At 67.5% G+C, this 57,671-nt stretch carries 36 protein-coding genes, 1 tRNA gene, 3 rRNA genes and 1 pseudogene (1 of these 41 only partly in view); 17 read left to right on the forward strand and 24 right to left on the reverse strand.

Features of this window, described 5'->3' with window-relative positions; translation table 11 throughout:
- Positions 1–16 precede the first annotated feature (16 nt).
- The 3 genes from orn (at position 17) to AXE84_RS00775 (ending at position 1,894) form a co-directional block, all read left to right on the forward strand.
- Positions 17–628, forward strand: coding sequence for an oligoribonuclease (gene orn, locus AXE84_RS00765; protein WP_060958092.1), 612 nt, complete (start codon positions 17–19; stop codon positions 626–628).
- 118 nt (positions 629–746) lie between these two features.
- A tRNA-His gene (locus tag AXE84_RS00770) sits at positions 747–822 on the forward strand.
- Between the two features lie 211 nt (positions 823–1,033).
- A complete protein-coding gene (locus AXE84_RS00775) occupies positions 1,034–1,894 on the forward strand; it encodes a polysaccharide deacetylase family protein (protein ID WP_010614814.1) in 861 nt (286 codons plus the stop codon).
- Positions 1,895–1,900: 6 nt separating this feature from the next.
- Here the strand turns inward: AXE84_RS00775 and tagD (AXE84_RS00780) are convergent, their stop codons facing one another.
- A complete protein-coding gene (tagD, locus tag AXE84_RS00780; protein WP_010614813.1) occupies positions 1,901–2,320 on the reverse strand; it encodes a glycerol-3-phosphate cytidylyltransferase in 420 nt (139 codons plus the stop codon).
- Between the two features lie 766 nt (positions 2,321–3,086).
- On the opposite strand from tagD (AXE84_RS00780), the gene AXE84_RS13095 reads away from it, so the two are divergent.
- The 7 genes from AXE84_RS13095 to AXE84_RS00815 are packed head-to-tail and all read left to right on the forward strand — an operon-like array spanning position 3,087 to position 10,026.
- Positions 3,087–3,275, forward strand: coding sequence for a hypothetical protein (locus AXE84_RS13095; protein ID WP_236750079.1), 189 nt, complete (start codon positions 3,087–3,089; stop codon positions 3,273–3,275).
- Complete coding sequence (locus AXE84_RS00790) at positions 3,272–4,312, forward strand: MraY family glycosyltransferase (RefSeq protein WP_010614811.1); 1,041 nt, start codon at positions 3,272–3,274, stop codon at positions 4,310–4,312. Before AXE84_RS13095 ends, AXE84_RS00790 begins: the two co-directional genes overlap by 4 nt.
- A gap of 4 nt (positions 4,313–4,316) precedes the next feature.
- Positions 4,317–5,591, forward strand: coding sequence for a glycosyltransferase family 4 protein (locus AXE84_RS00795; RefSeq protein WP_010614810.1), 1,275 nt, complete (start codon positions 4,317–4,319; stop codon positions 5,589–5,591).
- Entirely contained in the window at positions 5,584–7,311 is a 1,728-nt protein-coding gene (locus AXE84_RS00800; RefSeq protein WP_060956506.1) for a glycosyltransferase family 4 protein, read from the forward strand. Before AXE84_RS00795 ends, AXE84_RS00800 begins: the two co-directional genes overlap by 8 nt.
- A complete protein-coding gene (locus tag AXE84_RS00805) occupies positions 7,308–8,222 on the forward strand; it encodes an ABC transporter permease (RefSeq protein WP_060956507.1) in 915 nt (304 codons plus the stop codon). Before AXE84_RS00800 ends, AXE84_RS00805 begins: the two co-directional genes overlap by 4 nt.
- Entirely contained in the window at positions 8,209–9,246 is a 1,038-nt protein-coding gene (locus AXE84_RS00810) for an ABC transporter ATP-binding protein (protein ID WP_010614806.1), read from the forward strand. The genes AXE84_RS00805 and AXE84_RS00810 overlap by 14 nt, the downstream gene beginning before the upstream one ends.
- A 3-nt stretch (positions 9,247–9,249) precedes the next feature.
- Positions 9,250–10,026 (forward strand): DUF6270 domain-containing protein, encoded by a 777-nt coding sequence (locus AXE84_RS00815; RefSeq protein ID WP_010614805.1) that lies wholly within the window; start codon positions 9,250–9,252, stop codon positions 10,024–10,026.
- Between the two features lie 51 nt (positions 10,027–10,077).
- Here the strand turns inward: AXE84_RS00815 and AXE84_RS00820 are convergent, their stop codons facing one another.
- The 9 genes from AXE84_RS00820 to AXE84_RS00860 form a co-directional block, all read right to left on the reverse strand.
- On the reverse strand, positions 10,078–11,292 hold the full coding sequence (locus AXE84_RS00820) for a glycosyltransferase family 2 protein (RefSeq protein ID WP_236750081.1): 1,215 nt from the start codon (positions 11,290–11,292) through the stop codon (positions 10,078–10,080).
- A 29-nt stretch (positions 11,293–11,321) separates the two neighbouring features.
- Positions 11,322–13,730: a hypothetical protein gene (locus AXE84_RS00825; RefSeq protein ID WP_010614803.1), complete on the reverse strand. Its 2,409-nt coding sequence runs from the start codon at positions 13,728–13,730 to the stop codon at positions 11,322–11,324.
- Positions 13,727–15,631: a glycosyltransferase gene (locus AXE84_RS00830; protein ID WP_010614802.1), complete on the reverse strand. Its 1,905-nt coding sequence runs from the start codon at positions 15,629–15,631 to the stop codon at positions 13,727–13,729. The genes AXE84_RS00825 and AXE84_RS00830 overlap by 4 nt, the downstream gene beginning before the upstream one ends.
- Complete coding sequence (locus tag AXE84_RS00835; protein ID WP_029316623.1) at positions 15,628–19,617, reverse strand: CDP-glycerol glycerophosphotransferase family protein; 3,990 nt, start codon at positions 19,615–19,617, stop codon at positions 15,628–15,630. The genes AXE84_RS00830 and AXE84_RS00835 overlap by 4 nt, the downstream gene beginning before the upstream one ends.
- A gap of 140 nt (positions 19,618–19,757) precedes the next feature.
- Positions 19,758–20,150, reverse strand: coding sequence for a glycerol-3-phosphate cytidylyltransferase (gene tagD, locus AXE84_RS00840; protein WP_010614800.1), 393 nt, complete (start codon positions 20,148–20,150; stop codon positions 19,758–19,760).
- A 264-nt stretch (positions 20,151–20,414) separates the two neighbouring features.
- Positions 20,415–23,624, reverse strand: a complete 3,210-nt coding sequence (locus AXE84_RS00845) for a bifunctional glycosyltransferase/CDP-glycerol:glycerophosphate glycerophosphotransferase (protein ID WP_060956509.1) — start codon at positions 23,622–23,624, stop codon at positions 20,415–20,417.
- Complete coding sequence (wecC, locus tag AXE84_RS00850) at positions 23,606–24,913, reverse strand: UDP-N-acetyl-D-mannosamine dehydrogenase (RefSeq protein ID WP_010614797.1); 1,308 nt, start codon at positions 24,911–24,913, stop codon at positions 23,606–23,608. The genes AXE84_RS00845 and wecC overlap by 19 nt, the downstream gene beginning before the upstream one ends.
- A gap of 75 nt (positions 24,914–24,988) precedes the next feature.
- Positions 24,989–26,125, reverse strand: a complete 1,137-nt coding sequence (locus tag AXE84_RS00855; RefSeq protein WP_010614796.1) for an LCP family protein — start codon at positions 26,123–26,125, stop codon at positions 24,989–24,991.
- 179 nt (positions 26,126–26,304) lie between these two features.
- Positions 26,305–27,480 (reverse strand): branched-chain amino acid aminotransferase, encoded by a 1,176-nt coding sequence (locus AXE84_RS00860; protein ID WP_010614795.1) that lies wholly within the window; start codon positions 27,478–27,480, stop codon positions 26,305–26,307.
- A 293-nt stretch (positions 27,481–27,773) separates the two neighbouring features.
- Here AXE84_RS00860 and AXE84_RS00865 point away from each other — a divergent pair, with 293 nt between their 5' ends.
- On the forward strand, positions 27,774–28,394 hold the full coding sequence (locus AXE84_RS00865) for a hypothetical protein (RefSeq protein WP_010614794.1): 621 nt from the start codon (positions 27,774–27,776) through the stop codon (positions 28,392–28,394).
- A gap of 34 nt (positions 28,395–28,428) precedes the next feature.
- Here the strand turns inward: AXE84_RS00865 and AXE84_RS00870 are convergent, their stop codons facing one another.
- On the reverse strand, positions 28,429–29,082 hold the full coding sequence (locus AXE84_RS00870; RefSeq protein WP_010614793.1) for a hypothetical protein: 654 nt from the start codon (positions 29,080–29,082) through the stop codon (positions 28,429–28,431).
- Between the two features lie 67 nt (positions 29,083–29,149).
- Positions 29,150–30,217, reverse strand: a complete 1,068-nt coding sequence (locus AXE84_RS00875) for a 3-isopropylmalate dehydrogenase (RefSeq protein WP_010614792.1) — start codon at positions 30,215–30,217, stop codon at positions 29,150–29,152.
- A gap of 116 nt (positions 30,218–30,333) precedes the next feature.
- On the opposite strand from AXE84_RS00875, the gene AXE84_RS00880 reads away from it, so the two are divergent.
- Both AXE84_RS00880 and AXE84_RS00885 read left to right on the forward strand, forming a co-directional pair.
- Positions 30,334–30,954 (forward strand): TetR/AcrR family transcriptional regulator, encoded by a 621-nt coding sequence (locus AXE84_RS00880; protein ID WP_010614791.1) that lies wholly within the window; start codon positions 30,334–30,336, stop codon positions 30,952–30,954.
- Positions 30,951–32,210, forward strand: coding sequence for an MFS transporter (locus AXE84_RS00885; RefSeq protein ID WP_060956510.1), 1,260 nt, complete (start codon positions 30,951–30,953; stop codon positions 32,208–32,210). The genes AXE84_RS00880 and AXE84_RS00885 overlap by 4 nt, the downstream gene beginning before the upstream one ends.
- A 79-nt stretch (positions 32,211–32,289) precedes the next feature.
- Here the strand turns inward: AXE84_RS00885 and ilvC are convergent, their stop codons facing one another.
- Genes ilvC through AXE84_RS00900 form a run of 3 tightly spaced genes read right to left on the reverse strand, consistent with a single transcriptional unit; the run spans position 32,290 to position 35,633 of the window.
- A complete protein-coding gene (ilvC, locus tag AXE84_RS00890) occupies positions 32,290–33,321 on the reverse strand; it encodes a ketol-acid reductoisomerase (protein ID WP_004565332.1) in 1,032 nt (343 codons plus the stop codon).
- 9 nt (positions 33,322–33,330) lie between these two features.
- Entirely contained in the window at positions 33,331–33,843 is a 513-nt protein-coding gene (gene ilvN / locus AXE84_RS00895; RefSeq protein ID WP_003784785.1) for an acetolactate synthase small subunit, read from the reverse strand.
- Between the two features lie 5 nt (positions 33,844–33,848).
- Complete coding sequence (locus AXE84_RS00900) at positions 33,849–35,633, reverse strand: acetolactate synthase large subunit (protein WP_010614788.1); 1,785 nt, start codon at positions 35,631–35,633, stop codon at positions 33,849–33,851.
- 311 nt (positions 35,634–35,944) lie between these two features.
- On the opposite strand from AXE84_RS00900, the gene AXE84_RS00905 reads away from it, so the two are divergent.
- Positions 35,945–37,732 carry an aspartate:alanine exchanger family transporter gene (locus AXE84_RS00905; RefSeq protein WP_010614787.1) on the forward strand — a complete coding sequence of 596 codons (1,788 nt, stop codon included), beginning with the start codon at positions 35,945–35,947 and terminating at the stop codon, positions 37,730–37,732.
- Positions 37,733–37,837: 105 nt separating this feature from the next.
- Here the strand turns inward: AXE84_RS00905 and AXE84_RS00910 are convergent, their stop codons facing one another.
- From AXE84_RS00910 to AXE84_RS00925, 4 genes are all read right to left on the reverse strand, one after another.
- On the reverse strand, positions 37,838–39,151 hold the full coding sequence (locus tag AXE84_RS00910; protein ID WP_010614786.1) for a threonine/serine ThrE exporter family protein: 1,314 nt from the start codon (positions 39,149–39,151) through the stop codon (positions 37,838–37,840).
- A gap of 265 nt (positions 39,152–39,416) precedes the next feature.
- Positions 39,417–39,534, reverse strand: a 5S ribosomal RNA gene (rrf, locus tag AXE84_RS00915).
- A 173-nt stretch (positions 39,535–39,707) separates the two neighbouring features.
- Positions 39,708–42,890 (reverse strand): 23S ribosomal RNA (locus AXE84_RS00920).
- Positions 42,891–43,293: 403 nt separating this feature from the next.
- Positions 43,294–44,846: ribosomal RNA gene (locus tag AXE84_RS00925) — 16S ribosomal RNA — on the reverse strand.
- Together the 16S, 23S and 5S rRNA genes form the textbook arrangement of a ribosomal RNA operon.
- A gap of 651 nt (positions 44,847–45,497) precedes the next feature.
- Here AXE84_RS00925 and AXE84_RS00930 point away from each other — a divergent pair.
- On the forward strand, positions 45,498–46,055 hold the full coding sequence (locus AXE84_RS00930; protein ID WP_010614761.1) for a hypothetical protein: 558 nt from the start codon (positions 45,498–45,500) through the stop codon (positions 46,053–46,055).
- Between the two features lie 116 nt (positions 46,056–46,171).
- On the opposite strand, the gene AXE84_RS00935 is transcribed toward AXE84_RS00930, so the two are convergent.
- The 4 genes from AXE84_RS00935 to gatC form a co-directional block, all read right to left on the reverse strand.
- Positions 46,172–47,560, reverse strand: coding sequence for an NAD(P)-dependent malic enzyme (locus AXE84_RS00935; protein ID WP_060956511.1), 1,389 nt, complete (start codon positions 47,558–47,560; stop codon positions 46,172–46,174).
- A 327-nt stretch (positions 47,561–47,887) separates the two neighbouring features.
- On the reverse strand, positions 47,888–49,384 hold the full coding sequence (gatB, locus tag AXE84_RS00940) for an Asp-tRNA(Asn)/Glu-tRNA(Gln) amidotransferase subunit GatB (RefSeq protein WP_010614758.1): 1,497 nt from the start codon (positions 49,382–49,384) through the stop codon (positions 47,888–47,890).
- Positions 49,381–50,922, reverse strand: a complete 1,542-nt coding sequence (gene gatA, locus AXE84_RS00945) for an Asp-tRNA(Asn)/Glu-tRNA(Gln) amidotransferase subunit GatA (protein WP_060956512.1) — start codon at positions 50,920–50,922, stop codon at positions 49,381–49,383. The genes gatB and gatA overlap by 4 nt, the downstream gene beginning before the upstream one ends.
- Entirely contained in the window at positions 50,919–51,224 is a 306-nt protein-coding gene (gene gatC, locus AXE84_RS00950) for an Asp-tRNA(Asn)/Glu-tRNA(Gln) amidotransferase subunit GatC (RefSeq protein ID WP_003789737.1), read from the reverse strand. Before gatC ends, gatA begins: the two co-directional genes overlap by 4 nt.
- Positions 51,225–51,649: 425 nt before the next feature.
- On the opposite strand from gatC, the gene AXE84_RS00955 reads away from it, so the two are divergent.
- A complete protein-coding gene (locus AXE84_RS00955; protein WP_060956513.1) occupies positions 51,650–53,485 on the forward strand; it encodes a L,D-transpeptidase in 1,836 nt (611 codons plus the stop codon).
- 86 nt (positions 53,486–53,571) lie between these two features.
- Here AXE84_RS00955 and ligA read toward each other — a convergent pair.
- Positions 53,572–56,027 (reverse strand): annotated as a pseudogene (gene ligA, locus AXE84_RS00960) (NAD-dependent DNA ligase LigA).
- A 141-nt stretch (positions 56,028–56,168) separates the two neighbouring features.
- Here ligA and AXE84_RS00965 point away from each other — a divergent pair.
- On the forward strand, positions 56,169–57,671 hold the 5' end (the start) of the coding sequence (locus tag AXE84_RS00965; RefSeq protein ID WP_236750082.1) for an FtsK/SpoIIIE domain-containing protein. It continues 2,106 nt past the right edge of the window; the window shows 1,503 of its 3,609 coding nt (coding positions 1–1,503); its start codon is at positions 56,169–56,171; its stop codon lies beyond the right edge, outside the window.

Consider the following 57,671-nt stretch of genomic DNA (forward strand, 5'->3'; position numbering starts at 1 on the left):
TCCCGTGAGCAAGCAGATGACTACCTCTGACCCGCTGGTGTGGATCGACTGTGAGATGACGGGCCTGGACCAGAGCGCCGACGCGCTCATCGAGGTCGCCGTCGTCGTCACCGACTATGAGCTCAAGCCCCTGGCTGAGGGAATCGATGTGCTCATCAAGCCCCCCGCCGCCGCGCTGGAGCAGATGGACGACTACGTGCGCACCATGCACACCTCCTCGGGCCTGCTGGCCGCGCTGGAGGACGGAGTGACCATGGAGACCGCCCGCACCACGGTCCTGGACTATGTGACCTCCCTGGTGCCCGAGCCGCGCACCGCCCAGCTCGCGGGCAACTCCGTGGGCACGGACAAGGCGTTCCTGGCCCGCGACATGCCCGATCTCATCAAGCACCTCCACTACCGGATCGTGGATGTCTCCTCCCTCAAGGAGCTGGCCAAGCGCTGGTACCCCAGGACCTTCTTCCACGCGCCGAAGAAGGCCGGCGGGCACCGCGCGCTGGCGGACATCCTGGAGTCCATCGACGAGCTGCGCTACTACCGCGAGGTGCTGTTCCCCAGCGGGGAGGGCCCCAGCTCCCAGGAGTGCAAGGACGTGGCCGAGCGGATCCTCAGCACACCCACCAGGTGAAGAGGGCGACGGCGCCCTCAGTGCAGCAGCGCAACGTGACGTAGTGCACCGAGTCCAGTTTGGTGTGCGGGGAGAGGAGCGGATACAGTACCGACTCGTTGCGGTGATACCGTACATGGTGGCTGTAGCTCAGTCGGCAGAGCGCCTGGTTGTGGTCCAGGAGGTCGCGGGTTCAAACCCCGTCAGCCACCCCACCGACAGCGGATCATCCCGCCCACCTCTCCCCTCTCCTTGGCAGCAAGCGACGCTGTCACCTCCGTGGCGCAGGCATACTACAGCCGACAGTGAAGGCTCCAGCCGTTCCCCTGCGCCCCGATCAACCGCCAAGCTCACTGACTGCACCGCCTCGGCCGGCGGAGCAGCTGCGCGGTGCCCCGACAACCCACCTTCGAGAAAGTCGATCCCATGCAACGCCGCGACTTCCTGCTCGCCCTGGCCGCCGGAACCGCAGGCTGCCTCAGCGCCTGCAACACCGCACGGCCAGCAGCCCATTCCGCCTCACCGGCCTCATCCCCGACGCAGGGCTCCCCCCAGGCCTCGCCGACCCCCTCACCCACACCCTCACCGACCCCCTCCCTCAGCCCGCTCCACCTTCAGGACGGCCCGCCGCCACTGCCCACTCCCAGCCCGGCGGACTCACTCATCACCGGCCTACCGGAGAACGTCGGCAACGTCGTGGCCATCACCATCGACGACGGCGTCGACTCCTCAGTCGTGAACGCCTACCTGGACTTCGCCAAGGACTCAGGAGTCCGACTGACCTTCTTCGTCACCGGCAGCTATCCGAGCTGGACCGACAACCGGGACAAGATGAGGCCCCTGGTGGAATCAGGGCAGGTTCAGCTGGCGAACCACACCTGGACTCACCCCGACCTGACGACGCTGTCGGAGGGCGGGATCATCGACGAGCTCACCCAGTGCGAGAACCTGCTGCGCAACACCTACGGCGTCACGGGCGCCCCCTTCATCCGGCCGCCCTACGGCGGCCGCAGCTCCTACACCGACTCGGTCTGCGCCAAGATCGGCTACACCACCACGACCATGTGGTACGGCTCCTTCGGAGACTCCGGGCTGCTCACGCCGGAGATCCTTCTCGGTGAGGCGCAGAAGTGGTTGCTCGCGCAGCACATCGTCATCGGTCACGCGAACTTCCCCACCGTCACTCAGGTCTACGGCCAGATCATCGACATTCTGCGTCAGCGCTCCCTACAGACCGCTACGCTCGACGACGTCTACTTCGGCCCCGGACACAATCGCCACGTCTGAGAGCACTCACTGCACGAGAGCCTCCTGAGCGTCCTCCCGCCCCTCGCGGCACGGCCGTCCCTGAGCGGAGCCGATCTCCGGGGTCCGCGGGAGGTAGGCGATCTCGCAGCGTCCTTCAAGCTGCTCGTCGAAGGTGCCGATCCAGTCATCGCCGATGACGAAGAGGTCGATGCCGTACTCGTCGATGTCCTGGCTCTTCTGACCCCAGGTCCGTTCAGGAACGACCATGTCGACATAGCGGACGGCCTCAAGCATCGCCTTGCGCTGCTCATAGGAGAAGTAGGCACGTTTCCCCTTGGAGGCGCTGAACTCATCGGTCGATAGAGCGACGATGAGATAGTCCCCCATAGCCTTGGCCCGGCGCAGCAGCTCGATGTGCCCGTAGTGAAGCAGATCGAAGGAGCCGTAGGTGATGATGCGTTTCATTAGGAGTGTCCTCGCGGGTTAGGCTCATCGTTTTGTATGAATCACACAAGAATCGATGACATTGTCGTTGGTTGCACGTATGGCGGCTGAACGCGCTCGCCACTAAGTCTAAGTGCGCAACACCCCCCAGAATTCCCTTGTTACCCCCTTGCAGCAGGGTCTCAACTATGTCGGCCGTCACCCACTATCACTTAACCCAATGAATGCGCGAAACCGACCCCCTCCCCTCACGCCGACCCATTACAACCTGAGGCCATCATGTGACAGAACCCCAATATTCCGCGGTATCGCAACGATTACGAGCGGTTTCGGCGCCGTCACGATAAGCCCTGAACATCACAGTCTGATTGCAGACAAGCCAATCATGACGCCTGCGGCTTTTCCGACTCGATGACACAACTACCGTTATAAGAAAACGAGCAAAGAAGGCCACACCCAGGCCTTTCCCGTCCAAGAAGACCGGAGGTCACCAGTGGTCGCAGTAGCACCTGCCCGACCCCTTGCCACCCCCTCCCGCACCACCTCAGGCATCCCCTCCGTGGCCGCTTCGACCCCCAGCCTCCCGTCCGATTTCTCAGCGGTGAGCCGAGACATCGTCTCCTGGGCACTATGTCTCTTCCTGGCAACCCTTGCCAGGACGCTCTTATCAACGCATCGAATTCTTTATCCGCGCCTGCTCCTGATAGGGATCGCATCCGCTGCACTCATTCAGCTGACCGCCTGGTACGTGACATGCCGCTACTGGCCGTGGGCCTCCACGCGGACCATGCCCTTCGTCATCGTGGCTGGGGCCGGGTTCGCACTGGGGTCCAGCTTCCTCGACCTCGCCACACAGGTCCGCCTCCTGCCGTGGAGCGCAGCCCTGGCTGGGTCTGCCGTCGCGGTGGCGGATCAGTGGCGGCACCGACTGAGATGGCAGGCTCAGGCGCGACGGGCCCTGGAGACGGCCTCATGACCACCCTGCTTCTGAGCGGGCTCGCCCTGACGGCGGCTGTCTGCGCCTCCTTGACGGCAGCGGTGATTCCACTTCTGCGGAGGGCCCGCGTCATTGATGTTCCCGGGGACAGATCCCTTCACAAGACGCCTGTTCCCCGCGGTGGTGGTCTCGCCATTGTCCTGTCCGCCTCGCTGGCCACCTGGGCGACCGTACTGGCTGCGGTGCACCGGCACGACACGGTTCACTCACTGACCGGTCTCGGCCTCGCGCTCATGGGGCTGGCGACCGTGCTGGCCTTTGCGCTGCTCGGGCTGATCGAGGATCTGTTTTCCGTGTCGGTCAGGACTCGCCTGGTTCTCCAGCTCGCCCTGGGGGCAGGACTCGGGCTGGTGGCACACAGTACCTTCGAGGTCTCACTGTGGTGGACTCCGGCGATCTGCGTGAGCACCGCCGCGCTGGTCAACGCCACGAACTTCATGGACGGCGCTAACGGCCTGGCCTGCAGCCACGCCCTGATGACCTCCCTGTGGTACGTCCAGGTGGCGATCCTCGCCCCGGTTCCCGGGCTGGGGCTCGTCATGGTCTCGGTGGCCGGCGCATGCCTTGGTTTCCTGCCCTTCAACACGCCTCGTGCCAAGGTGTTCCTGGGTGACTCCGGTTCCTACGCCCTGGGCGGCGCCTGGGCCTTCTCGGTCACGGCCTGCCTGGCCCAGGGTGTGGCCGTGGAGGCGGCGCTCGCCCCTGTCCTCGTGCTTCTGGCGGATACCGGCTACACCCTGTGGAAGCGGCTGAGAGCGGGCCAGTGCTGGTACGCGCCGCACCGGCTTCACGTCTATCAGCGCCTGGTCTGTGCCGGCTGGCCGCACTGGGCGTCGGCCCTCCTGGTGACCCTGGCCGCGGCGTCGTGCTCGGCTCTGGCGTCAGGCAGCCTTCTGACCCGCAGCCGGCTCTGGATGCCCCAGGTCGCCATGGCAGCAGTCCTGATCCTCTATCTGAAGATGCCCTCCATCATCGGAGCCCCCAATCCCTTCCCCACCCCTCGACGGGCGAGGTGAGGGCATGCGCATTCTTCTGCTCACTCACTACTGGGCACCGGAGGTCGGGGCTCCTCAACGCCGCTGGAACCGGCTGGCCGAGGCGCTGATCTCCCGGGGCCATGAGCTGGCGGTGCTGGCTCCAGCCCCCCACTACCCGGGAGGTCGTCTCCTGCCAGGCGGAGGGGCCCACGTGGCAGGTTCGATCAGGCGAGACGTCACCGGAGCCATGGTGCATCGCACGATCTTCCGCCCCTACGGCAACGCCGTGTGCGGACGCGGAGTCGATCAGATGGTCACGGCGGCCGACTCCGTGCGCCTGGGGGTAGCACGCTTTCGGGGAGGTAACCGTCCCGACGTCATCCTCGGCTCGGTACCGGGGCTCCCCACCCTTCCGGCTGCGCTCGCCGTCGGGAGGGTCCTGCACCGTCCCGTCGTGGTGGAGCTGCGAGACGCCTGGCCGGACCTGCTCCTGTCGGCCGGGCAGTGGTCCGAGCCGGCCGCCTGTCCATCGGCCGTGGCGCAGGCCCGCCGGGTCCGCGGGATAGACGTTGTCAGCCGGGGTGCGCGCAGCCTCCTGCCGCCCCTGATCACCCGCCTGGAGCAGGAGGCCGCGGCCGTGGTGACGACGACGGACTCCTTCGCCCGGGTCCTGCGCTCGCGCGGGGTACGCCGCGTGGTGACGGTGCGCAACACCGGTGCCACGGTGCCGATGGAAAGGAAGGGGGCCGGCCGACACCGCCCGAACGGCGCCCTGAACGTGCTCTACCTGGGAACAGTGGGGCGCGCTCAGGGGCTGGGCTTCGCGGTAAGGGCCGCGCACATCGCTCAGCGCAACGGCACCCCGGTGGTACTGCGGATCGTCGGCGACGGCGCGCAGCTCCAGGAGGTGGCAGCCCTGGCCCGCAGGCTCGGGGCCCCGGTTGAGATCCATCCCCCTGTGCCCTGGAGTGAGGTGGCTCAACACTACGCCTGGGCCGATACGGCTCTGGTGAGCCTGCAGAACTGGCCGGCCATGTCCATGACGGTCCCGTCCAAGCTCTACGAGATCATGTCTGCCGGAGTGCACGTGTGCGCCTCGGTGGACGGGGAGGCCCGGCGCATCGTGGAGGACGCCGGCTGCGGTGACGTCACTGCCCCGCAGGACCCGCAGGCACTGGCCTCCTTGTGGAGCACGCTGGCCGCCGACCGCAGCCGTCTGGACGCGACGGGTGGACGACGCTGGCTGGCGGACCACGCCGACGCCAAGGTCATGACCGACCGCTATGAGTCCCTCCTGAGGCAGGTGGCCGGTGACTGACCTCCAGATCCTGAGGAACCTGGCACTACTGAGCACTTCCGCCACCCGGCAGCTGGTCGAGGACCCGGTGCTCCTGGCCCTGCAGGGGGCACGTCGGATGCCTGAGCCCTGGCGCGGCCGGAGCGCACGGGCGCTCAGCATCGGGCCCGGTGAGCACGAGCTGCGCCGGGCGCTGTCGGCGTTCATCGCCGACCGACCGGACTGCGCCGGTGACGCGCTGAGCCGGGCGGTGCCGCGATCGACCCTCGGTCGCCGGCTCGCCGCCGAGATAGCGATCCACCTGGGTTCCACCGAGCGCAGGCATCTTGATGATGCGGGCCTGAGTCCCGCGGTGCGCGCGCGGGACCTGTGGTCCCGGGGCCACCTGAGCGCCGCGCTCAGCGCACTGGAGGCAGCGCCCGTCTCCGGGGCGCTGCGGGCCCGTCTGCGTTCCCAGCTCGCCATGATGAGCCCGGGCTTCCACCTGCCCCGATTGTCCCCCTCACCGGGCTGGACCGTTCCTGACCCCGGCGAGCCGCTGCGAGTGCTTCACCTGCTGACCAGCTCACTGCCCCACACCCAATCCGGCTACACCGTGCGCTCGCACGCACTCCTTCAGGCGCAGTGCGACGCCGGCATCGACGTGCGGGCGGTGACCCGCATCGGCTACCCCGTCATCATCGGCAGGCCCGCCGCTCAGGCCACTGACGTCGTCGACGCAGTCACCTACCGGCGGCTTCTGCCCGCGCGCACCCAGGCCGCGCCGATAGCCCGGCTGACTCAGATGAGCCGCCTGCTGGCGCGGGAGGTGGAGGCGTTCCGCCCCCACGTGCTGCACACGACCACCAACTACGTCAACGCCCTGGTCACCCAGGCGGTGGCCCGCTCCTACGGTCTGCCCTGGGTCTACGAGATGCGAGGGGTACTGGAGTGCACCTGGGTGGCTTCCAGGCCGGTGCGTCAGCAGGCCGAGGCACTGGGCTCCGAGCGCTTCGCGCTGCTACGGGCCAAGGAGGCCGAGATGGCCCGGTGGGCCGACGCCGTCGTCGTCCTCTCACGGGTCCAGGCCCAGGACCTCGCGGCCCGAGGAGTCGAGCCCGGCCGGATCACGGTCATACCCAACGCCGTGGAGCAGGATGTCCTCAACGCCACTAGGTACTCGCCGGCAGATGCCCGCCAAAGGCTGGGACTGTCCCCCGACGGTCTGTGGGTGGGCAGCGTCTCCTCCCTGGTGGGTTACGAGGGCTTCGACGTGCTCCTGCGGGCCGTGGCGCTCTGCCGCGCTCGAGGGGTCGACGTGCGGTGCGCCGTCGTGGGTGACGGGGTCAGCCGCCCCGGGCTGGTGGCCCTGGCCGGAGAGCTGGGGCTGGAGGCCTCGGTGTGCGTCCTTCCCGGACGGGTGGAGCGCGCCACGGCCCTGGACTGGTACCAGGCCCTGGACGTCTTCTGCGTGCCGAGGCTGGATACGCCGGTATGCCGGCTGGTGACACCGCTCAAGCCGATGACGGCGATGGCGCTGGGGCGGCCGGTGGTGGTCTCCGACCTTCCCGCGCTCAGCGAGCTCACCGCCGCAGCGACGAATCGGTCCTTCCCGGCCGGGGACGCGGAGGCGCTCAGCCGAGTGCTGACTGGTATGGCGTCTGGAGATCCCCTGCCCTCAACGCCCTCAACGCATCAGCCGCTGCCCACCTGGAGCGGCAACGCAGTCCGTCAGGCCGAGATCTACAAGGAGCTGGTATGAGCAGGGCGTCCTGGGCCCCGTGGTCCGATGGGCAGCCGTTCTGGGGCGGCAGCTCGGAGGTCAGTGTCAGCGTCGTCGAGCTCAGCGAGCTCTACCCGGTGGGCCGGCGCCCGCCGCTGGGGGCCTACATCCGCCAGCTCTGGCAGCGCCGGCACTTCATCTGGGCCGACGCCCGGGCCAAGGCCCTGGGCTCTCAACGGGGCACCTTCCTGGGCAACGCCTGGCTCATCGCCAAGCCGATGCTCGACGCGATCGTCTACTTCCTGGTCTTCGGTCTACTTCTGCAGACGAGCCGCGGTATTGACAACTTCATCGGCTACCTCATCATCGGCGTCACGTTCTTCCCGCCGCTGCAGCGGGCGGTCACCGGTGGCAGCCAGGTGATCGTCACCGGCAGGAACCTCATTCGAGGCTTCTCCTTCCCTCGGGCCGCCCTGCCCGCGTCGTACACGATTCGCAGCGCGATCGACCTGGTCCCGCCGATGATCGCGCTCCTCGTCCTCGTGGTGGTCCTTCCCCCTCACGCCTGGCCGAGCTGGCACTGGGTCCTCATCGTCCCGGTCCTGGCGCTTCAGGTGCTCCTGAGCCTGGGACTGACGCTGGCGGCCTCCCGTATCACGACGACGATCCCGGACATGCGCAACATCTGGCCCTTCCTGACTCAGTTCTGGTTCTACGCCTCGGGAGTCTTCTTCTCCTACGAACGGTTCATCAATCACCCGGTGATGCTGCGGGCCATGGACCTCAATCCCGGTTACCTCATCATCACGATGTACCGGGACGTGATCCTGTACCAGCGTGTTCCGCAGCCGCGCATGTGGCTCATCCTCAGTGCCTGGTCGCTGGGGCTGACCGCCGTGTCCTTCGTGTTCTTCTGGGAGAAGGAGGAGGCCTACGGTGTCGAGCGCTGAGACCGGAGCACGGAAGGATTCAGCGACCCTCCAGGCGGACGGGCCGGGGGAGGCGACATCTCCCTCCCCCATCGTCATGATGACATCGGATGGCGACTCGTCAGCCGCTGTCATGACCGCGGCCGAGGGTCACGAGGCCGGCATCGGCACCGCCACCGTCGTCGTCGACGAGATCGGGGTGAGCTACCGGGCGCCCTCCACGGACGCCGAGGATCTGCGCGCCGCCTCCGTGGCGCAGAAGATCGTCATGGGGATGACTGGGCACAGGCCGAAAGTGAGGGTCGAAGCCCTCAAGAACATCTCCTTCGTGGCTCGCGCCGGGGAGTCGATCGGGATCCTGGGGCGCAACGGGGCGGGGAAGTCCACGCTGCTGCGCGTCATGGGCGGCTTGGAGACGCCGACCTCGGGAACGGTGAGCGCCCGTTCCACCCCGGTGCTCCTGGGCGTCAACGCGGCCCTCGTCCCGGACCTGTCCGGCGAGCGCAATGTGCGCCTGGGCTGCCTGGCCATGGGGCTGACTCCCCAGCAGATCGAGGCGATCATCCCGGAGGTCATTGAGCTGGCCGGGATCGGGAAGGCCATCTACCGCCCGATGAAGACCTATTCCTCGGGAATGGCCTCACGTCTGCGGTTCGCGATCGCCGCCGCGGCGAACCCGGACATCCTCCTCATCGACGAGGCCCTGTCCACCGGTGACGCCGCGTTCAAGGAGCGCAGCGAGATCAAGATGACCGAACTGCGGCGCGCCGCCGGGACGGTGTTCATCGTCAACCATGCCGCGCAGGTCATTGAGGAGATGTGCACCCGGGCTCTGTGGCTCATGGATGGCGAGCTCATCGGTGACGGTCCGGGACCCCAGATCGCCCACGACTACCGCTGGTGGTCCTGGAACATCGCCAAGAACAAGCCGGACAAGGCCGCCACGATCCTGGCCGAGTGCCGGGAGAAGTGGAAACCGGCGGGAGTGCGGATCCAACGCTCGGAGAGCCGCACCCTGCCCTACCGACACGCTCGAGGAGTATGACCCATGCACAGTGAGGAAAGCACCATGACAGCAGGACGAATCACGGTCTACGGCTCTTGCGTGGCCAGGGACGTGGCCGGTGAGATGGAGCAGCGGGGCTGGAGCGTGGAGCGTTACATCGCCCGCCAGTCCCTCATCAGTGCGGGGTGCCCGGCCGACGTCGGCGACGTCGATCTGTCCCTGCTCAGGTCGTCCTTCGCCCGTCGGTCCTTCCTGTCCGACATGGTGGGCAACCTGGAGGCGCAGCTGACGGCCGTCGCCTCCTACACCGACCTCCTGCTGTGGGACCTGACCGACGAGCGGCTCGGCGTCCTGGAGACCTCCCCCGGGACCTTCCTGACGCGTTCGACCGAGGCGCTGACGGCCGGCCTCTACGAGGGGCTTCCCGCCAGGTTCCTCGAGCTGGGGACGGCCGAGCACCTGCACCTGTGGCGGCCGGCCCTGCTGCGTTTCCACGCCCTCCTGGAGCGGCTCGACCTGGCCAGGCGGACGATCCTCATCAACGTCCCCTGGGCGACGCGGACCACCTCGGGCTTGCCCACCGTCCCGAGCTGGGGGCAGACGGCCATGGAGGCCAACTGGGTCATGACCCGCTACATCGAGCTGGTCTACCAGGAGACCGACCTACGGATTCTGCAGGTTCCCGACGAGCTCGTGGTGGCCGACGACTCGCACCGCTGGGGGGCCGCCCCCTTCCACTACGCCGGCTCCCTGTACTCCTGGGTCGCCGACGAGCTGGAGATCTCCCTGGCACCACGCAGCCTCGCCCCGGCGCTGTGAGCCCCACCCCGTGAGGCAGGGCGGCGTAGGGCCGGTGGGGATCGACGCGCTTCAGCGACGACGCCGCAGCAGCCTGCGAAGGCGCCCTGTCCCGGCCGGGCGCGGCTCGGCCAGCCGGGGTCGGCGGGGCCACAGAGGGACGCGGGGGACGTCTGCACCGGAGTAGCGCTGCGCCGCCTCGGCTCCGGTGAGGACCCAGCCGACGTCGGTGCCGGCGTAGCCCAGGGGCTCCGCCTGCCGGCCGGCGGGCTCGACGGTACACAGCTCGATGACCTCGCCGTCACGCACCACCGCCACCTCGGGTCGGCCTTTCCACAGCAGAAGGCGGGCCCGGTCCCGGGCACCGAGGTTGCCCCAAGGGCTGCGGAGGATCTGCTCGGAGTCGAGGCGCTGCGCCAGCCCACGCATCTCAGCCGCGTGCGCCTGCCCCAGTCCGGGCGGATCAGTGGGCATCCGGCCGGCGTCGACGACCCCGAAGTACCAGCCCAGGTCGTACAGGATCGTCTGCTGGGCCCAGGGCGCCCCACCGGCGGCATCGAGAAGGGCGTGGTAGCGCGTGCGCATCTGAGCGACGTAGCGGCCCGGCCGCGACCAGGCGGTCTGAACCGCGGAGTCGCCTGCGACCCGCTTGTCATAGTGGTAGACGGCCTCGGGCACGTAGGTGATCCGGCCCCAGCGGCTGCGGATACGCCCCAGGTAGAGGGCGTCCTCGAAGGTGGGGGCCTCACGGTCCTCGGGGAACCGGGCCGCGAGCGCCCGGTCGGCCCGGATGAGGCACTCGTGGACGGAGAGCTGGATGGCCTGCGGCTGCCGGACGGCGTCGCCCCGGGCGGTCCCGCCCTGGAAGCGGAAGTCGAGGGGGTGGGGGATCTCAGCACCGTCCTGGTGGATGAGGGTGCGGCCGGCCAGGAGGACGTCGCCGCGGCGTCTGGCAGCCAGGAGCCGGGTGAGGAAGTCGGGGGCGAGCCAGTCGTCGGGATCGGGGAAGCCGATCCACTGTCCTCGGGCCCGCCCCATCCCGAGGTTTCGGGCACGGCCCTGTCCGCCGTTGTCCGTCTCGACGATCTCGACGTCGAGGTCGGTTCGCCGCGCCCAGCTCCGGCAGGCCCTCGGTGAGTCGTCGCAGGCCCCGTCCAGGACGAGCACGACCTGGAGACGGTCGTGCGGGTAGTCCTGGGCGTCGAGCGAGCTCAGGAAGCGGGCCAGGTAAGGGGCCACCCCGTAGACGGGGATGACGAGGCTGACCAGGGGCGGGCGGCGGCGCATCCGCGGGGTCCCCGCCAGCGGGGCCCGCATCAGATCATGTCGCGTCGGAGCAGCGCGGTCAGGCGGGCGCAGGCTCCGGCGTCGAGCAGGAGGAGGTCCTCAGGGGCGGTGACTCGGCCGGCGACGACGTCCCCCACCGCCTGATGCACCTGCGCAGAGGTGTCGGCGCCGATAGCTCCGATGGCCTCGTGACGGGCGCGGTAGCGGTCCGTGTCCGGCCGCCCTCGAGGGTCCCAGACGATGCCGACGCAGCCGGCGATCATGCCCTCGTCGAGGACGGATGAGCGGTCCGAGACGACTGCCCAGGAGCGGACCAGGGTCTCGGGCAGGTCGCGACCGGTGACCGCGGGCACGCCCAGGGCCCTGAACCACTCGGGTGCGTGCAGCACCAGCTTGGGGTGGGCGAACAGGACGGTGCGGTGACCGGCCTGGGTCAGGCCCGCGGCCAGCTCGAGCCAGGGCCGGTAGAGCGCGCTGAGGAGTCCGACGGCGTCGGGGTCGCAATCCAGGGCGCGTGAGACCTCGGGGTCCCAGGTGGGGGCCAGCAGGATGCTGTCGCGCTCGCGTCCCAGCAGGCTGTGGAGGTGGTCGTGGCGGGGGAAGCCGGTGAGCCAGACCTCTCGGTCGGTGAGGGTGTAGGAGGTGTGGTCGTCAGTCAGCCCGGCCTGCTCGGCGGCAGTGGCGCACACGACGACGTCCAGGCGGGCGCCGTTGAACCAGCGCCACATGTCGCGCATGGTCACGCCGTGCTGGAGGAAGACGAGGCGCTGGTCGGGGCCGACTCCCGCTCCGGTGAGCCGGCCCGCGATGAGCGGGTCGCCGATATCGGACAGGAGGATGGTCTCGGCACCGCTCCAGGCGGCGTCGAATCCGGGACCGGTCGGGTCCAGCAGGACGAAGCCGTCCTGTGCGAGGCGCTCCCAGTCCGGGCAGCTGCGCTCAATGACGAAGATGTGCCTGACGCTGGGTGCATGGGTTCGGGCGTAGCGGTACAGCGGCTCGGCGTTGTCGCCGGCGCTGTCATGGCGATCCATGTAGAGCCAGGTGCGGGGCCAGTCGGAGGGGGATGAGGCGGTGTACGGCGTGGGCGCTGAGGAGGAGGCCACGGAGGTCGTGGAGGACGCCGCGGAAGATGCCTCCGGGGCCGGTGACGTACCGCCGGATCGCTGGTCGTCCTGCGCGCCGGTGGGGCTCAGGAGCCGGGCCAGGCGCCGACGCAGCCCGGATGAGGCCCCTCCTGGGCGGCCTCGCCCCGGTGGCGTCTGAGGCGGCCTGGGGTCGCCCCGGTAGGGGGCCACTGGGAGCTCCTGATCGTCGATGACGGCGGTGATCTGGCCCTTGGGCAGCCAGACGATGCGCTCGTGGAGGACCACGTCGTCGAAGTAGCGGTGATCGACTGTCTTGGCGCTGGTCGGCTGGGCCCAGGCGCCATCAACCTTCCACTGCTCCTGGGGCATGTCGCCGGTGTAGAAGTAGGTGGCCTTCTGGTCGCTGCGGAACCTGCGTCCCGAGGGCAGGATCGGGGCAGGCATGGGGCCGGCGGCCATGGCGACCAGGGCGGTGCGACGGCCCACGGCCAGCGGCGTGGAGCAGTACACCTCGATCTGGGAGGCGGGGAGACGTCGGGTGACAGCACGCAGCAGCTGGGCCACCTCGGCACGCTCGGCGGCCGTGAGTCCTGCCGAGGGGTAGCGCAGCCCGCGGTCGGCGTCGGTGACCTGGATAAGGCGGTGGATGATGAGCTGGTGCACCCAGGCCGGTGGGGGGCTTCCTGCCTGCAGCCACGCCGGCAGCACCGTGCCCAGCAGGTGGCGGTAGTGGTCGATCCTGTCCCAGGGGCCGGGGGGCTTGGGGGTGTGGCGGATGACGGCCGGGCCGTCGTGGAGACCCACCCGGTTACCGGTGGCCATGATGTGGGCGATGAGCCCGCTCAGGGCGGTGTTCTCGTCATCAGAAGTGGTGGGCTCAGCGCCGAAGGCGTCATCCATGCCGTCGAGGGCACCCGATCCGCCCCAGCCCTGCAGGCCGTGGCGGGGGATGGTGAGCACCGCTCCGCTGACGGTGTCGGGGAAGATGTGGGGCTCCACGGTCAGGTCAGCGGTGCGGCTACCGTGCTTGAAGCGCCACTGCAGCCGCTCGTCGCGGGTACCGTCGGGGCGGATGGTCACGGTCGGGGTGAGGACGACCGCCTCGCCGGTGCCGTGCTGGGCCACTGAGGTGAGATAGCCCGGCTCGAGGCGGTCTCCTGCCTTGAGGAGCAGGACCCGGGTCCCTGCGGCCAGGGGGCGTAGGACCTGGTCCAGCCCGGCCGGGTCGGGGCAGCCGATGGGGACGATCCCGCCTTCGGGCGAGTCCTGGCCAAGAGAGTCGAGTGTGTCCTGACCACCTGCGGAACCGATGATGATGACGTGCAAGGTCTCGGTGCTGCGGGCGTTCATGAGGTGGGCATCTCCATTTCGTGGGGCGGTCCCCAATGACTAATGGTGGACGTAGCCAGCACCTCCGCGTTGGAGATGTCCCAGGTGTGTCCGAAAGTCGTCCCTCTCCGTTGGACGAACCCGAACCGGGAGGCCGAATAGATACGGGCCCCGGCGCGTGCGCAGTCACTGAGGAAACCGGTGTCCTCACCGGTGGTCTTCTCGGGAAAAGTCACCTCGCGCGCCAGGTCCGCTCGAGCCACCAGGGTCGGCCCGGAGACGAAAGTCGTATAGCGGTGCTCCCAGTCGGCGAAGCGCAGCACCGTCAGGTCCGGGCCCGTCAGGTGCAGGTAGTGGGCGTGCTTGCCCACGACCTCGGCACGAGCGTAGTCGGCCGCCGCGAGGGACTCGAAGAGGTAGTGGTCGCCGTAGAGGTCGTCGTCGTCCATCTTGGCGATGTAGTCGGCCTCGACCCGCGAGAGCATGAGGTTGTAGCAGCCCCCCAAGGGAGTGCTGGTCTCGGCGGTGACCCAGTCGATCTCCAGGCCCAGCTCGCGAGCCCGGGCCCTGCTGGCGGCTGGGGCGGTGAAACCGTGGGTGAGGATGACCGGGGCCATCGTCACCCGCTGCTGACCGGCCAGGGTCCCAAGGACGTGGTCGATCTGCTCGGGCCGGATGGTGGACACCAGCGGTGCGATGGTGGGGCGGGGCCTGACCCGCTCCCCCATGCCGACGGCTCGCAGCACGGTCTCCACACGGTGACTGTAGGTGTGCCGGCTCCAGATCTCCCGTTGCGCCAGGTAGGTCATGTACTCCCCGAGGACCGGGTTGGTCACGAGCGCGCGCACGGTGTGCCCTGCCTGGGCGCGGTCGGTGACCTTGGCCAGGGCGCCTGCGGGCAGCAGGCGGTCGATAGCCGGCGTCGGGGTGCTCACCACGGGAGTACCACAGGCCAGGACCTCGATGACGCGGCGCGGCAGCATGGAGGGGCTGTCCACCACGGAGCTGACGTTGAGGAAGACGGCGTAGGCGCGGTAGGCGCTGAGCATCTGGGTGTAGGTGAGGCTGCCTCGCACGTGTGAGTCCCAGGGGGGTGGGAACTGGTAGGTGTCGTCGCCGCCGAGGTACCGGGAGAAGATGTCCAGCCCACGGGGCAGGCGTGCCGCGACGTCGTGGGCGCCGCCCAGGACGATCTCCATCTGCTCGCGCCGCTCGGGGTACTTGTGAGCGAAGTAGGTGCCGGCGAAGGCGACATCCCTCAGGGGCGCGGGACGCCCCGCCTCGTCCAGCAGGCGGATCGGGTTGTGGATCGCGGGCTGGGCGGCGAAGGGCAGGATCCCGATGCGGTCATGTCCCAGGTCGCGCCGGTAGTGCTCCACCATCGCCTCATCGGTGGTGAAGACCCAGTCGAAGAGGCGTGCGGTCTCGATGGCCTCGTCGTAGTGGGCGGGATCCTCCTTGTTCCAGAAGACCGTCGGCACTCCTCGGTCCCGCAGCACGGTAACCATGTCCCTCAGGTGGCCCGAGGGTCCCTGGGAGCCGATGACCTGGAAGCGCCAGGCGTCGTCGTTGCCGTGCCAGGCGGACTCTACGAAGAGCAGGTCGATGGGGGTCTGCTCGACCTGCTCGCGCCAACCGGTGGGGGTCAGGGGCACCGAGCGCCACTCGTAGCCCAGGGCGAGCGCCGTGAACTCGTCGGCGATCACCCCGACGGTCACGTCGTGACGGGGCCCGGTCTCCTGGGGTGTGGGCAGCGGCCAGTCTGGCAGGAGCGTCCGGCCCCGTCTCTTGGAGGCCCATCGGCGGGGGCGGGCCCAGGCGGTGGCCCGACGACGGCGCAGGTGCTCACGCAGCCCCGTCAGCCCGGAGTGGCGCAGGTGCCACAGGGCTCGCCGCAGCTCGGGGGCGGGTCGGTGCGTCATGCGGGCTTCCCTCGCGAGGCCGCCCGCTTGCGCCGCCGCCTCTTGGAAGCCGTCTTCCCCTGGGGCTGCTGCTGGAGTGCCTCGGGGCCGAGCACTGCCTCCAGGGTGTCCCGCAGTGAGCGCGCGTTGTGCTCGGTGACGTCGAAGGCTCCGTGGGCGAGGCGGGGATCGGCCAGTGCCGAGCGGATCGCCTGGGCGATGTCCTGGGGCGAGGTGCCGCTCAGAACCCCGTATCCGAGGTCGATCAGCTCCCGGTTGCCCGGAAGGTCGGAGGCCACGACCCCGGTTCCCAGCGTCATCGCCTCCAGCAGGGTGACCGGCTGCCCCTCGTGCAGGGAGGGCAGGACGAACAGGTCGGCTCCTCCCAGGACCGGGAACGGGTTGTCCATCTGTCCCAGCAGCTCAACGTGCCCGCACAGTCCCAGGGAGTCGATCCTGGCCCGCAGCGTCGCCTCGAGCACCCCGGAGCCGACGATCGCCAGGCCGACGTTCAGTCCCTGAGCGCCGCCGCCCTCGGTGCCGTCCTGCTTACGCAGAAGGGCGAGCGCCTCGATGAGAGCCGCCTGGTTCTTCTCCATCGACATCCGCCCCATGGTGGCAAGGACGATGTCGTGCTCGTTCTTCAGCGTGGTGAAGGCCTCCGGGGCCGGTGCCTGCGCCCCGCGGCGGACCCGCTCGACGTTCAGGAGGTTGCGGGCTGAGAGCTGGTGCTGGGTGAGGTCGACACCCAGGCCGGCCAGCCCGCTGCGGTTGTGGCGGGCCAGTCCCGGGCTGACGGCGACGACGGCATCGACAGCGCTGTAGAGGGTGAAGACGCGCTTGAGGCCCGGGTACTTGTCCCGGTACTCGTTGTCCATCTGGTTGTGCTGGTAGCAGGAGGTGCGCGATCCGCGGCGACCCCAGGCAGCGATGAGCGAGACCCAGGTCTCGGCGTAGCCGTCGTACTCGATGGCGGCGTCGGGCACGAAGTCGCCCAGGATGCGGCGCGTCTCGCGCTCGTAGTAGGCCCAGTAGCAGTCCCAGAAGCTCTGCGAGGTGAAAGCCTCGGGGTGCCGGGCGAAGTCGTTGACGCAGGCCCGTTCGTGGATCCGCCAAGGAGCGGCCCCGGGCTTGCAGATGACATGGACGTGGCGGGGCAGGCGTCGGAAGATCTCCTGACGGTCCTCGTTGTTGCGCAGGACGGAGGGCTCGACAATGAGGTTGACCGAGTAGAGGTCCGGATCGAGCGCCTCCAGGAGAGCCAGGAGGGCGGAGGCGATCCCGTTGGGGATCATGGAGGCGTGAAACAGGAGGGTACGGCGTCTGCGGGAACCGTCGCCAGACGCGGGCTCGAGGGCGTGGTCCCTGATGATCGCTTGCCGTCCGTGGTCGAGGTCGTCGTCGAAGAAGGCTCGGGCCAGGCGTGACGAGGCCTGTCCGTCCTCGTAGGGGCAGTACCGGTCGAGGGCCTTCTGGGGCGCGACCCCCTCTCCGGCCAGGGCACGCCCGATGGCTGAGGCCAGCTCAGCGCGGTCATAACAGGCCAGCCCGGGGACCTCCCCAGGATCAAGGTACAGGCCCCGTTCGGCCCGGTACTCCTCGATGTCGTGCATGTAGAGCACGATGGGGCGCTTCTGGGGCAGGAAGTCGAAGAGGATAGAGGAGTAGTCGGTCACCAGGACGTCGACGGCGGCCAGCAGCTCATTGGTGTCGATGTCCTTGGGGACGACGCTCACCGGCAGATCGACGCCGGCCAGCAGCTTCTCGGACAGACGGTGGGCGCGGTAGACCACGAGCACGTCGTCACGGGAGGCCATGGCGGTCAGGTCGGCGACCAGGGCCTCGCGGTCCAGCTCTCGCTTGCTGACCCCGCCGCGCCAGGTGGGGGCGAACAGGACCAGACGGCGCTCATCGTCCTCAGCGAGTCCCAGGCGACCTCGCAGCGCCGTGCGCTCCTGGGCGCTCATCGTCAGCGAGGTGTCCAGTCGGGGGGAGCCGGCGACGATGGTGCGGCCCCGGTAGACGTCGAGCAGATCATGGTCCTCCACCAGCGCCCATCGGGTGAGCTCATTGGGCGCCATGAGCGTGGTGCTCAGCTGGAAGTTGCGCTGCAGGTTCTCGTAGTCGAGCAGACCTCCCCGCATGGACCGTCCCAGGGTCTTGAAGGGGGTGCCGTGCCAGGTGTTGAGGTAGCGCTGCTCGCGGCGGCGCACGAAGTAGGGAGCGAAGGAGACGTTGTTGACGAGGTACCCGGCGGTGGCGAGGTACTGCATGTACTCGGTGCTGTGCAGGGGGACGAAGACGACGTTGCGACGCCCCAGCAGATCCGCGGGGATGGCGCCCAGGTCATTGACGGCCCACACGTGCAACAGGTGGGAGTACTCCGGCCGGTCCACCATCCAGCGGAAGATGGCCAGGGGGTGGCAGCCGATCGAGGTGCCGTGGTTGGACTCCCACAGCACCAGGTGGGGGCTGACGGGAAGGACCTCCAGGGCCTCGGCGTAGCGGATGTTGCGGGCGGCTGTCGCGGTGCGTCCATAGGCCCGTGGGTCCAGCCCGTCCTTGCAGCCGAACTCCTCGGCCTGCTCGAGGATCTCGCAGGCGAGCTCCACCTGCCCGGCGTCCTGGGCCAGCTGGGCCAGGACCAGGCGGTGATTCCGGTCCCCCTTGAGAACCAGCGGGAGGACATGCCGGATGGACTGAGCGGCCTGACCCGCTGCGGCGGACGGGATCGCCTTACCGGCACCGGGATCATCCGTAGAGTTGTGGGAGCTGAGAGCCTCGTGAAGGCCGAGCATGACGTCGCCGATGGTGGACTCGACCAGGTCCTCCGGCCGCTGCCGAGGTGGAGGCGTGCTCTTCGCGCGGACCAGGTCGAGGAAGCCCGTGCTGGCCACCTGCTTGGACACCGATGCCAGCCCGCGCGGGGCCGGTCCCAGGTAGGCCCAGAAGGAGGCCAGCGCCTCGTCGTGGCGTCCCAGCCTCGCCAGGCAGACCCCACGGCGATAGTTCCACCAGCTGCGTGCGGGCTTCTTGAGCGTCCGCAAGGCCTCCTGGTACGAGCGCTCCGCGGTGGCGAGGTCGCCGACACGTTCCGAGGCGAGTCCCAGCTTGTAAAGAGTGTTCCCGTTGCCGGTGTCCAGTGAGGCGGCCAGGGCGTACTGTCCTTGTGCCCGCTCGTGCTCGCGCAGACGGTCCAGGCAGTAGGCCAGCTCGTAGGCCCGCTCCACCCTCGTCATCCCCTCGCCCGGGTAGATCTCGAAGAGCTCGGCCGCAAGCCTCCAGTCTCCCCGGGAGCACGCGAACTGGGCCGGTCCCTTGCTGCAGGCCTTTCCTCCGGCGGCCTTGCAGGCGGCGGCGAAGCTGGTGGCGGCGGAGGCCCGATCACCCTCACGGTGGGCGATGACCCCCTGCTCGAAGAGCTCCTGCGCGCTGAGCTCATCGATGTCGGCCAGGGCGTCCAGGGTGCACCTGGCCGGCCCGTTGAGCCCCAGGTGAAGCTGAGCCTGAAGGAGCTTGCGCAGCCAGGCGGCGTCGTTCTCGTGCTCCGGCAGTCCGGAGAGCAGAACCTCCAGGCGCTGCCACTGCGGGGTGCTCGCGGGCAGGCAGGCGAGCAGATTCTCCGAGTAGCGCCGGTCCCGCACCCCCGAGGAGAGGGCCCGCGAGAAGAAGACGGAGGCGCCCTCCGGATCGTCCTGACGCTTGAGGAGGCAGCCGGCACGGTAGAAGGCCTCTCCGCAGGAGGGGTCGCGGTCGGCCACCTCGGTGTAGGTCCTCAAGGCCGCCTCGAACCGTTCCTGACGCTCAGCGATGACTCCCAACCGCAGCCGGCTGGCCGTGTCGTGGCCGCTCTCAGAGAGTTTTTCATACAGACGCTTTGCCTCAGCCAGGTTACCGTCCTCGTACTCCCTGGCGGCGGCATAGCGCACCAGCCGGGTGGTGGCCGGCAGCTGCAGGCGGCCGGAAACGGCACGCCCCATTTTTCTGAGAACAGCATCCTTACCCATGATGGTCACCCTTATTTCAGTATGAACATTACGCGTATTTAATCCTGCGCCTGTTGACGCGGCATGCAGCGAGCCTCGATCCAGGTCTCCGCCCACCCCTCGATACAGCCCGAACAGCGAGCCGCCGCTCAGCGCACCACTCAGCCCAGGCGCATATCACTCTTGATCCGAGTCGTTGAGACCTCGGGAGTCCGCGGGAGGTAGACGACCTCACACAACCCCTTGAGCTGGTCGTCGAACTCGCCGTTCCAGTCGTCCCCCATGACGAAGACATCAATACCGTATTTGGCGATATCCCCGGTCTTCTGCCCCCAGGTCATCTCGGGCACCACGAGATCGACATACCGGATGGCTTCGAGCATCACCTTGCGCTCCTCGTAGGAGAAGTAGGCCTGCTTACCCTTTCCGGCATTGAACTCGTCACTGGACAGCGCCACCATCAGGAAGTCCCCCAGCGCTCGCGCACGCTTCAGCAATGCAATATGACCATAGTGGAGCAGGTCATATGTACCATAGGTAATCACGCGCTTCATGGGGTCACTTCCTGGTTGGACGTTCGAGGTTCGTCCTCAACAACACTCCGGACAAACCACCGTGAGTATTCCCCACCCCGAGAACCAAAATCGAAGATGTCATAGAATCGATGCGATACCGATATGCCGCCGAAATACCCGACGTTCGCCATCGAATATCACAGAGAGTTCCACCTCACCTTTCCCTCACTCTCACACTCTCGTCACATTTTTTCTTTCCAGTTCTTTTGAGAGGCGATGTTCATCCGCCCTTCCGGTCGCTTATCAGCTCAGGAAACGAGTGATCCATCCCCGGATCCACGTGAGGTTGTCCAGGATCGGCACGGGTTCCACCTCCAGTGGGGAGTGGCACCCCTCAGCGACGTCGATGTCGCCGAGGAGCCGCTGCAGGTGGGATGCGAGCTCATCGTGGTCGGCGGCGACCGGCAGCCCCGATCCCAGGGGCCAGTCACCGTACAGGCCCCTTTCGACATCTCGGTAGGAGGCCAGGTCGGGTGCGTAGACCACTGCCGGTTTCCCGGTCAAAGCGAAGTCGAAGAAGATGCTCGAGTAGTCCGAGACCAGGATGTCGGCCGCCAGCATGAGTTCCTCGACACTCGGGTACCCACTGACATCGATCATCCCTGGGACACATCCGGCCCGGTTCATGTGGTGGCTGCGCATGAGGACCACCGCATCGAGGAGCTCAGCCAGACGCGGCCCGTCCAGTGCCCCCACAGGTCCCGGCCCGTGCGCGGCGGCGCAGCCGGCAGCACCCGTCGAGGGCCGCAGGCTCTCGCGCCAGGTCGGGGCGTAGAGAATGACGGGCTGTCCCGGAGCGATACCGAGCTCGTGGCGCACCCGTCGCCGTACTTCAGCGCCTCCGAGCAGCCTCACGTTGCGGGGGTACTCCCCCACCCGAACCGGCCCGCGGTATCCCAGTGCCTGTTGAAGGCGCCGACCGGCCTGCGGGCTCTGGGCCAGCAGCAGGTCCCACTGGGGAACCTGGCGGTCCATGAGTCGCCGGTATCTCAGGGTGACGGCTCTCGGCGCGTCGTGCAACAGCTTCTTGATCGGAGTGCCGTGCCAGGTCTGGAGCAGGTACTGGCCCTCACGCTTGGAGAACCAGGAGGGGAGGTGGTCGTTGGTGACGATGACACGTGAGGTGCGCAGCGCCTCCACCCACTGCGGGGATCCGACGACGACGGGGCGCGCGCCCGCCGGCACGCGAACCGTCCCGTCGACAACCGACCACCACAGGGGCGCTCCCACGCCGTGGGCCGCCAGGTCCTCGCAGATGGCGGCCGGGTTGTCTCCCGCGCTGCGTCCACCGAAGGACTCCAGGAACACTCCCGGTCTCAGGGGGCCCGCCTCGCGCTCGATGAGGAGCCGGTGGCCCCGTCGTGAGCGCTCGCCAGGAGTCAGCGGAGGGATGACAGCAACGGCCACGGAGCCGTCCGTGCGGGTGAGGATCCGCGCGCGGCGCGCCGGGCGCCCGGCATCCGCCCCGGTGACGTCGCTATCGGGTTCCGCCGCGCAGCTAGTGGGCGCCGCGGCGATGGGAACCTCGGTGGCCGGACCGTCGATCCCTTCTCCGGCCAGGCAGGCTCCCTTGATCCGGTTGCCGGGCTCGTCCTGCGATACGGTGCTCCAGCTCAGCGGGTAGGTCGCCAGCTCGACGTCGGGATCAGCCAGATCGATGCTTGCCGACCAGCCGCCGCCAGGGGCCAGGAAGGCCGGCACCGTCATCGCCCGAGCCTCGGCGGCCCTGCCGCCCAGGACGATATCCAGCCCATCCGGGGCCGGCGTCACCGTTCCGCTCAGCTCCAGCGTTGCGTCAGTGTCCAGACGCGCGCAGAGGAGCACGACGTCGATCTCCCCGCCGGGCCGCGCCTCGCTCCCCCGGATCCCGCTCGGCGCCGGGGCGACCTGGAGCAGCCCCCGCTGACCGCGCGCCTCCAGATGCTGCCCGGTCTCCGGCGGCGCCAGGTGCCTCCTGCTGGAGCCGGCCGGTTGCGGCATCCATGCCCGCACCTCTCGCCCGGCAACGCGGGTCACCACCCGGAACCAGGAGGGGCGGCCCGCTTCGACCTGCAGACGCACCACGATCCCCGAGGTGAGGTAGGAGCGCCACGGGTCGCCGGCCTCCAGGTCGGCTCGGGGGGCCTCACAACGATCAGCCTGGGCACGGCCTCGAACTCGTCCGGTCTCATCGACCACCTCGACGGTCGGGCGGTCGATCAGGCCTGGGTCGAGCCCCCAGACCCAGGCGCATCCGCGTACCTCCAGGGTCCTGGGGCCCAGCCAGCGCACCGCGTCGACACCGACATGCAGTCTTAAGTCGGCGTCCCGGATCTCGGTGAGTCGGCGGGGCACCGGGGCCCCTTCCAGGAGAGTAGGCTCGGGGCGCACGGTGCCCGCCTTGATGGTCAGGGGAAGGTGGCCTAAGTCCTCGCAGCGTCTGCCGATCAGCTCCTCGAGCTCCACGGCGCCGGCCGGCTCGTCCTGGATGAGGAGCCACAGCACGAGTCGGTCGAACAGCCCGACCGCCTCCCACACGACGTCGTCGGCATCGGCGAGCACTCTCTTCGCAGTGCGGCGGAGCCTGCTGGCGAAGTCGGACCCCTCCCGGTGCGCGACCTCGGCCAGACGAACCAGGTCCCGGCTCAGGCGTCCGGCGACCAGGCGCCGACGCACCACCTCCGGGGCGTCGGCGGCCAGCTGCGCCAAAGCGTCCACCTCCGCCAGGAGGCCGACGGGATCCGTGTCCGCACTGAGGCCACGGGCCGCAGAGCCTGCGCGCCAGGTGTAGACCTCCTCATCCAGGACGTCCATCCGGGTCGCGGCCAGAAGCACCGCGAGGGCCCTGGCGGGCAGTGACACGGCGGGGGCGCGGAGCACTCGAGGCCGTCTCGGCGGTGCCCACAGCCTTCGGCGCGCCATGACCGCGCCGGCCACCAGCTCCTCAACCGCCTCGGGCACCCGAGCCGGCGGCTGCGCGAGACGAGGCGCGCGGGGAGGTCCCGCCCCCGGCCCGGCCCCGGTTGCCGGTGTCAAGGACCGCGAGCGCGCGACGACGACGTCGGAGCCCGACTGCTCCAGGCACTCAATCATCGACTGGCAGGCACCGGCGACCATCCCATCGCCACCGTCAATGACGGTCACCAGGCCTCCCCTGGCTCGTTTCAGGGCGGTATCCAGCCAGCCATCCGGGCCAGCGCCCCGGTGATCGTCCGGGTCGCAGGACACGACCCGGACGCGCCGGTCCCTGGCGGACAGGCCGGTGGCCACCTGCTCACCGGAGCTCAGCGCATCGGCCCCCGGACCGACGACGACCAGGACCTCCAGGTCCCTGAAGGTCTGGTTGAGTACGGAGCGGATGGTCCCTTCCAGGTGAGGACCGGCCCCCGCTGCTCGGACGATGACGCTGAGTCGGGGCCGGTGCACGCCGCGCACAGCCGCACCGATGAGACGTCTCAGACGCCTGCCGCCCATGTCCTTCTACCCGTCAGCTGGGGCTCTCGGGCGCGCCAGAACCCCGTGGCGTCGATGACGCTGCGCCCCTCGAGCAGGTGCGGATCAAGGTCGGCGAACTCCTGGTGGCCAACCAGCACCGCCACGACATCAGCCTGTTCGACGGCCTGCCGCCACCCGGTCAGCCGCACGTTGTCCCACCGCGCCAAAGACGCCGGGAGCTCCTTGGCGTGCGGCTCGGCCACCAGGACCCGGGCATGGGGCGCAGCGGCGGCCACCTGCTCAGTGATCGCAAGCGCCGGCGACTGGCGCAGGTCATCGACATCGGCCTTGAAGGTCAGGCCGAGTACCGCCACAATCGGCGAGGAGAAGGGCTCCATCGCCTCAAGGATGCGCCCGACGTAGTGGGCCGGCCGGGAGTCATTGACCTGGCGGGCCGTGCGGATGAGCCGGGTCTCCTCCGGAGCGCTGGACACCAGGAACCAGGGGTCCACGGCGATGCAGTGGCCGCCCACGCCGGGGCCCGGCTGCAGAATGCTCACCCGCGGATGGCGGTTGGCCAGGTCGACGAGCTCCCAGACATCCACCCCGACCCGCTCGCAGACCAGGGCCAGCTCGTTGGCGAAGGCGATGTTGAGGTCACGGAAGGAGTTCTCCGTCAGCTTCGTCATCTCGGCGGTGGTGGCGTCGGTCAGGACCAGCTCGCCGGCGCAGAAGGTGGCGTACAGGTCTCTGGCCAGGTGCGAGGCCTCGGGGGTCAGGCCGCCGATGACCCGGGAGTTGGTCACCATCTCCGTCATGATGCGCCCGGGCAGCACGCGTTCGGGGCAGTAGGACAGATGCACCTGGGGCCGTGCGCCACTGCCGTCCGTGGACAGGTCCGGGCGCATCGAGCCGATCGCCTCAGCCAGGGCGCGAGTGGTACCGGGCGGGCAGGTCGACTCCAGGACGATGAGCTCTCCCCCTGTGAGACGAGGGGCGATCTGCCTGGTAGCGGCCTCCACCAGGGACAGATCGGCCGCGTGGTCCGAGCCCATCGACGGGGTCGGCACCGCGATGATGTAGGTCCGTGCCGAGGGCGTCTCCATCTGGGCGCGCAGGCGGCCGGCCTCGACCTGTTCGGCCAGCACGGTGGCCAGCCCCTCCTCGAGGAAGGGAAGCTCTCCACGGTTGACGGCCTCGACACGTTCCCGGATCCGGTCCACCCCGACGACGTCGAGCCCGGCGCGGGCCAAGACCGCTGCCGTGGGCAGGCCGATGTACCCCAGCCCGATGACCGCGACATCGGCTACTTCAGTCGTGTCAGTCATGAGTCTCCATGCATTCGTTCGCGTCCCCGGGGAGCTCCCCGGGGACGCTGCTGCGTGAGCCACGTGTCCGTACCTCTAGTTCACCGTGGCGGGGAGCAGCTCAACGGCGTCGGGGTGCTCGGTGAGGTAGGCGCTCACTCGGTCCTCGGCGAAGGCATTGAACAAGGGGGTGTCCGCGTCGGCGTCGAGCGTGACGATGGACTGCCCATCCGTGGAGGTTCCCGTACCGGCGGTCGGCACGGTCATGAAGGCGATGTCGTTGCTGTGGAGGTGGCGCGTCTCCAGGGCCAGGGACTGCATCTGGTTGAGCGTGAAGGACTCGTCCACGGCGACTGTCCGCGAGGCGGTCTTGAGGAAGGAGTACAGAGCCGTGGGACTGCTCATGGTGCCGTTGGTCAGGACCCTGCTCACGATGGAGCGCATCCAGGTCTGCTGGCGCTTGACGCGGTCGAAGTCCCCGTTGGGCAGGGAGGAGCGCTCGCGGGTGTAGGCCAGGGCCTGCTGCCCGTCGAGCACCTGGGCCCCTGCGCCGAGTTCCTTGCCGGCGAGTGTCTGAGGCGTCTTGAGGTTGATGCGCACCCCACCGATCTCGTCGGTCAGGGCGACGAAGGACTCGAAGTTCGCCACCGCGAAGTGGTCGATGTGGATGCCGGTGAGGTTCTCCACGGTGTGGATCGTCAGCGAGGGCCCCCCGTAGGAGTAGGCGGCGTTGATCTTCCCCTGGCCGTGACCGGGGATCTCCACCCATGAGTCACGGGGGATCGACATGACTGAGACCGTCTTCCGGTCTCCGCTGACCTGAACGATCATGATCGCGTCCGTGCGCTGGGCCCCCTCCTTCCACTGGGAGGGGTCGGAGGCGGAGGTGCGCGAGTCGGTCCCCAGGACCAGGATGTTGACAGCCGGTTCCTCGCCCGCGGCCACCTTCTGCTGCGGGGCCCGTGCGGGAATGCCCGCGAAGGGATCGGCGATGAACTCGATGCCGGAGGCGATGGAGTGTCGCACCCACAGGGCCAGGCCTCCTGTGGCCAGGGTCAGAACCAGGAAGATCGCCAGGACACTGAGAAGGGCAATCCTCCATCCTCGTCCGGGACGGCGCAGGACGCTGCCTGCACCGCGCGCCGAGGTCGTGTCGGCCCCTGACGAGGCGGCTTCAGCATCGCCCTTTTCAATCGGACTGCTTCCGGGTTCTGGTAGGAGGGACTGAGTCATGGGCTAATGGCACCACATATTTCTCGAGCGTTTTGCCCGGAATCCCCTTGTTTTAGGAATTCCGGGCAAAATGCTCATGAAATGAGATGCAACTGAGACCGCCGCAATCTCATTGTCACCATTTCATGTCACACAAACAATATCTTTCTGGACGTTCAGAAGGAATATCGTCGGTGGTTTTATGAACGAGGAGGCACGAGCTGATACATCCACCCGTAGGGATCCTCGGCGCGGCCGGTCTGAATGGCGGTGAGCCGGTCGTGAATCTGCCGGGTGACCTCGCTGCCCTCGATGCGGGCGTCGAAGCCCTCGCCCTTGAGATGCCCCAGAGGCACGACGACGGCGGCGGTTCCACAGGCAAAGACCTCACTGACCCGGCCCGACTCGATGTCTGCGAGCAGTCCCTGAAGGCTGATGGTCTCCTCCACGACATTCCGCCCGGAGTCGCGCAGTAGGCGGATGATGGCGCTGCGGGTGCAGCCCTCGAGGATCGTCCCGGTCAGGCGCGGTGTGCGCACGGTCCCGTCGGCGTCGACGACCATGAGGTTCATGCCGCCGAGCTCCTCGATGTTCTTCTGCGAGACGTCGTCGAGGAAGCAGACCTGGTCGCAGCCCTGCGCGTAGGCCTCCTGCTGAGGAAGCAGGGAGGAGGCGTAGTTGCCTCCGGTCTTGGCCGCCCCAGTCCCTCCGCGTCCGGCGCGGTGGTACTCGGTGGTCACCCAGATGGAGACGGGCTCCAAGCCGTGAGGGAAGTAGGAGCCGGCGGGAGAGGCGATGACGTAGTAGTCCACCACAGCGGCGGGGCGCACGCCCAGGAAGGCCTCGGAGGCGAAGGCGAAGGGGCGCAGGTAGAGGGACTCACCCTCACCTGAGGGCACCCAGGCGGCGTCGGCGCGCACCAGATCCACCAGGGAGGCCACGAAGTCCTCCTCCGCCAGCTCGGGCAGAGCCATGCGCCGGGCGGAGGCGTTGAGGCGCGCCGCGTTGTAGCGGGGGCGGAAGGTCCACACCGATCCGTCCTCGTGCCGGTAGGCCTTGATGCCCTCGAAGACCTCCTGGCCGTAGTGGAGCACAGCGGCGGCCGGGGACAGGCTGAGGCTGCCGTAGGGAATGACGCCGTAGTCGCCCCACCCCTCACCCTGCCTCCAACGGGCGTGAGCCATGTGGTCGGTGAAGGCGTTACCGAAGTGGAGGCTCGCCAGGACCGCTTCCCGTTCGTCGTCAGCGACGGGAGAGGGATTGGCGGTCAGGGGGAATCGACCGGCGAGCGCATCGGCCTGCGGGACGGGGACCTCGGCGGCGCGAGCCAAGGAGGTGGATGCGAAGTCGGTTGAGGTGGCGTCTGTCTCGGGCATAGGTCCACCCTACCGCCAAGGCCACAACTCGGACACGACCTTCCCATATGCTGGCCGGCAGGCAGGCTCGGAGATAGGTTCCGGCCATGAGTTCCGTTCATCGCCCCTCGGTCAGCGCTCATCGGCCGGGCCCTCGAGCCCGGTTCGCCCGGGGTGTGGTGGCCGGCACCGCCCTCCTGACTGGGGTGAGCGGATGTGCACAGGTGGATTTGGATCAGCTCTCCGGGTCGGTGTCAGGGCCTGCCTCCCCTTCCGCGGCACCGCATTCCTCGACGGCTCCGCCCCGGATGGTGATGCCCACCGCGCTGCCGACCGCCCAGGCCACGGCCGCGGCCGCGCTCACGGTCAGCTTCACGGACCTTCCCGGCTACACCGCCTCCACCGCACCCCCGACCTCCACGAGCACCCCGCACGGGAGCACCACCTCTAACGGGCCCGCGACGGCGTCAACCCCGGAGGCATCCTGGTCGCGCTCCTACGCCTCGACCTCCTCCGGATGCCAGGTGAGCGCCGAGGTGACCAGCGCAGCGGCGCTGCTCGTCTCCGGCGGCGATGATCGCGCCCTGTCCGAGCACTGGTCCGCCTCTTTGGCGGGGACCTACCCGGACTACCGGCAAACCGGTCGAGAGGAGCTCACGGCGACAAACCGCTCAGCACCCTATGCCGGTATCGCCACCGTCTTCAGCGCCAGCCTCCGTGGTTCCCGGGTCGCGGGGAGGGCCTTCGTGCGGGTGTGGTCGGCCGACGGCGCAGCCGTGTCAGTGACCCAGGTCTGTCAGCAGGGGGTCTTCGACGAGGCGGCGTGGGACACCGTCCTTCGCAGCGTCGCCGTGGACGGCCTGTCGGGTCAGTCCCGCTGGCCAACGAAGGCGGCACCCGGGTCTGAGACGCCGGCTGCCTCCGCCACCGGATGACCCCGTCTCATCACGACCTCTGAGGCTGCTCCCCTCAAGAGGACGATCCCTGGGCCGGTTCAGCGGAGTCTTGGGGGGCCGATGGCTCGCTATCGGACGGGGTGCCGACCTGGGCGGGAGACTCGGGCTCCCCCTCCCCCGGCCGGTCTGCCTCTGCGGACTCGCCGTCCCCTCCCCTGCCAGGAACTCCTGTCGAGCTCTCCTCCCCGGGCGCAGCCGCCCGGTCCTGAGACGAGCGCCGGGAGGAGACCGCGGACTCGGCCGCAGCCACGGCGTCACGAAGGTTCGTGAGCGCCGTCGTGATCGCCTCGACGTCGTCGCCCTGCATCGCCTGGTCGAGCACCGACCTCGCAACCTCAAGGCCGGCGGACTCGGCCTGACTCAGGTCACTCGCCACCGCTGCGGCCCTGGTGGCCAGCGTCGCGGCCTCCACAGCGGCGTCGCTCCGGATCCGGGAGAGCGACAGGGCCCCCGTGATGGCGGAGCGTTGATCCGCTGCCGCCACCGCGGTCGCCTGGAAAGCATGTCCCCGCGATCGGGTGGCGCGTGAGTCCGCCTCGGCCAGGAAGGCGGACATCTCAGAGTCGGTCAGTGGGGCGTCGGTCAGGACGTCGCACCCACACAGACCGGTGAGACCGGCGAGCAGGAGGCAGACGGCTGTCCGACGTCGGGGACCGAGTAGCGACATACTCGGAATGTAACGGCCCGCTCGCGTACTGCGATCACGCTCCGGACACGAAGAGGGCCGTAGGGTCTCAAAGCGATGACGTATCGACCCCGGCCGTCACCGCCTCGGCGATGGCGTCACCGATCTGGCTGGTGGAGCGCTGGGCGCCGCCGCGCCGAGTGGCCATGTCCGCAGTGACTCCGGCCTCGACCTTCGCCGCGACTTCGGGCAGCCCGAGGTGGTCGAGCATGAGGGCCACCGCGCTGATCGTGGCGGTCGGGTCCGCCTTGCCCTGACCGGCGATGTCCGGGGCCGAGCCGTGGACGGGCTCGAACATGGAGGGGAAGGCCCTCTCGGGATTGATGTTGCCCGAGGCCGACAGGCCGATGCCGCCGGTGACGGCGCCGGCCTCATCGGTGAGGATGTCTCCGAAGAGGTTGTCGGTGACGATGACGTCGAAGCGGCCGGGGTCGGTCACCATGTAGATGGTGGCGGCGTCCACGTGGCAGTAGTCGACGGCGACCTCGGGGTACTCGGTGCCGACGGCCTCCACGGTGCGCCGCCACAGGTCGCCGGCGTGGACGAGCACGTTGTGCTTGTGGACGAGGGTGAGGTGCTTCGCCGCCCTGGCCTGGGCCTTGGCGAAGGCGTAGCGGACCAGGCGCTCCACCCCGTAGGCCGTGTTGACGCTGACCTCGGTGGCGATCTCGTGCGCCGTGCCCTGGCGCACGACGCCGCCATTACCGCAGTAGAGGCCCTCGGTGCCCTCGCGCACCACGACGAAGTCGATGTCGCCGGGATCGGCCAACGGCGTCGGCACGCCCGGGTAGTACACCGAGGGACGCAGGTTGACGTAGTGGTCCAAGGCGAAGCGCAGGCGCAGGAGCAGACCGCGCTCGAGCACGCCGGAGGGGACGGAGGGATCGCCGACGGCTCCCAGCAGAATGGCGTCATGGGCCTTGATGGCCTCGAGATCCTCATCGGTGAGGGTCTGGCCGGTGCGGTGCCAGCGCTCGGCCCCCAGGTCGAAGGTGGTGGGACGGACCGTGACCCCGGTTCCCTCCAGCGCTCGCTCGAGGACCTTGAGCCCTTCGGGGACGACCTCCTTACCGATGCCGTCACCCGGGATTACTGCCAGCTTGATGGTCTGCGTCATGGGGCCACCTTAGGGCAGGATCAGGATGCGAGACAAAGAGTCCGCATGACGGAAGTGCGCACTCGCGTCTCGACCGTCGGTCGGTTAGTCTGTTTCCGACACACCAAGGAGGAGCCATGCCGCGCATCCACCGCCCCGCCGCGCAACGCCGCGAGGAGATTCTCGACGCCGCCCACACCCTGTTCACCACCAAGGGCTTTCAACCCACGACCATGGAGGACATCCTGAGGATCGTGGGCATCGCCAAGGGGACGCTCTACTACCACTTCCCCAGCAAGGAGCAGATCCTCAAGGCCCTGGTCCTGCGCATCGTCCACCAGGTCGAGCAGCAGGCCCGCGAGATCGCCACCTCATCGGCCCCGGCGGCCGACAAGCTCGCAGCGATCATGAGCGCGATGAGGCTGGTGGACACCGAGACCGACCTCGTCGACCAGTTCCACGCGCCGGGCAACGCGGAGTTCCACCTGCTGTCCATCACGGCAATGATCGAGCACCTCACCCCGGTCCTGGCCGAGGTGATCACCCAGGGGGTGGCCGAGGGGACCTTCACCACCGAGCGTCCCCATGACGTCATCGAGCTGCTGCTGAGCGCCTCGGGCATCCTCCTGGACCAGGACATCATGAAGCCCAGCCCTGCTGAGCTCGCCCGCCGCCAAGAGACCCTCATCTGGGCCAGTGAGACCCTCCTGGGTGCCGAGCCCGGCAGCCTCGGCTTCCTGACGAAGGCGGAGCCATGAAGCACGTCGGACTGCTGGTCCTGGGCTCCTTCATCAACTCGCTGGGAACGGGCCTGAGCGCCTTCGGCCTGGCCGTCGTCGTGCTGCGCGTCTACGGGACGGCATCCTCAGTGGCAGCCGTCCAGATGAGCGCCTTCGCCCCCATTGTTCTTCTGGCACCCCTGGCCGGGGTCCTCGCAGACCGCTACGACCGCCGCCTGATGATGATGATCGGTGACGCCGGCTCGATTCTCGGGCTGGGCGTCATCCTGACGGCCCTATCCTCGCCCCGGCCCTCCTTGGGCTGGATCTGCGCAGGAGCCGTCACCTCCTCCTGCCTGGCGGCCCTGACCGAGCCGGCGCTGCGGGCCAGCGTCACCGACCTGGTGACCGAGGAGGACTACGTGCGCTCCTCCGGTCTGCTCCAGCTCGCCTCCGCTGCCAAGTACCTGCTGGCGCCGGCCGCGGCGGGGTTCCTCATGCCTCTTGTCGGCCCCCGGGGTCTCGTGCTGCTGGACGCCAGCACCTGCCTGGTCACCGTGGCGTGCACCATGACAGTGCGCCAGGCTCTGGCAGCAGGTGCCTCGCGGCGCGCAGTGTCCCAGCCCGGTGACGACCGCGACGTCATAGCGGGCTGGAGGACCATCATTGCCTCCCCCGGTCTGCGTACCCTCGTGACTCTCATGATGCTGGCGACCCTCTCCATCGGAGTCATCCAGGTTCTCATCAAGCCGATTCTCCTGCCCACCGTGAGCACCGCCGAGATGGGGGTGGTCGAGACGGTGGCCGCCACCGGCATGCTCGTGGGCGCGGCCCTGGTCACGGCCTGGAAGAGCGCCCAGCCCACGACACTGCTTGCCGCAGGGCTGGCCGGAACCGGCGCCGCCATGGCGCTGGTCCCCCTGGGGCCGGGCGCCTGGTGGGTGGCCGCCTGCGGCTTCCTCACCTTCGCCTGCCTGCCCCTGTCCCAGGCGGGTGCGGAGGTCCTGGTGCGCACGCAGGTCGACAACACTCGGCAGGCACGCACCTGGGGCACGATCAGCCTGGTCACCCAGATGGGCTACCTGGTGGCCTACCTGTGCTCCGGGGCACTGGTGGACCATGTGCTCCAGCCCCTGCTAGAGCCCGGACGGTCGCTGTCCACCAGTGTGGGAGCCGTCGTCGGCATCGGCCCGGGACGCGGCGCCGCCCTGCTCGTGGGCCTCATGGGCGCGGTCATGGCCCTGGTGGCTCTCACCGTTCGCCTCCAGCGACGCCGGCTCGCCTCACCCCAGTAGTGCCGTCGCACGACGTGGGCGGTGCCCCGATGACGTCAGGCCATCGGGGCACCGCCCGTTGTCAACGGATCACAAGTCCTCAGCGGGCCACGGAGCCCTCGGTGTAGTCCTTGTCGACGTCGGCGCGCCAGGCGAACATCGAACGCACCTCGCGGCCGGTGGCCTCGATGGGGTGCGCCTCACCCTCGGCCCGGAGCTTCTTGAACTCCGGAGCGCCGGCGGCCTGGTCGTCCATGAAGCGCTTGGCGAAGGTGCCGTCCTGGATGTCGGACAGGACCTCCTTCATGTGCTCCTTGACCTCGGGGGTGATGACGCGCGGGCCGGAGACGTAGTCGCCGTACTCAGCGGTGTCGGAGCAGGACCAGCGCTGCTTGGAGATACCGCCCTCGTTGATGAGGTCCACGATGAGCTTCATCTCGTGGCAGACCTCGAAGTAGGCCATCTCGGGCTGGTAGCCGGCCTCGACCAGGGTCTCGAAGCCGTACTGGATGAGCTTGGAGACGCCACCGCACAGGACCGACTGCTCACCGAAGAGGTCGGTCTCGGTCTCCTCGCGGAAGGTGGTCTTGATGGCGCCGGCGCGGGTACCGCCGATGGCCTTGGCGTAGGACAGGACGAGGTCCCAGGCGGTGCCGGAGGCGTCCTGCTCCACGCAGACGAGCACGGGCACGCCTCGGCCGGACTCGAACTCGCGGCGCACGGTGTGGCCGGGCCCCTTGGGGGCCACCATGACGACGTCAATGTCCGCCGACGGCTTGATGTAGCCGAAGTGGATGTTGAAGCCGTGGGAGAACAGGAGGGCGGAGCCGGCCTTGATGTTCGGCTCGATCTCCTCGCGGTAGAGGGTGGCCTGCACCTGGTCGGGGGCCAGGACGGTGACGACGTCGGCCCAGGCCACGGCCTCGGCGATCGGCTTGACGGGCAGGCCCGCCTCCTCAGCCTTAGCCACAGAGGCCGAGCCCTCGCGCAGGCCGACAACGACCTCCACACCGGAGTCGCGCAGGTTCAGAGCGTGAGCGTGCCCCTGGGAACCGTAGCCGATGACGGCGACCTTCTTGGACTGGATGACGGACAGGTCGGCGTCGTCGTCGTAGAACTTCTCAGCTGCCATGATTGCTTCTCACTTCTCCTTGAGTTGATCGGTGATGGATCGTGGGCCGCGCGTGATCGCCACGGCACCGGACTGGACAATCTCTTTGACACCGTACGGCTGGAGAGCCGTCAGTAGAGCCTTGACCTTGGATTCTGAGCCGATGGTCTCAATGACCACCGACGTGGGGGCGACGTCCACGACGTGGGCGCGGAACAGGTCGACGACCTGGAGCACCGCCGTGCGATTGGCGTCATCGGCGTGCACCTTGATGAGGTAGAGCTCGCGCTCGACCGAGGTGTCGGGGTCGAGCTCGACGATCTTGAGGACGTTGACCAGCTTGTTGAGCTGCTTGGTGACCTGTTCCATGGCCAGTCCCTCGGCGTCCGCGATCACCGTGATGCGCGAGATGTCCTCGTGCTCGGTGGGCCCCACGGCCAGGGAGTGGATGTTGAAGCCCCGGCGCGTGAACAGCGCCGAGACCCGGGTCAGGACGCCGGGCTTGTTCTCCACCAGGACGGACAGGGTGTGCTTCTCGCTCACGGCGCTCACTCCTCTTCCCACACCGGGCTCATGCCGCGGGCGTGCTGGATCTCGTCGTTGGATACCCCGGCCGCGACCATGGGCCACACCTGGGCGTCCGCGGAGACGATGAAGTCGACGACGACGGGGCGGTCGTTGATGGCATTGGCCTGGGCGATGACGTCGTCCAGGTCCTCCAGGCGCTCACACCGCAGCCCAACGGCCCCGTAGGCCTCGGCCATCTTGACGAAGTCGGGGACGCGCACCGTTCCGGCGCCGGTATGCAGATCAGTGTTGGAGTAGCGCTGCCCGTAGAACAGCGTCTGCCACTGCCGCACCATCCCCAGCGAGGAGTTGTTGATGATGGCGACCTTGATGGGGATGTTGTTGAGGGTGCAGGTGGCCAGCTCCTGGTTGGTCATCTGGAAGCACCCGTCTCCGTCGATGAGCCACACCGGCCGGTCGGGGCAGGCCTCCTTGGCACCCATGGCGGCGGGCAGGCCGTAGCCCATGGTGCCGGCGCCGGCCGAGGTGAGCCAGGTGTGCGGACGGCGGAAGGTGAGGTAGTGGGCCGACCACATCTGGTGCTGGCCCACGCCCGTGACCCAGATGGTGTCCTCGGAGGCCGCCCGATCAAGATGGGTGATGACCTCCTGAGGCTGAAGCAGTCCGTCGTCGGTGTCGGTCCAACCCGTAGGGTAGGTGGCCTGGATGCGCTCGATCTCACGGCGCCACGGGGCGATGTCCACCCGCCCCTCAGCGGCGACGTGGTCGCGGAACTCAGCGCTCAGGGCGGGGACGACGTCGGCCAGGTCCCCGACGATCGGGACGTCGGCGGTGCGGATCTTGGAGATCTCGGCGGGGTCGACGTCGACGTGGATCACCGAGGCCTTGGTGGCGAAGGTGTCCGGCTTGCCGGTGACCCGGTCATCGAAGCGGGCTCCCAGGCAGACGACGACGTCGGCCCGCTGCAAGGCCCCGACGGCGGCCACAGTACCGTGCATTCCGGGCATCCCCAGGTTGAGCGGGTGCTCGCTGGGCATGACGTCCAGGGCGGTCAGGGTGGTGACGAAGGGCGCTCCAATGAGCTCGATGAGCTCCGTCAGATCCTCGGTGGGAACCTGCGCCCGGTTCAGGCCACCGCCCAGGTAGAGGACGGGTCGCTCGGCAGCGGAGATCACCTCGGCGGCCTGGGCCAGGCGCCGCTGATTGGGCTTACCCGGCAGGCGGTAGCCGGGAAGGTCACGGGCCGGGGGCCACACGAACTCGGTGGGTCCCTCCTGGGCATCCTTGGAGATGTCGATGAGGACCGGGCCGGGGCGTCCGGTGGAGGCAATGTGGAAGGCCTCAGCCACGCACGGGACGATGTCCTCGGCGCGAGTGATGAGGAAGGAGTGCTTGACGAAGGGCATCGTGGCCCCGACGATGTCGGCCTCCTGGAAGGCGTCCGTCCCGATTCCGCGGCTTCCGACCTGCCCGGTGATGGCCAGCATGGGCACGGAGTCCATGTGGGCGTCACCGATGGGTGTGATGAGGTTGGTGGCGCCGGGGCCAGAGGTGGCCACGCACACCCCGGGGCGACCGGTGACCATGGCGTATCCCTCGGCGGCATGACCAGCGCCCTGCTCGTGGCGCACCAGGACGTGACGGATCTTCGTCGAGGCGAGCAGGGGGTCGTAGAAGGGCAGGATGGCGCCGCCCGGCATCCCGAAGATGTCTGTGACGCCTAGCTCCTCCAGCGCGCGCACCAGAGCCTGGGCGCCTGTCATGACCTGGTGGTCCTGACGTGCGGGAGCGTCTTCGCGTGTCATCGCTCGCTCTCCTTCTCCGTGCCTACTGACCGGCGACCTGCCGGGTAATGAACGTTAGATCAGTCTCCGCACAGAGTCATAATGAGACGGCGGCAATCTCACATCGTGGAATCACGGACCAGGTGGCATGTTAGCGGCATGGCGGCTCGCCGCGCGAGAGGCCCTGTCCGCTCCCCCGTGGAATCACGGACCTTGGTACGTCATCGACGCCGACGGAGATGACACAATGCTCCTGTTACTCCTGACAAACTGTCCGCTGCGTCACTTTCAGCTTCAGCGGCGACACGGAAGGCGGCACTAGCGACGTGGCTATGGTCCTGGACTACCTGTTGGACAACCCGGTTGTCATCGTCCTGCTCATGGTTGGCTCCGGGATGCTGCTCTGGCGCGCCAGGCGCGGGAGCATACGCATCCCGGCAGCGGCCCTTCTGGTCTGCAGCACCGCACTGCTGATCTGGAAGGTGGCGCACGCCAATGTCCTCCACCATCTGGCCGGCAACGCGGTTCTCGTCCTATTCCTCCTGGTCGGCGCCGGGATGCTGCTCGGGCACATCAAGATCAAGGGCGTGAGCCTGGGCGCAGCGGCCGTCCTGTTCAGCGGCATCGCGCTGGCGGCGTGGGGAGCGTCAGCCTCCACCCCGATTGAGGTTCCCAAGGAGCTGGGAACCCTGGGGCTGGCGATCTTCACCTTCGCCATCGGCATCCAGTCCGGGCCGAACTTCTTCCACGTCATCCGAACCGCCGGTGGGCCGCTGGCGCTCCTCCTGGGCATTCTGGGCGTGGCAACCCTGGCAGCCGTGGGCGTGGGACGTCTCCTCGGGCTCAAGGCGGCGATGATCGCGGGAGCCTTCGCCGGCGCCGTCACGAACACGCCCGCCCTGGCCGCAGCCGGTAACGCCGCCGCCATGGCCGGAGACAAGGCGGGACCGGGTGACGCCACCGTCGCCTATGCCGTCACCTACCTCTACGGTGTCATCGGCATGCTGTTCTTCTGTCTGCTGGCGCTGCGCTACCGGCGCAGCGACAAGGACACTCCCTCCCCTCTCATCAACCGCACCATCCGGGTGGAGCGCGAGGACGGCCCGCTCCTGGGCAACATCGTTGAGACCATCTCGGGACAGCTGCGCTTCTCTCGTCTGCGCCGGGGTGAGAAGGGGCCGATCACCCGGCCGAAGAATGACGACCGGCTGTACAAGGACGACCTCATCACCGTCGTCGGCACCCAGGACGCCGTCAACCAGGCGATCAAGGCGGTGGGCCACGGCTCCTCGCACTCACTCATTGAGGACCGCAAGTATCTCGACTTCCGCCGGATCACAGTCTCGGACCCGAAGCTGGCCGGCCGTACCATCGGTGAGCTGGATATCGACAGCCGTTTCGGGGCAACGATCTCGCGGGTACGCCGCGGCGACGTCGACATGGTGGGCACCCCGGACCTGGTGCTGCAGCAGGGAGACCGGGTGCGCGTCGTGGGCCCGACCGGGCGCATGAAGGATATTTCCACGTACTTCGGCGACTCCTCGCGCGGCCTGTCCTCTATCAACCCGGTGGCGCTGGGCCTGGGGATGGCACTGGGCATCGTCATCGGTGAGTGGAAGTTCCTCACGCCTACCGGAGCGACCTTCTCCATCGGATCGGCTGCCGGAACACTGCTGATCGGACTCATCTTCGGACGCATTGGCCGCATCGGGAAGTTCGTGACCGCCATGCCCTTCACTGCCACGGCGGTGCTGTCGGAGTTCGGGCTCCTGGTCTTCCTGGCCCAGGCGGGTACGAAGGCCGGTGGGGAGATCGCGCATGCCTTCACCGGTGGTGACTGGTGGAGGATCTTCGTCACCGGTTTCGTCGTCACCACCATCGTCGGACTGGGGATTTACGTCTCCATGCGCTGGATCGTCAAGATGGGTGGGACTCGCCTGTCAGGCCTCATCGGTGGCGCCCAGACCCAGCCGGCGATTCTGGCCTTCGCCAACGAGCGCACCGGCGCCGACCCGCGGGTGGCGCTGGGGTACGCGATGGTCTATCCGGTGGCGATGATCGTCAAGATCTTCATTGCGCAGGTCCTCGGCGGAATTGCGCAGGTCCTCGGCGGACTGTGACCCGCTCCCCTGAGCCTCATGGGTCCCGCATCATCAATGGTGGCCCGTCGCTGCATGTCAGCGGCGGGCCACCATCAGTAGTCACAGGCGAGCACAGGCCGAGGGTCAGTCCTCCAGAGGCTGCTCCACGGCCTCGACGTGTGTGCGAGGCAGCGTGATGTGCCCGGAGGTGGCAACGTCGTGGCGCCAGTTATGGTCGGTGATGATACGCGCCAAGGCCAAACCGACACCGATAGCGGTGATGACGAAGAAGACCTCAGCCAGGTTCGTGGCCGCCTCGCCGACGTCGACGCCGAGCTTATCCACGGAGAGCGTGTTGAGCGCGGAGATGGCTCGGTAGAAGGGGACTCCGGGGATCATGATGACGACGGCGGGAACGGACAGAGCCACCCGGGACAGGGAGGCGCGGGAGACGAAGAGTTGGGCGAGCAAGCCGATCGTGACTGCGGCCAGTCCCACTGCGAGCTGCCATGGCACGTGGAAGACGTCAATGAGAAGCAGTCTGCCGGTATTGGCCAGAGCCCCGACCACTGCAGCCAGCATGCTGGCCTTCACGCCTGCGTTGAACAGCATGGCGAATCCGTAGGCGGCGATGAAGGAGCAGAAGCAGCGCAGAACGTAGAGGAGAGGACCGTCGAGCGTGCTGCCGCTGGCCGCGGCAACATCCCAGCGGAAGATGAAGGTCACGGTCCACACGGCGACGCCGGCCGCAGCCATGACCATGAGCACGTAGGCGCTGCGTGACAGGGCCGAGGAGAAGTCCTGTCGGAACAGGTCGAGCATGGCGGTGACCATGGGGAAACCAGGGATGAGGAAGAGGATCGCCGAGATGATGCCGCCCTGGTGGTTTCCCGCCACCACGCCAGTGGCGTTCAGGGCTGTCACGATGCCCATGTAGGTGCCGGAGGCGGCGACTCCGCAGACGAGCCAGGTGAAGAAGTGCTGATAGTGGCGCTCCAGCATTTGCCGGCGAATGAACTGTCCGAGGAAGGCCGCGACGAGGACCGTCAGACACTCCACCCAACCGCCCTTGTTGAGGAAGCAGAATCCGGCACAGGCCACACCCGAGGCTGCCGCGTTGGTGAAGGCGTTGTAGCGCGCATGCATCTTCTCGACCTGTTGAAGCCTGGCCTCGAGGTGCTCGACGGTCTCATGTGCTCGCAGGTCGTGGACGATGCGGCGCAGTGCCTCTAAGCGACCGACGTTGACGCCGACCCGACGCACTTCGCAGGCCTCGGTACGGAAACGGTTGCCGACGTAGGAGGAGGTGACGATCTCGGTCATCGTCACGGTCGCCTCGTGGCGGTCGAGCCCAACAGCCGAGGCGGCTCTGGCCATGGAGGACTTGATGCGGTAGGAGCCGGCACCGGCGGCGAGCATGAGTCGCCCCAGGTGCAGCACGACGTCGGACTGTTGCATGAGCCGATCGGCATCGAGACTCGGTTCGTGGCCGTTGCCCGATGGAGTGGTAGGGAGGTCGCTATGAGTCACAGAGACAATGGTGCACCGTTTCGTGCCTCGATGTCAGATCGGGTGTGGATGCGGCTGGTTCGGGCATGGCTCCGTGCCGTGCATTGGTGTTGTGTGCTGGTGGTTGCTAGTGGGTGGCGAATCCACAGTGTCCCGGCAATGGGTTCAGCCCCCGGCGCTCCTTGCGGAGCCGGGGGCTGGACCGGTGGTTTGTGCTCGGTGGTGTCCTACTCTCCCGCACCCTGGCGGGTGCAGTACCATCGGCGCTGTCAGGCTTAGCTTCCGGGTTCGGGATGGATACCGGGCGTTTCCCTGTCGCTGTGACCACCGAGACGACTACGTGGGCAGTGCGTCAGTGTGTTCTTGTGATTCTGTTATCGGGCCGCCTGTCAACGCACACTGTGTGTGGTTGGTGGTATGGGTTGGGTGTGGACCGTATAGTGGACGCTTCGCTTTACTGTGGTTGCTCACCCCCGCCAGGGTTTAACCACTGGCGTGTTGGGGTGTTGTTGTTTGTGTCGGCCTATTAGTACCAGTCAGCTCACAGACCGTTGCCGGTCTTCCACTCCTGGCCTATCAACCCAGTAGTCTGCTGGGGGCCTACCAAAAAGGACAAGTCCTTCTTGTGGAGACCTTATCTTGAAGATGGTTTCCCGCTTAGATGCTTTCAGCGGTTACCCTTCCCGAACGTAGCCAACCAGCCGTGCCCCGGGCGGGACAACTGGCACACCAGAGGTTCGTCCGTCCCGGTCCTCTCGTACTAGGGACAGGCCTTCTCAAGTCTCCTGCGCGCGCAGAGGATAGGGACCGAACTGTCTCACGACGTTCTAAACCCAGCTCGCGTACCGCTTTAATGGGCGAACAGCCCAACCCTTGGGACCTGCTCCAGCCCCAGGATGCGACGAGCCGACATCGAGGTGCCAAACCATGCCGTCGATATGGACTCTTGGGCAGGATCAGCCTGTTATCCCCGGGGTACCTTTTATCCGTTGAGCGACGACCCACCCACACGGGATCGCCGGATCACTAGTTCCTACTTTCGTACCTGCTCGACCCGTCGGTCTCACAGTCAAGCTCCCTTGTGCACTTGCACTCAACACCTGGTTGCCGACCAGGCTGAGGGAACCTTTGAGCGCCTCCGTTACACTTTAGGAGGCAACCGCCCCAGTTAAACTACCCACCAGGCACTGTCCCTAACCCGGATCACGGGCCCAGGTTCAGGCGCACGCCATAACCAGAGTGGTATTTCAAGGACGACTCCACCGCCACTGGCGTAACGGCTTCACAGTCTCCCACCTATCCTGCACAAGCTATAGCGGGCGCCAATACCAAGCTGTAGTAAAGGTCCCGGGGTCTTTCCGTCCTTCTGCGCGAAACGAGCATCTTTACTCGTACTGCAATTTCGCCGAGCTCATGGTTGAGACAGCGGGGAAGTCGTTACGCCATTCGTGCAGGTCGGAACTTACCCGACAAGGAATTTCGCTACCTTAGGATGGTTATAGTTACCACCGCCGTTTACTGGGGCTTAAATTCACCACTTCACCCCCGAGGGGGTTGATGGTTCCTCTTAACCTTCCAGCACCGGGCAGGCGTCAGTCCGTATACATCGCCTTACGGCTTCGCACGGACCTGTGTTTTTAGTAAACAGTCGCTTCCCCCTGGCCTCTGCGACCCTCCCCCCTAGCCCGCGATGGGGCTTCAGGGATCAGGCCCCCCTTCTCCCGAAGTTACGGGGGCATTTTGCCGAGTTCCTTAACCATGATTCACTCGTGCGCCTAGGCATACTCTGCCCGACCACCTGTGTCGGTTTAGGGTACGGGCGGCTGGCACCATCGCGTCGAGGCTTTTCTCGGCACCCCAGGATCACCCTGTTATCCCCCACCAACGTGAGGTCACCATCACGCCTCACCCCCGTCATCAAAGACAGTCCCCCGGATTTACCTGGGAGACGGGCTGCGCGCTTGAACGGACCAAGCCATCAGGTCCGCCGGGCTACCACTGTGCGTCACCCCTGTTAACACGCTTGCCTACCTGCACGGAGGATCCCCAGACCCCACCACCACAACCACACCGTCAGGCGAACCTGACACATGCGGCCTATATGGTGGTTGGGCGTGGGTTAGCACCCGCGCGTCAGCATGGGCGGTGCTTCGCCGGTACGGGAATATCAACCCGTCATCCATCGACTACGCCTGTCGGCCTCGCCTTAGGTCCCGACTCACCCAGGGCGGACTAGCCTGGCCCTGGAACCCTTGGTCATTCGGCGCTAGGGCTTCTCACCCTAGTATCGCTACTCATGCCTGCATTCTCACTCCCGCACCGTCCACCAGCAGTCACCCACAGGCTTCCCCCGGTGCAGGACGCTCCCCTACCACCCACAACCCCTGCCACCACCCGGGCAAGCCGGACGGTGAAGGGAACCATGTCATGGGTCCGCGGCTTCGGCGGTGTGCTTGAGCCCCGCTACATTGTCGGCGCACGATCACTTGACCAGTGAGCTATTACGCACTCTTTCAAGGATGGCTGCTTCTAAGCCAACCTCCTGGTTGTCTGCGCGACCGCACATCCTTTCCCACTTAGCACACGCTTAGGGGCCTTAGCCGGCGATCTGGGCTGTTTCCCTCTCGACCACGGAGCTTATCCCCCGCGGTCTCACTGCCACGCTAGACCCGACGGCATTCGGAGTTTGGTTGACGTCAGTAACCCTGTGGGGCCCATCAGCCACCCAGTAGCTCTACCTCCGCCGGGCAACACGCGACGCTGCACCTAAATGCATTTCGGGGAGAACCAGCTATCACGGAGTTTGATTGGCCTTTCACCCCTACCCACAGCTCATCCCCCCAGTTTTCAACCTAGGTGGGTTCGGTCCTCCACACGCTCTTACACGTGCTTCAACCTGGCCATGGGTAGATCACCCCGCTTCGGGTCCAGAACGCGCCACTACAAACGCCCTATTCGGACTCGCTCTCGCTACGGCTACCCCACACGGGTTAACCTCGCGACACGCCACTGACTCGCAGGCTCATTCTTCAAAAGGCACGCCACCACCCCCACACACAAGGTGCGGAAGGCTCTGACGGCTTGTAAGCGCCCGGTTTCAGGTACTATTTCACTCCCCTCCCGGGGTACTTTTCACCATTCCCTCACGGTACTATCCACTATCGGTCATCAGGAGGTATTCAGGCAGCCAAGTGGTCTTGGCAGATTCACACAGGATTCCACGAGCCCCGTGCTACTCGGGCAATACTGTCCCAGACACGCACCAACCAGTTCCGCCTACGGGGGTATCACCCACTACGCCACGCCTTCCCAGACGATTCAGCTACCGGCCAGCACACGCGCCCCCTCTCCGGCAGAAGAGGACAGGACAGCCCCACAACCCCGCACACGCAACCCCTGCCGAGTATCACACGCACACGGTTTAACCATCATCCGCTTTCGCTCGCCACTACTCACGGAATATCTTCTCCTACGGGTACTGAGATGTTTCACTTCCCCGCGTCACCCCCCACACCCTATACAATTCAGATGCAGGTGACACGACATAACTCGTGCCGGGTCCCCCCATTCGGAAACCCTCGGATCACAGCCCGCCAGCCGGCTCCCCGAGGAATATCGCAGGCCACCACGTCCTTCATCGGCCCCTGATGCCAAGGCATCCACCGAACGCTCAAAAAAACAAACAACAAAGACACACGAACAAAACAAGAAACAATTTTGTCGCAGAAATCTTACAGTAAGATGCTCGCGTCCACTATACAGTTCACAACCAACCCACCCACACCCACCCACAACCCCCAACAAATCAGGAGCCCCAGACGGGTCAGGCAACCAGGGCGCACTGCCCCAGAACCCCGACAGCATGCCACCCCCACACACCAACGCACGCGGGGGCACCCACCACCACCCAACAGGGCAGCAGCGGGCGTGTCTCTCATGCCAGCACCAGACAAACCAACCACCCCGCACACCAGTGCACGACAGTCGGCTGCCCGGCCCTTCCGCAAGGGCAGACCCCCCAGCCGGCCCAGACCCATTCAACGATCCAGACAACACACGGCCAGGAAGCCACCCCCGCAATCAATCCTTAGAAAGGAGGTGATCCAGCCGCACCTTCCGGTACGGCTACCTTGTTACGACTTCGTCCCAATCACCAGCCCCACCTTCGACCGCTCCCCGTAGGGCCACGGGCTTCGGGTGTTGCCGACTTTCATGACGTGACGGGCGGTGTGTACAAGGCCCGAGAACGTATTCACCGCAGCGTTGCTGATCTGCGATTACTAGCGACTCCAACTTCACGGTGTCGAGTTGCAGACACCGATCCGAACTGAGACCGGCTTTAAGGGATTCGCTCCACCTCACGGTATCGCAGCCCTCTGTACCGGCCATTGTAGCATGCGTGAAGCCCAAGACATAAGGGGCATGATGATTTGACGTCATCCCCACCTTCCTCCGAGTTGACCCCGGCAGTCTCCCGCGAGTCCCCACCACAACGTGCTGGCAACACGGGACAAGGGTTGCGCTCGTTGCGGGACTTAACCCAACATCTCACGACACGAGCTGACGACAACCATGCACCACCTGTGAACCGGCCCCACAAGGAGGAAACCCCGTCTCCGGAGCCGACCGGCACATGTCAAGCCTTGGTAAGGTTCTTCGCGTTGCATCGAATTAATCCGCATGCTCCGCCGCTTGTGCGGGCCCCCGTCAATTCCTTTGAGTTTTAGCCTTGCGGCCGTACTCCCCAGGCGGGGCACTTAATGCGTTAGCTACGGCGCGGAAGACCCGGAAAAGGCCCCCCACACCTAGTGCCCAACGTTTACGGCGTGGACTACCAGGGTATCTAATCCTGTTCGCTCCCCACGCTTTCGCTCCTCAGCGTCAGTAACGGCCCAGAGACCCGCCTTCGCCACCGGTGTTCTTCCTGATATCTGCGCATTCCACCGCTACACCAGGAGTTCCAGTCTCCCCTACCGCACTCAAGCCGGCCCGTACCCACCGCAAGCCCCCAGTTAAGCCAGAGGATTTCACGACAGACGCGACCAGCCGCCTACGAGCTCTTTACGCCCAATAATTCCGGACAACGCTCGCGCCCTACGTATTACCGCGGCTGCTGGCACGTAGTTAGCCGGCGCTTCTTATCCAGCTACCGTCAACCCACCCACAACGAGGCGGGCCTGCTTCACTGGCGAAAGAGGTTCACAACCCGAAGGCCTCCATCCCTCACGCGGCGTCGCTGCATCAGGCTTGCGCCCATTGTGCAATATTCCCCACTGCTGCCTCCCGTAGGAGTCTGGGCCGTGTCTCAGTCCCAGTGTGACCGTCCACCCTCTCAGGCCGGCTACCCGTCACCGCCTTGGTAGGCCATCACCCCACCAACAAGCTGATAGGCCGCGAGCCCATCCCCCACCAAAAACACCCAAAGGCGCATCTTTCCCAGACCCGTCATGCGACAGACCCAGAATATCCCGTATTAGCCACACTTTCATGCGGTTATCCAGAAGAAGGGGGCAGGTTACTCACGTGTTACTCACCCGTTCGCCACTCATCCAGAACCAGCAAGCTGATCCCTTCACCGTTCGACTTGCATGTGTTAAGCACGCCGCCAGCGTTCGTCCTGAGCCAGGATCAAACTCTCCAAACAAAACCAACAAAACCAGGCCCCAACCAACCACAAACAAATAGCCAGCCAGAACCCAACGTCAGTACAACAGTCCAGAAAACCAGACCAGGCCCAACCCAACCCCCACAACAAAGAGGGCCAGGCAAACCAAAACAAAACAAACCCCAAAAACCACACAAACAAGCGCAGCCCCCAGGGCCATGGCATAAAAAACATGACACACTATCGAGTTCTCAAACAACACACCCAGCCGGAACTCAATCAAGCCTTTGGACTCAACTTCGCTCTGGCGAGCAACTCCGCTACTCTAGAACATTTGTCGGTTCGACGTCAACCTCAGAAGTATTGTTCGCGGTCACACCGATCGACGCTCTGTCGTAGCGAGTTCGCTGCTGGAGGGTCTCGGGGGAAGCCCGGGCCGTTCGGCAGCGGGCTGTACTTTAGGCAGGTCCACCCCATAGACGTCAAACCGATCGCCCATGATCCAGGACACACCGACTTTTCCGCGCCATTCCAACCGCTTCGCTGAACGCATCGCTGCGTATCAACAAAACCCCGCCATTCGTCAGTGTCCAACGAGCAGTTCGGCATGACTACAATCAGCCAGTCAGTTTACGATTCAACTACTGGCGTCCGGCATCGGACCCCAGCGATCATCAAGGAGCACCTCCCGTGCCTGCTTCCACTCGTGGCGCCAAGCGCCCTCGTTCCGGATCCGACATCGTGACCAGCCCGTCGGCTCGCATCGTGCTGGCCGTCCTACGGATCGTCGTCGGCTTCATTTTCCTGTGGACCTTCCTGGACAAGACGTTCGGCCTCGGATTCTCCACCCCTCGTCAGATGGCCTGGATCCACGGAGGTCAGCCCGCCCAGGGCTTCATCAAGGGCGTGGCAGTTCACAGCCCCTTTGGGAGCGCATTTGAGCTGCTGGCCAACCCGGTCGGGGACTGGCTGTTCATGGCTGGGATGCTCGGGGTGGGCGTCGCCCTGACTCTGGGCATTGGGCTCAAGGTGAGCGCATTCGCGGCCTCAGCACTCATGGTGCCGTTGTATCTGGCCCTGTGGCCCATCGGCACCGGAGGTACCGAGAACGCCGCGACCAACCCCCTGGTCGATCTTCACTGGGTTCTGACTCTGTCCGCCATCCTGTTCGCCCTGACTCGGGCCGGCGACACCCTGGGGCTGGGCGCCTGGTGGTCTCGCCTGGTCGGCGACTCCTGGCTGCGCTGATGTCTCCGTCGTCGTGACCGATGAGCGACCTCAGGCCACGTGCTGCGTAGGGCCAGGGGCGTGAGACACCCGAAGGTGTCTACGCCCCTGGCTACGTCACCTGGAACCTACGCTTCTCACTCCGTCTCAGCGAACTTGCGGACCGCCTTGGCCACGGCGTCGGCGACCCGGGTGTCGAAGGCGCCGGGGATGATGTACACCGGGCTGATCTCGTCATCGGCGATCACCGAGGCGATACCGGTCGACGCGGCCCGCAGCAGTTCGGTGGAGATGTCGGTGATCCCGGTGTCCAGCAGACCTCGGAAGAGCCCGGGGAAGGCCAGGACATTGTTGATCTGGTTGGGGAAGTCCGAGCGTCCGGTCGCCACCACGGCGGCGTAGTCGGCCGCGCGGATAGGGTCGACCTCCGGGATCGGGTTAGCCATGGCGAAGACGATGGAGCCCTCGTTCATGACCTCCAGGTCCTCGGGCTCGAGCAGGTTGCCCGAGGAGACCCCGATGAAGACGTCGGCCCCCTTGAGGCCCTCCTTGAGGGAGCCGGTCACCTGACGCGGGTTGGTGTTCTCTGCCAGCCACTTGCGGTGCTCGTTCATCCCCTCGGTGTTCGCCGCGGACAAGGCTCCGGTGCGCCCGTAGCCGACGATGTCCGTGGCGCCGTGCGCCATGAGCAGCTTGGCGATGGCGCTGCCGGCCGCACCGACACCGGACAGGACGATGCGCACGTCCTCGATCTTCTTGCCCACGATCTTCAGAGCGTTGATGAGGGCCGCCAGGGTCACGATGGCGGTACCGTGCTGGTCGTCGTGGAAGACCGGGATGTCGAGCTCCTCGCGCAGGCGGGCCTCGATGTCGAAGCACTTGGGGGCGGCGATGTCCTCCAGGTTGATGCCGCCGTAGGCCGGGGCGATGGCCTTGACGATGGAGATGATCTCCTCGGGGTCCTTCGTGTCCAGGGCCACCGGCCAGGCGTCCACGTTGCCGAACTGCTTGAACAGAACGGCCTTGCCCTCCATGACGGGCATGGCTGCGGATGGGCCGATGTCCCCCAGCCCCAAGACCGCGGTCCCGTCGGTGACGACGGCGACGGTGTTCTTCTTGATGGTGAGCATCCGGGCGCGCTCGGGGTGGTCGTAGATGGCCTTGCAGACGCGGGCCACTCCGGGGGTGTAGACACGGGCCAGGTCACGACGGTTGTGAATCGGGTACTTGCTAGCGATCTCGATCTTGCCTCCGACGTGAGTCAGGAAGGTCGAGTCGCCGACGTTGCGGACGACGACGCCGTCAATCTCCTCCAACTTGGCAACCAGCTCGTTGCGGTGCTTGGAGTCCCGGGTGTCCGCCGTGAGATTGACGGTGAGCTTGTCGCCGTCGGAGTCGGCCACGTCGACGCCGGTGACGATGGCACCAGTCGCAGTGGCAGTGTCGACCAGGCGGGCCACCGCCTTCTGGGAGGCGGGCACCTCGAGGTACAGGGCGACGGTGTAACTGGGACTGGGCTGAACCATGGGCACTCCTCGTGGGATGGGCAGGACTTGAGGTCAGTACTCCGAGCCTATCTCCCAGCGACCGCCAGCCACTCGGATGACGGTCCCATTGTGACCGGATGCTGAGATTCCGGGCAGCTTTCGCAAGCAATCTCACCCTGCTCGCACACCCTCCATCACCGACGCGAGCCGCCGGGGATGCTGAGGGGAACCGCCGGCAACGGACAGTCCGGCCCGTCACCACTGGCTGGATGCAGCGGTGACGGGCCGGACTGTCCCGAACCGCCCTCAGTACGAGAGGGCGATGCAAGGAGAAGAGGATTCAGCGGACCTGCGGCGAGACCCGCCTCAGCCCTGCACGCGCTCCATGACGAGCTCGCGTACGCGCTTGGCGTCGGCCTGGCCGCGGGTCGCCTTCATGACGGCTCCGACGATGGCGCCTGCCGCCTGGACCTTGCCGCCGCGGATCTTGTCCGCCACGTCCGGGTTGGCGGCCAGGGCCTCGTCCACGGCGGCCAGCAGCGCGGAGTCGTCGGAGACGACCTCGAGCCCGCGAGCGGCGGCAACGGCCTCAGGATCACCTTCGCCGGCCAGGACCCCTTCGAGAACCTGGCGGGCGAGCTTGTCAGTCAGGCGACCGGAATCCACCAGCCCTTGCAGCTCGGCGATCTGCTCGGGCGTGACGGCCATCTCCTCCAGGGCGGTCTCCTGTTCCTTGGCCCTACGAGAGAGCTCACCCATCCACCACTTGCGGGCGGCCTGGCCGGTGGTCCCCGCTGCCGCGGTGGCCTCGATGAGCTCGAGCGCCCCGGCGTTGACGACATCACGCATCTCAGTGTCGCTCAGGCCCCACTCGGCCTTGAGGCGACGGCGCTTGGCCGCGGGCATCTCGGGCAGCCCCGCACGGATCTCCTCGACCCATTCGCGGCTGGGCGCCACCGGAACCAGGTCCGGCTCGGGGAAGTAGCGGTAGTCATCGGCGTCGGACTTGACGCGACCGGCGCGGGTGGTGCCGTCGGCCTGGCCGTGACGGGTCTCCTGAAGCACCTCTCCCCCGGCGGCCAGGATGGCGGCCTGACGCTGGATCTCGTAGCGGACGACCTGCTCGATCCCACGGAAGGTGTTGACGTTCTTGGTCTCGGTGCGGGTGCCCAGCGGCGCGTCGGGCGACTCGCGCAGGGAGACGTTGACATCGGCGCGCACGTTGCCGCGCTCCATACGCGCCTCGGAGACGCCCAGGGCACGGAAGATATCGCGCAGGGTGCGCACGTAGGCGGCGGCGACCTGAGGCGCCCTGGCACCGGTGCCCTCGATGGGGCGGGTGACGATCTCCACCAGCGGCACGCCGGCGCGGTTGTAGTCCACCAGGGAGTGGCTGGCGCCCTCGATGCGGCCGTCGGCACCCCCGATGTGGGTGTTCTTACCGGCGTCCTCCTCCATATGGGCCCGCTCGATCGGGATGGTGAAGAAGGAGCCGTCCTCCATCTCGATCTCCAGGGCGCCGTCGTAGGCGATGGGCTCATCGGACTGGGAGGTCTGGAAGTCCTTGGCCAGGTCCGGATAGAAGTAGTTCTTCCGGGCGAAGCGGCAGGACTGCGCGATCTCGCAGCCCAGAGCCAGGCCGATACGGATGGCGTACTCCACACCGCGGGCATTGACCACCGGCAGCGCACCGGGCAGTCCCACCGACGTGGGGGTCACCATCGTGTTGGGCTGAGCGCCGAAGACGTTGGGGGCGGCGTCGAACATCTTGGTGGCGGTCCCCAGCTCGACGTGCACCTCGAGTCCCAGGACCGGGTCGTAGCGGCGAACGGCCTCGTCGAAGTCCATCAGCGTGTCACTCATCGTGTCTCCTCCAGCTCGGGCGCACGCGACAGCAGCGGCGCCCCCCATGTCTCCTCCAGTGCGGCCTCCAGGACGGCACCCACGCGGTACAGGCGGTCATCGGCCCTCTGCGGCGCCAGAATCTGGAAGCCCACCGGAAGCCCGTCATCACTCAGCCCCGAGGGCAGGCTCATGCCGGGGACCCCCGCGAGGTTGGCCGGGATCGTGGTCACGTCCAGCTTGTACATCGCCAGCGGGTCGTCCTTCTCCCCGAAGCGGTAGGCCGTCACCGGGGCGGTGGGCGAGACGAGGATGTCCGCCTTGTCCCAGGCGGCGGCGAAGTCGCGCTGCACGAGAGTGCGCACCTTCTGGGCCGAGCCGTAGTAGGCGTCGTAGTAGCCGGCCGACAGCACGTGGGTGCCCAGGATGATGCGGCGCTTGACCTCGTCACCGAAGCCCGCCCCGCGGGTGGCCGCCATGACGGTCTCGGCGGTGACCGGTCCCGACGTCGGTTCGACCCGCAGGCCGTAACGCATCCCGTCGTAGCGGGCAAGGTTGGAGGAGGCCTCGGCGGGCATGATGAGGTAGTAGGCGTCCAGCGCGTACTCCAGGTGCGGCAGGGAGACGGTCTCCACCTGCGCGCCAGCCGCCTCGAGCAGCTCCAGGGCGGCGTGGAAGGAGGCCACGACGCCGTCGTGGTAGCCCTCTCCGCCGTCAAGCTCGGAGATGACGCCGACTCGCAGTCCGGTCAGGTCCCTTCCCTCCTGGGCGGCCCGGACCACGGCAGCCATGTCGCGCGGGGCGTCCGGCAGCGAGGTCGAGTCCAGCGGGTCGTGAGAGGCGATGACGTCGTGCAGTAGAGCGGTGTCCAGCACCGTACGGGCCATGGGACCCGGCGTGTCGAGGGAGGAGGCCATGGCGATGACGCCGAAGCGCGAGACCGTGCCGTAGGTCGGCTTGACGCCGACCGTGCCGGTGACGGCCGCGGGCTGGCGGATCGAGCCCCCGGTGTCGGTGCCCACGGCCACGGGGGCCTCGTAGGCGCCCACGGCCGCGGCCGAGCCACCCGAGGATCCTCCCGGGATGCGCCCCAGGTCCCAGGGGTTGGCGGTGCGCCCGAAGGCCGAGTGCTCGGTGGAGCCGCCCATGGCGAACTCGTCGAGATTGGTCTTGCCCAGGATCGGGGTGCGGGCGGCGCGCAGGTTGCGCACGAGGGTGGCGTCATAGGGCGGTACCCATCCCTCGAGGATCCGTGAGGCGGCGGTGGTGACCTGGCCGCGGGTGACGATGAGGTCCTTGACGGCCACCGGCACACCGGTCAGCTCGCTGGTCGCCTGGCCCTCCTTGCGGGCGGCGTCGGCGGCGTCGGCCTGGCTCAGGGCGCACTCGGTATCGACGTTGAGGAAGGCTCCGACGGCGCCGTCGACGGCGGCGATGCGGTCGAGGTGGGCCTGGGTGAGCTCGCGCGAGGAGACCTCCCCCGCCGCCAGGGCCGCGGCCTGATCGGCGGCGCTGCTCCTGATGAGGTCGGCCAGGGCGTTGGTGCTGTGAGCGCTCATGAGGCGGAGTCCTCCCCCAGGATCTGCGGAACGAGGAACATGGAGTCCTCGCTGGCCGGCGCGCCGGCCAGGAGCTCGTCGACGTCGAGAGTGGGGGCCGGGACGTCCTCACGCAGCACGTTGGTCAGGGGCACGGGGTGGGAGGTCGCCGGCAGGTCGGGCGTGACCACGCTCGTAACCCGGGCGAAGGAGGAGGCGACCGCGTCCAGCTCTCCGGCCAGGCGCGACACCTCCTCATCGCTCAGGGCGACCCGAGCCAGTGCCGCGACACGTGCGACCTCATCAGTGGAAATAGCAGACATGGTGTGGAGTCTAGCCGGGTCGAGCCGGGCTACGGCCGTATCACGGCGACAACACGTCGCGGCGGGTTCGACGGCGAGGGACCTGCCCTCATCGACATCCTTGCCCCATTCTTGCCCCGCAGGAGGGACGTGGACGCCACGCCCACGGGGCCCTGCGAAACTGAACCGATACCAGATTCGTGCGATCTCACACAGCCTCATCCCCAAGGATGATTGACATCATCTCATTTCACGGATGTCATGGTGATCACCAGGTGTGGACCGACCCGCAGGCGACGGCACTGCCGCGTTGACGCAGGTCGGGACAGCAACAGCTCCTGGATCAGACCTCCTTCTAGGACTTTGGACCACCGGAGGTCGGATGGACCACTGGATTCGGCCACACGCCTCCCCGCACGGGACCCGTGGCCGAGGGATGAGGATGCATGAGCAGCAATACTTCCCCCACTGGTGCGCAGCACCAGGGAGAAGCCTCCCAGAGCGAGACCACTGTGCTCAGCACGCCCTATGGGCAGCCCGAAGGCGTGCGTCGTCAGTCCGTCTTCCAGGCGGCTGCGCGAGCCGCGGCACCGCGTGCGCATTCCGCTGGCACCGCCGCAGGCGTGATGAGCGCGGAGCAGAGCAGCACCGAGGAGATCGAGGCGGTCGCCCCGGCAGCGGCCTCAGAACCGGTCTCCAGCAGCGAGCCGACCCGCAAGGATGCTTCGCGCACCGAGCGCACCGAGCGCACCGAGGTCACTGCCGGCACCGACCGGCCCTCCGCAGTCGTCCCGGCCCCCTCCTCCTTCCCGGCGGTCACGTCCCCCGAGGCGGAGTCGTCCCGGGAGGAGCCCCGGCGTCGTCGCCGCTGGCCCCTGGGGGTCGCGGCCGCCGCGCTGCTCCTGCTGGGCGTCGTCGGCGCCGGAGGCTATGCCTACGCCGCCCACTACGACGGCCGGGCCGTCCCGGGGACCACCGTGGCCGGCACCGACGTCTCCGGCAAGAGCCGGCAGGAGATCGTGGCCACCATTGAGGAGCGCGCCAAGAACACCAAGGTCGGCATCTCCGGAGACGTCACCGCCAGTGCCTCCCTGACAGACCTGGGAACCACCGTGGACGCCCAGGCCACCGCTGACGCCGTCATGGCCCGGGGTGACACGCTCGGCGAGAAGCTCCGCGCCCTGGTCTCCCAGGGCAAGAGCGAGGTCCCTGTGGTCTCCACCACTGACAAGACCAAGGTGAGCGGCTACGCCACCTCCCTGATCCCCGAGGACCGCGCCAAGGCACGCAATGCCACCGTGATCCTCAGCGAGGACGGCACCACCTTCACCACCACGAGCTCGGCCAAGGGCTCCTCCCTGGACGCCAACGCCCTGGCCCAGGCCGCGCAGAAGGCCGCCACGTCCCTGGACTCGTCATCGATCTCCCTGAAGATCACGGACGCCGCACCGAAGGTCTCCGACTCCGACGCCCAGAAGGTCGCTGACAAGGCCAACAGCTGGGTCTCCCAGGACGTCACCATCACCATGGGTGAGGACTCCTACACAGCGGAGAACACGGACAAGGCCTCGTGGATCAAGATCACCAACTCGACCGAGTCCGCCCCGACCATCGCCGTGGACTCCTCAAAGGTCTCCCAGTGGGTCAAGTCACAGGCTGAGGAGGCCAGCTCCGAGCCCGTCACCGGCGAACGCAACGTCAATGCCAGCGGCCAGGTGGTCTCCACCCCGACCGAGGCCAAGGACGGCAAGACCGTCAACAACGCCGACGCGGTGACCACCGCGATCACGCAGTCCCTGGGCAGCAACAAGGCCTACTCCGGCTCCTTTGAGGCCACGACGGTCAAGGCGGAGTGGAAGGAGCGCACCATCGCCAATGGTGCGGAGAAGCTGCCCTACCAGGCCGCTCCGGGTGAGAAGTGGGTCGACCTCAACCTGTCGAACAAGACGGTGACCGCCTACGAGGGGGCGACCGTCGTGCACGGCCCGGTCTCCATCGTCGACGGCGCCGCCGAGACCCCCACGGTCACCGGCACCTACAAGGTCTACCTGCAGTACGAGTCCCAGACCATGCGCGGTGAGAACGCCGACGGCTCCCCCTACGTCGCCGAGAACGTCCCGTGGGTGAGCTACTTCTACAGCGGCTACGCCTTCCACGGCGCGGGCTGGCGCTCCAGCTTCGGGTACTCCGACTCCCACGGCTGCGTCAACATGCCGGTCCCCGAGGCGCAGTGGATCTACAACTGGGTCGATACGAACACGGTGGTCCACAGCCACTACTGATCCGGTATCAGCGCCAGTAACAGCCGAGTCGCGAAGGGGGCGGGGCACCTCCTGACAAGGAGGTGCCCCGCCCCCTTCGTGCGTTCTCAGGAGACCGCCTGGGGTCCGCCTTCCAGGAGCGCCACGAAGCCCTCCTCGTCAAGGATCGTCAGTCCCAGCTCGCGGGCCTTGGTCTCCTTGGAGCCCGCCTTGTCCCCCACGACGACGAAGCTCGTCTTCTTCGAGACGCTGCCCGATGCCTTGCCGCCGCGCGAGACGATGGCCTCCTTGGCGCTGTCCCGGGTGAATCCCTCCAGGGAGCCGGTGACGACGACGGTCAGGCCCTCCAGGGTCCGCGCCGGCTCCTCCTGCTCCTCCGAGTCCTCCTCCCGGGTACGGACCCCGGCGGCCTCCCAGCGGCTGAGGATCTCACGGTGCCAGTCGACCTCACGCCACCTGACCCAGGACTCAGCAATGGTGGGGCCGACACCGTCGACCTCGGCCAACTCGGCGACATCGGCCTGACACAGGGCCTCCAAGGACCTGAAGCGCGCCGCCAGGGCCCGGGCGGCCGTCGGACCGACGTGGCGCACCGACAGAGCCACCAGGATGCGCCACAGCGGGCGGCTGCGGGCCTGGCGGAGCTGGGAGAGCATGGCGGTGGCGTTCTTCCCCGGCGCCGTCGCCTTCTTGACCCGACCGTCGGCGTCATAGGTCTGCTTGGTCCAGAAGAACCGGCTCAGGCGCCAGTCCCCGGTGGGGACCCCGCGACGGGAGACCGGGCGCCAGACGAAGACCTCGCGCAGGTCGTCCTCGGTCAGGTCGAACAGGGCGGCCTCGCCGGTGAGCACCGGTGTCTGCTCGGTGATCCCCGCCTGCCTCAGGAGCTCCTCAACGGCCTCCACCCGCTGGGAGATGTGGAGGGAGTCGAGCTCGCCGGGCGGGAGGCTGAGCCGTCCGCCTTCGGTCTCCAGGCTCCGCCCCGCCGCGAGCGCGGTCAGGGCCTCGCGGCGTCCGGCGTCGGGTCGAGTCAGGGCGCCGGCGGCCTCGTCTCCCAGCCCTTCGACGTCGAGGGCGCCCCGGGAACCGATGTGAGCGATCCGCTCAGTGAGCTGGGCGGGGCAGGACCGGGTATTAGGGCAGCGCAGGTCGACGTCGCCGGCCTTGGCCGGCGCCAGCTCGGTGCCGCAGGAGGGGCAGTGCGTCGGCATGACGAAGTCCCTCTCGCTGCCGTCACGCAGGTCGGCGACCGGCCCGAGGATCTCGGGGATGACGTCGCCGGCCTTGCGCACGATGACCATGTCGCCGATGCGCACGCCCTTGCGGGCCACCTCGGTGGCGTTGTGAAGGGTGGCGCGTGCCACCGTCGAGCCGGCGACCAGGACCGGCTCCATCATGCCGAAGGGCGTGACGCGACCGGTGCGCCCGACCTGGACGGCGATGTCCAGCAACCGGGTGCGTACCTCCTCGGGCGGGTACTTGTAGGCGGTGGCCCAGCGGGGCACTCGGGAGGTGTGCCCCAGGCGGCGCTGAAGGGAGTGGTCGTCGAGCTTGAAGACGATGCCGTCGATCTCGTGGATGAGGTCGTGGCGGTGGGTGGCGTAGCGCTCGATGTAGGCCTCGCGCTCGGCGCGTCCCCTCACCACGGCGTTGTAGGGGGATACCGGCAGCCCCCAGCCGGCCAGCAGCTCATACCACTCGTGCTGGCGGGTAGGGAGCCTCTCCCCCGGTGCAGGGGTGATCGCACCGACCCCGTGGGCGATCATCGCCAGAGGCCGGGAGGCGGTGACAGCGGGGTTCTTCTGGCGCAGCGAGCCGGCGGCCGCATTGCGGGGGTTGGCGAAGACCTGCAGGAGGGGGGCTCCGTCGGCCTGCCGCTGCACGTTGCGGGTGCGGCGCTCCTCGTTGAAGGCCTCGAACTCCTGGGTGGGGAAGTAGACCTCGCCGCGCACCTCGAGCAGGGAGGGGTGGGCGTCGCCGGCCAGGACCAGGGGGACCGAGGCGATGGTGCGCACATTGCCGGTGACGTCCTCGCCGGTGGTGCCGTCCCCCGGGTAGCGGCCCGGGTGAGGATGCCGTCCTCGTAGGTCAGGGCTACGGCCAGGCCGTCGATCTTGACTTCGGCGGTCATGGCGAGCTCGTCGTCGCCGACCCCGGTCTCGGAGACCATGCGCTCGGCCCACTCCTGGACCTCGTCGAGGGAGAAGACGTCCTGAAGGGAGTACATGCGCTCGTGGTGCGGGGCGGGGGCGAAGTCGGTGACGGCGCGCCCGCCCACGGAGCGGGTCGGTGATCCGGCTCGGGCCAGGAGGGGGTAAGCCGCCTCCAGCTCCTCCAGCTCACGGTAGAGGAGGTCGTAGTCGGCGTCGGACAGGGGGCTCTCGGCATCGATGGCGTTGTAGTAGGCGTCGCGGGCGGCCTCGATGTCACGCACCAGCTCGCTCCAGCGCTCCCGGGCGGCGGAGGGGATGGCACTCAGATCCACGGGGCCGCGCTGATCGGAGCGTGCCGAGGAGAGAGCCGGGGCGGGAGCGGAGCCGCGAGGCGCATCGGTGTCAGTCATGAGACCATCTTCTCCCAAGCGGGTTCACACCGGGTTGCGCCAGTGTCCACAGTGACCATGAGCATCCCCGAACGGCGAGGTTGTCCACACCCGGGATTGCCTGAAAATGACGCGACGAGCCCCTACGGCGATTCTGGACGAATGAGCTCTACCGCCGACGTCCTGGACCTCCACTCGTTCCTGCCGGGAGAGGCCTCGTCCTCGTTGTTCCGACGCTCGGCAGGTGAGGCGGCAGCGGACGCGGCTCTGGCCGCCGTGGCCGGCCCGTGGCACCTTGCCGTCCTGGACGGTCCCGACCTGGGCCTGGTAATGGCCGTCAGGGACGGCGCCCTCCTGGGCCGCGGCGAGGTCCTCAGCGATCCCTTGGTCTCCCGCCGTCATCTGCGCCTGCGACTCCACGGCGGCCGGGTCCTGGCGCAGGACTGCGGATCGGCCAACGGCTCCTATCGCTACTGGCACCTGGGGCTGTGGCTGCGTGTGCGCCGGGAGATGAGGATGAAGGAGGGGACGCTCCTGCGGCTGGGGAACAGCGTGCTCGAGCTGCGTAGGCGCCCCTTCGACCTGGTGGTAGTCGCCCCCACGACGTCGGGATCGTCAACGGCGTGGTTGATGGCGGGCTCACTGGTCTGTGTCCTGGTCATGGCCGGCTCGGCGGTCATCGCGCTCAGGACGGGGAGCCGCGGCGCGATGGGCATGGTCATGGTGGCGCCGATGGTCGCGATGACGATCATGCGCCTGGTGCCCTTCCTGCAACAACGGAGAACCCAGCGCGCCGGGCGCACCGGGCGGGCCGGTGGAGGCCGATGGCACGCTCGCCGGCGCCGCCGGGGCGGCCGACCGGGTTGGAGGCGCGGAGAGCCGGACCCTGCCACGATGCTGCTGGCCGTCGCCGCGCGCTCCAGCATGTCTCAGTCCGTCCATGGCCCCCAGGCCGAGGGCTCGACGACGCCTGCCTCCGCCGGTCAGGAGAACCTGGCCGCATGGAGTGCCGGGCGACGACGACGCTGCGTCCTGTCGCTCTGCGACGGTGAGAGCCTGGCCCTGGTGGGCAGGGGCGCGGGCAGTGCGCTCAGATGGTGGTGCGCCCAGCTCCTGGCCCGCGATGAGGTCCGGTTGACCATACTGGATGTCCCACCGGGTGCCCCGTCGGATGAACGCGCCGGCTATCGGGGCGGTGTGGAGCGTGAGGAGACAGGCGACCGGCTGGGGGTCCGCCTCTCCTGGGGCCCGCAGGCCCACCCTCGCTGCGCGCAGATAGTGACCTGCTCTCATGACGGGGTCCCACCCCAGGCGCTGAGCACGCGGCCCGCTCCGGATGGGGCGCCGTCGTGCTCACCGACCTGGTGGGGGGCGGTTTGTCACCTGAGCCGCTCCCGGATCAGGTCACCACGCGGGTCCTCGTCCCAGGCCGAAGGCATTCCCGATCTGGTCCCCCTCAGCACGGTCATGGACGACTTCGACGCCCACGAGCTGCAGGCACGGTGGGAGGATCAGACGCACTCGCCGGCCCGGGGCGCGCAGGCGCTGTCGGCAGTGCTCGGAGTGGGAGTACGAGGACCGGTGCGTGCCGACCTGGTGGCGGACGGTCCACACGCCCTGCTGGCCGGGACCACGGGCTCAGGCAAGTCCGAGCTGCTCATCTCG

The organism is Actinomyces oris (genome assembly GCF_001553935.1).
GTDB classification, from domain to species: Bacteria; Actinomycetota; Actinomycetes; order Actinomycetales; family Actinomycetaceae; genus Actinomyces; species Actinomyces oris_A.

Excerpts from the sequence above, each read along its gene's own strand:
- orn (WP_060958092.1), top strand. The coding sequence starts at position 17 with ATGACTACCTCTGACCCGCTGGTGTGGATCGACTGTGAGATGACGGGC.
- AXE84_RS00775 (WP_010614814.1), top strand. The coding sequence starts at position 1,034 with ATGCAACGCCGCGACTTCCTGCTCGCCCTGGCCGCCGGAACCGCAGGC.
- tagD (WP_010614813.1), bottom strand. The coding sequence starts at position 2,320 with ATGAAACGCATCATCACCTACGGCTCCTTCGATCTGCTTCACTACGGG.
- AXE84_RS13095 (WP_236750079.1), top strand. The coding sequence starts at position 3,087 with ATGCCCTTCGTCATCGTGGCTGGGGCCGGGTTCGCACTGGGGTCCAGC.
- AXE84_RS00790 (WP_010614811.1), top strand. The coding sequence starts at position 3,272 with ATGACCACCCTGCTTCTGAGCGGGCTCGCCCTGACGGCGGCTGTCTGC.
- AXE84_RS00795 (WP_010614810.1), top strand. The coding sequence starts at position 4,317 with ATGCGCATTCTTCTGCTCACTCACTACTGGGCACCGGAGGTCGGGGCT.
- AXE84_RS00805 (WP_060956507.1), top strand. The coding sequence starts at position 7,308 with ATGAGCAGGGCGTCCTGGGCCCCGTGGTCCGATGGGCAGCCGTTCTGG.
- AXE84_RS00815 (WP_010614805.1), top strand. The coding sequence starts at position 9,250 with ATGCACAGTGAGGAAAGCACCATGACAGCAGGACGAATCACGGTCTAC.
- AXE84_RS00820 (WP_236750081.1), bottom strand. The coding sequence starts at position 11,292 with ATGCGCCGCCGCCCGCCCCTGGTCAGCCTCGTCATCCCCGTCTACGGG.
- AXE84_RS00825 (WP_010614803.1), bottom strand. The coding sequence starts at position 13,730 with ATGAACGCCCGCAGCACCGAGACCTTGCACGTCATCATCATCGGTTCC.
- AXE84_RS00830 (WP_010614802.1), bottom strand. The coding sequence starts at position 15,631 with ATGACGCACCGACCCGCCCCCGAGCTGCGGCGAGCCCTGTGGCACCTG.
- AXE84_RS00835 (WP_029316623.1), bottom strand. The coding sequence starts at position 19,617 with ATGGGTAAGGATGCTGTTCTCAGAAAAATGGGGCGTGCCGTTTCCGGC.
- tagD (WP_010614800.1), bottom strand. The coding sequence starts at position 20,150 with ATGAAGCGCGTGATTACCTATGGTACATATGACCTGCTCCACTATGGT.
- AXE84_RS00845 (WP_060956509.1), bottom strand. The coding sequence starts at position 23,624 with ATGGGCGGCAGGCGTCTGAGACGTCTCATCGGTGCGGCTGTGCGCGGC.
- wecC (WP_010614797.1), bottom strand. The coding sequence starts at position 24,913 with ATGACTGACACGACTGAAGTAGCCGATGTCGCGGTCATCGGGCTGGGG.
- AXE84_RS00855 (WP_010614796.1), bottom strand. The coding sequence starts at position 26,125 with ATGACTCAGTCCCTCCTACCAGAACCCGGAAGCAGTCCGATTGAAAAG.
- AXE84_RS00860 (WP_010614795.1), bottom strand. The coding sequence starts at position 27,480 with ATGCCCGAGACAGACGCCACCTCAACCGACTTCGCATCCACCTCCTTG.
- AXE84_RS00865 (WP_010614794.1), top strand. The coding sequence starts at position 27,774 with ATGCCCACCGCGCTGCCGACCGCCCAGGCCACGGCCGCGGCCGCGCTC.
- AXE84_RS00870 (WP_010614793.1), bottom strand. The coding sequence starts at position 29,082 with ATGTCGCTACTCGGTCCCCGACGTCGGACAGCCGTCTGCCTCCTGCTC.
- AXE84_RS00875 (WP_010614792.1), bottom strand. The coding sequence starts at position 30,217 with ATGACGCAGACCATCAAGCTGGCAGTAATCCCGGGTGACGGCATCGGT.
- AXE84_RS00880 (WP_010614791.1), top strand. The coding sequence starts at position 30,334 with ATGCCGCGCATCCACCGCCCCGCCGCGCAACGCCGCGAGGAGATTCTC.
- AXE84_RS00885 (WP_060956510.1), top strand. The coding sequence starts at position 30,951 with ATGAAGCACGTCGGACTGCTGGTCCTGGGCTCCTTCATCAACTCGCTG.
- ilvC (WP_004565332.1), bottom strand. The coding sequence starts at position 33,321 with ATGGCAGCTGAGAAGTTCTACGACGACGACGCCGACCTGTCCGTCATC.
- AXE84_RS00900 (WP_010614788.1), bottom strand. The coding sequence starts at position 35,633 with ATGACACGCGAAGACGCTCCCGCACGTCAGGACCACCAGGTCATGACA.
- AXE84_RS00905 (WP_010614787.1), top strand. The coding sequence starts at position 35,945 with ATGGTCCTGGACTACCTGTTGGACAACCCGGTTGTCATCGTCCTGCTC.
- AXE84_RS00910 (WP_010614786.1), bottom strand. The coding sequence starts at position 39,151 with ATGCAACAGTCCGACGTCGTGCTGCACCTGGGGCGACTCATGCTCGCC.
- AXE84_RS00935 (WP_060956511.1), bottom strand. The coding sequence starts at position 47,560 with ATGGTTCAGCCCAGTCCCAGTTACACCGTCGCCCTGTACCTCGAGGTG.
- gatB (WP_010614758.1), bottom strand. The coding sequence starts at position 49,384 with ATGAGTGACACGCTGATGGACTTCGACGAGGCCGTTCGCCGCTACGAC.
- gatA (WP_060956512.1), bottom strand. The coding sequence starts at position 50,922 with ATGAGCGCTCACAGCACCAACGCCCTGGCCGACCTCATCAGGAGCAGC.
- gatC (WP_003789737.1), bottom strand. The coding sequence starts at position 51,224 with ATGTCTGCTATTTCCACTGATGAGGTCGCACGTGTCGCGGCACTGGCT.
- AXE84_RS00955 (WP_060956513.1), top strand. The coding sequence starts at position 51,650 with ATGAGCAGCAATACTTCCCCCACTGGTGCGCAGCACCAGGGAGAAGCC.